The sequence below is a fragment of the Paenibacillus cisolokensis genome, assembly GCF_050481165.1.
GTDB lineage: Bacteria > Bacillota > Bacilli > Paenibacillales > Paenibacillaceae > Paenibacillus_AH > Paenibacillus_AH cisolokensis.
In genome coordinates, this window is record NZ_JBCNFP010000140.1 from 1 (window position 1) to 57671 (window position 57671).

Sequence of the window (57671 nt, forward strand, 5' to 3'; positions counted from 1 at the left end):
ATAGCTAGATCGTTAATGGGATCCATTCTCCTATCCAGATCGTCCGGCAGAGGCTTGACGATTACTCCGGACCGTCCCTACCACTGTCCGTCCTGCCATACCTGCACCTTGATCAGGTCAGACGGATCATACCGCGACTACTTTTTGGCGGGCAAGCTCGCTGTCTACTTCGTACGTATTGCCGCGCAGCTAAATAGAATACAGCCGATATATTCCGGTACAAAAAATGATCCTGGACATTAAGCAAAACGCACTTTATTTGATGTTCTTTCAAGTAAGCCGCTACCTCGCGTTCGCTGACGTATTCAAATCCACGATACGTAAAATAACCCCATTAACCTCTTTAAAATTGATATTTGTTTGTTTTCACAATCGGCAACATTTGAGGGACGGATACGCTGAAAGGTGCATGTCCGGTTCGGAAAGGAGAGACAGGAAAATAGCCGACTACGTCCTGTCTCTTATATCACTGGCCACCGGAAAAGGCTGGCTGAACTTGTCGAGCGTCATGGACTTATACTCCCGTTAGATCATCGGTTGGCATATGAGCGACCGAATGCTGGTGCTGCAGGCGCTTAGGCAGACGTACGGCCGTCAGCAGCCCAATAAAGCGGCAACCAATATGCCTCTCACGATGATCAGATGCAGCTTCAGCTCTATTCCATGGCCGGAAGCACGAGCCGAATAAGCAACTGTCATGATAATACTTGTCATCACCTGAACAAGTATGAAAACCGTGCGAAAGCCGAGAAAAGCATTTTCGAGTACATTGACAGAGGTCCGTTACCGCCCGATCCGTCATCCCGACGGCGGATCGATCGCCGGCTGCAGCGTATGCGTCGCGTAATCGAAACGCTTGCCCTCCAGCATGCCGATCAGCGAAGTCGTGATCCGCACCTCCACTTCATTCTCCCCTTGCCGCAGCAGTTCCGTGCGTCCGCTCCATACGTAGGGGGTCCAGGGCCGGGCGCCGAGCGGCACGCCGTTGACGATCACTTCCGCGCAGTCGTGGAAGTTCGGATCCCAGTCGGAGAAACGAAGCGAGAACATCTCTTCCTCCGGCAGCTCTGCGATCTCGACCGTCCGCAGCAGCAAAAATGTTCCGGCATAGTAAGGGTATCCCGCGATCACATCCCCGCTCAGCGAGCATGTGACCGGCGGCTTCGTCAAGATGTGCATCCGTCCGTCATGCCGCACGCCGAATTCTCCGAGCAAGTAGATCGCGTCTACCACGCCGTCCCAATCATGCGAGACCTCCACCTCTACGGCCAAAGTATTGATCCCGCTTCTGATATATCGACTGATGTCAGCGCGGCGGTTCATCGCATCGTAGACGAACGTCTCCTGCAGATCGACGCTGCGGATTGCATGCCCGTTCACAAGGACGACCCATTCGCCGCTGATCGCGCCACGGTCCATCATCAGCTCGCACTTGTCTGGTATGTGCTCTATAGCGAATGACACTGTGTAGACCGCACAAATCGGATATGCGGCGCTCATCTGCATCGGAGTGCCGAAGATTTGCTCGAACGCGAGCGGCACATGCTGCTCATCGGCAATATCGCTGCATTGGTCAATGAACGTTTTGACCCGGACAACAGCGCCGCGCTCCGGCAAGTCGCTTTCAGACCGGCCGACTCGCAGTTCAAAGGTGTCGAGACGCAGCGCGTTATGATGCTCCGGCCGAACCGTCCAGGGACGCTTCGCCTCGGGCTCCCAGACCCACTCCGCTGTACGGGCGGCGAGAGGAGACTTCTCCGAATCGTCCAAGTTTCCTGCCGCAGCCGTGGCCTCCGCATATTCCGCATCTTCGGCAAACTCCGCTTTGCCTCCTTCTGCTTCGGAATAGCGTACGAGCAGCAGATGAGATTCGTACGGAGCGAAGTGCAGCGACACCCACTCCCCGTCCTCCGAAGTCTCCACGGACAAAGGCACCGCGCAGCCGGTCTCCAGGCACAGACGGCAGACCTCCGCGATCTTGGATGGCTGCTTGTTCTCTCCAATATGTGGTATCCCGAATTGCGCCGGCTCATCACGCGGCGTCTCGCGCAGCGCTCCCTTCATGCGCGGCCAAATCAACCGGGCCTCTTGCTCACCCGCTTCCTGTTGCGAGATGAAGACCAGCATCGCACCGTCATCCATCATGCGCCTTTGCATAAGGAAGGAACCCGGCTCGTTCGCCGCGAAGACGACCTCTTCCGGCAAGATCGCGTCCAGCAACTCCACCAGTTCCTCATGGCTGCCGACCGTATAGGCGCCGTTCCGGCCGCCGCCTCCCGCATGCGCCGGATAGCCCGTCGGCACAGGCGACCCCGAACCGCTCGCATCTGCCTTGCCGCCGCTCGCATCTGCGGCGCCGTCGTCCTCCGCTTTCCGCTCCCCGAACATTTCCGCCATCTCCCGCGGCACTTCGTCCGAGCCATCTATCGACTGCTGCGGCAAACTGCCGCAGGCGATCACCTTCCCGCCCGCGTACATGAACGCCTTAAGCTTGCGCCAGGCCGCGGCTTCCAGATTGCGCACCGGCGGGATGACGACGACCTCGTAAGCGGCCTTGCCGATCCGGATCCGCCCGTCTCGCACCTCGGCCTCACACAGGATCTCCGGATCGAGATGATCGAAGTCCCGCTGATGCAGCGTCAACGTCTTGCAAATCTCGCGCCACTCGAGCTTAAGCGCCTCCAGCGCGGCCTTCTCCCGCTCGTCGACGCCTCCATAACCGAACTCGTGGAAAGGATTGCCCATATGCGTCCAGAACGTCGTCGTCGGATCGAGCACCGCGACAGGCCGCACCGGCTTGCCGCACGTCATCGCATAGCTGATGCGCCGCACATAGCCGCCGAGCTTGCCGAAGTAGCGCCAGTAAGGATTCTGTACAAATTGCGACGGCGGTGCGTCATGCTTTGTCAAGCCGTCCAGCGTATAGAAGAAGGCGTGAAAATTGAAGAAGTTCGCGCCCAAGGCGGCCAGCCGGTCGATCATCCACTTCGCGTCCTGCAGCGTCATCGACCAGCCGACGCTGTGGAAGCATTCGATCAGCGCCCGCTTGCGGTCCAACTGGTTGGCAATCGAGCTGATCATCTTCGGATTGTAGCGCAAGCTGTACGCGTAGCGGTCCAGGATCCAGCCGAGCGGCCGGCCCAGCTTCTCATGTCCGCTGTCGCCTCCCGGCACATGGCTGTACCGCTGCGTCGCCATCCGCACCGATGGCACCTCCGCCGCATACAGCAGACCGTGCCGCTCGCACCAGTCGTACACCTGCTGATGATAAGCCCGGCGGATGAGCTCATGCACCGTTTGATAGTAATCATAGCGGATTTTCGCGAAGCCTTCGGCATCCGCATACAGCAGCGCGGGCAGATGATCCGTCAGATCGTATCCGTTCCGCTCGCGGAACGCCTGGCGCAGCTTCGGCGACCATGGCAGCTTGCCGAGCAGGCCGATCTCGTCGGTGAACACGCCCTTGATCGTCTTGCCGAAGTGCTCGCCCAGCTCCCGCGCATACCGCTCATGCGTCAGTTCGATGAACGTCCGCATCGCCTTTTCGTTGCAGGGATCGACATAGGTGCCGTAATATTTGAAATCCGCGACCTCTTCCTCCAGGAAACAATGGACCTCCCACTCCCACTCCCGCTCCGATTCCGCAACCGCGCCGCCTTCTGCGGGAGCCGTCCACAGCAGCTTCTTGATCGTCGCGTATGTGAAGAACCGCTTCTGGTTATACGCGGTTAGGCCGACCTTCTGGAACACCGGCTCCGCCTGATAGTTGCCGACCGAGCCGCTCACATCCAGCGCGCGGTCCCACTCCCTTCTCCCCGTCGCCGGATCGACGGGGACGGCCCTGGCATACAGCAGTCTCGCCCAAGGCAGCTCAAGCGAGCACATTTCCCCGCCCGCGACCCGCGCCGTCCGATGGACCAGCGTGCAATGCTTGGCGTCCGGATGCTCCAGGACGACCTCTCCCCCGGCGATCCCGCTCGGATACGGGTACTCGTCGTACAGCCACACTTCCAGCCCGAACGCGGCCGCTTGCTCGACCGCCAGCCGCACTTTCTGAAACCATGCCGTTGATAAATAAGGCACCTTCAACCCTTGCCGCGGACAGATGAAGAACCCGCCGACGCCCTTGTCCGCCATCTCCCCGATCTGCCGGACGATCTCCGCATCGTCCATATCGCCGTTCCAGAACCAGAACGGATGGATGCCATACTTGGCGGCCGGTTCCCGGAATGTTTCCATAAAAGCTGATGATTGCACCAACCTCGTTTCCCCCTTTACACCAAGCCCGCCTCCCGCTCCCCTAGGTCTTCAACCTGCTCATCTCCCGGTATTGGGTAGGCGTCACGCCTTCCTGCTTCTTGAATATCCGATTGAAATAACTGTGCTGGTACCCGACCTCTTCCGCCACTTCGCTGATCTTCAGATCCGTATCGCGCAGCAGCTGCCGGGATTTCTCCAGCCGGATATTGGTCAGATAATCGATAAAGTTGATCCCGGCGACCTCCTTGAACATCTTGCTTAATACAAACGGACTGATATTCAAGGCGTCGGCACACAAATCGAGCGAGATATCCTTCTTGTAATCCCGATGCAGCATTTCGACGGCCTTTTCGATCAGCAGCCGGGTCTGCATGTTCTGTTTCTGCGCAATCTCTCTTACGAACGGTCGGATGACCTTATACCGGAACCATTCTGCCAGCTGGGACGGCTCCCGGATTTGGCCCAGCTGCTCGTACAGATTGTCCCCGTCATAGATCGTCTGCAGATCTAGACCCGACTGCATCACGACGTGCATGATGCTGCCCAGCAGATGTAGCGTGCCCTGCTTCATGGCCGATTCGCTTACGTTCTGCTCGGACAATGCGCGGACAAAATCGTGCAGCCTCTCCATCGCTTCCTCTTCCTTGCCGATCCGCACCGCATGCACGATCTGCTTGTCCAGGTCGAACGGATATTCCAGATGTTGTTCCCGGTTTTCTCCGCCCAGCTTCTCGATCTCGATGATCTGATTGCCGACATTGACGTTTCGGAATCCGACCGCTATCTTCGCTTCTTCCAGGATAGACGGCAGTTCCTTGAGCGCACCGGTCGTACGGCCGATGCACACGATCACTTCCATATGCAGCATCCGGTCGACGGCAGCGATGATCTCTTCCGTGATGTTTTTGACCACGTCGCCGAAGCTTGCTCTCTCTACGGAAGAGGGCAAGGAGATGAGCGTCCCGACTGACAAATCATGAAAATTGATGACATCGGCCTGAACTTCGAACTGCTGCAGCAATTCCTCTATCATATTCGCGGCGGCGAACGTGACGAGACCTTCGTCGCCGACGGAAAATTTGCCGTTTTCCTTGGAGATGCCCATCAACTGGACGTACGCGAGACTGTACACCCGCCCGTCGGCCGCTCTTCCGACGCTTTCCATCTGGGCGGCCAGTTCTTCCTCCGTATAAGAATACATGTATCCGTTCAACAGCTGCAGCAAAAATCCCTCCCTGAGACGCGGCAGCTGGCGGTGAAGCAGATTTTGCATCTGCTCGCTTTCCTTGGACAAATCGTTCCATTGCGATTCGATCAGTTCAAATTCGCTCGCGGTTTTTCTTCCCGTTTCCGCCTTATGTTCCGTTATCTTGTTCACCAGATGTTCCACGGGTGAGTACAATCGGCGCGAAGCGAGCCATGACAGCGCGATCGCGACAAGCAGGATGAGCGAGCTTGCGGCGATGATCAGCTGGGAGATGGCGATGACCGGGCTCGTGATGCTGTCTAGCGACACGGCGGAAGCATAGATCCAGTCCGTTCCGAGCCGCGTCAGCACGCCATACATGACCGAATACGCTTTGTGCTCCCAATCGTAGAAGAACGTGCCGGACGGATCGTCTTTCTCCAGCAGCCGTTCCAGCACCGCCTCGTCCAATGCAGCCTCCCTGTCCGCACGGTTGACCAGCCATCCCGCATCCTTCTCGTACAGGAACGTCGTGCCTCCGTTATAAGGCGTCAACATCTCCAGCAGCTGCCGCAGCCTGCCTTCGTGCAGATACATGATCAGCGCTCCGAACGGCTCGCTGCTGATGCCGGGAATTTTGTGGACCAGCCTGAGCGATGCTCCCTTGCCGCCGGCATTCAACTGCCAGTACAAATACGAAGAATGATGAAGATAGGACTCGTAATGGCTTGCCGCATCCTCTTCATCATCGATGAACCGATATCCCTCTTTGGTAAAGACGATCCGATCCGGCTCATTCACATACAGCTCCATATGATCGACCAGCGTGTTGGAGCCTTCTATGATGAGCAGCGTCCGGTATATATCATGAATTTGTTCATATTTGTAGGCAAAATCGATCTCTTTCAAGCTCTCGTTAAACTGGAAGTCAAATGCCCAATGAGCCATCGATTGCTCGAGATACGACAGTTGGTCGTCGATCGTCTTGACCATCTGCTTCAACTGATTCTGATGGACGGCCTGAAGCTCTCTTTCGATCTGGGTCGTGCTGACGATAAAAATGATGAAACCGATTGCAAGTCCGGGCAGACTCATCATCAGCAGCGCAAGGATCAAGCTTCTTCGATAACGTTTGCTTTTTGGCATGCAGCACTGTACCCACGTCGCGATTTTCATAGACAACCCCTCTCTTGCTCCATCATTGTGTCACGGGGAAGCACAAAAAATAGCCGGGACAAGGGGAGCGCCATATCCCGGCTGCACATGCTGCATGACAAGTACGGTCAGCTGTTTCTGGCTTTGTACGATTCGTTGATCTCTTCCGTCATCTTGATAAAGCTCGGATCGTTGCTTAACTGCTCGACGAACTTGTCCCACTCTTCGAGCGAAGCGCTGCCCAGTATGACCTTCGTCTTCAGATCCTGCTGATTTTTGCGCAGCTCCGGCAGATAGGCAAGCGCCGTCTCGGAGTACAAGCCAAGGCTAAAGTCGGCTACGCTTGTACGGGCCCGTTCGTCCTGAATCTGCTTGTAGAGCTGCTGCACTTCCTCAGGGAACGTCGTCTTGACGGAGCTTGCATAAGGGTCGGCTACATACACGATCTGGTTAAAGTCCCCGATTCCGTCGGCCAGCACCTTCTCGGAATCGATCACGATCTCGCCGTTCTCCACCTTATGATGAACACCCTCGATACCTTGCGAATGGAGCAGGAAGACGTCTTCTTCCATCCAGTCGTTGATCATCTGCAGGATCGCCTTCAGCTTCTCTTCCGGGACGCTTCTCGGGATCGCATTGATGCCGGCAAATCCGGGACCTTTCGGATTATATCCGTCGATCTGAACAATCGGCAGAAGATTCATAAACTCAAAATTCGGATCCGCCGCCTTTAACGCTTCATAATATTCCTGCATCGTTCCCGCTTTCTCGACGATGATGCCCGCGGTGCCGGCCTTGAACATATCTTTGACCTGGGTCAGCTTCAGCGACGCGAAATCGGCGGGGATGAGGCCGTCATGATAAGCCCGGTTCAAGTATTCCAGAGCTTCCCTCGTTTCCGGCAGCAGCGCCGTAAAGACCAGCTCCCCGTCGCGCAGCGCCCACTCTCCGGTCGACTTCGTGAAGAACTGCTCGAACCTGGCCAGCGTGCCCATGTCCGAAGCGTTCACCTGTCCGGCAAAGGCGACCGTGTCGCGCTTCCCGTTGCCGTCCGGATCGTCTTCTACAAACGCTTTCATCACTGCATACAATTCATCGGCGGTCTGAGGAGCATCCAGCCCGAGATTGTCAAGCCAATCCTTTCGGAAGACGAAGAACGCTTCGCCTTCGGCAGGACGCGGACGCGGCACGCCGTAGTTGGCGCCGTCGATCTTCGTCAGCTCCCAGGCGATATCCGGGATGCCCGCAGTAATGTTCGGATAGTCCTGAATAAACGGCGATACGTCCCAGAACGCGTTCTGTTTCGCGGCGCGCAGGAACACCGGGTTGAACGGATCATTTACCAGAATCAGATCCGGCATTTTTCCGGAAGACAGCGTCACGTTGAATTTGTCGCCGTAGTTGTTGGACGAAACCCACTGGATATCCAGCTTCGTATTCGTCGCTTTTTCAATCTCCAGCTCGACCGGATTGTCCGCTGCCGGGGGAGTTGTATTGAAGAAATGGCTCATAATGGTGATGTTCACGGGCTCTGCTCCCGATGAGCCGCTGTTTCCGGCGCTTCCTCCACTCCCTGCTTGCTGACTGCCGCTTCCCGATTGCCCGCCGCCGTTTCCTGCTGTTCCCCCGCATGCGCTCAACACCAGCACGAGTGTCAGGAATGCCGACAGCAGGATGGCATAGCGTTTTTTCATCTGCTGCATGTGTTTGTTCTCCTCCCTTTTCCATTTTAACAATTTTTGTGCTTATATGATTAAGAATTCCGGAACACAAGTCCGAGCTTCCCATCACCTCTGGGGGTCTTCAGCCGTTCTTTAGCTGCAGCCCTCGCATCATATCCGGCTCCCGTCATCCCTTGATGGAACCGACCATGGCGCCTTTCGCAAAATGCTTCTGCAAGAACGGATACACCATGACGATCGGCGTGATCGAGATGACTACGGCGGCCATCTTCAGCGTCTCGCTGGGCGGCGGCTGGATGAGCGGGTCCACATCGCCGAGGCTGCTGCTGGAATTGTCGATCAACATGTTCTGAAGCAGCACCTGGATCGGCCATTTGCTCGGGTCGTTCAGATACAGCAGCGCGTTAAAGAACTGGTTCCAGAACGCCACGGCGAAGAAAAGACCAAACGCCGCAAGCGCCGGCATGGACAGCGGCAGCACGATGCGGAACCATGCCGTAATGTCGTTGCATCCGTCTATGGCGGCCGCTTCGTCCAATTCGGCGGGAAGCCCATCGTAGAAGCCGCGCATCAGGATGACGTGCCAGCCGCTCGTCAACGACGCCAGGATGACCGCCCATATGCTGTTGATCAGCCCCAATTGCTGGATCAGCAAATAATTCGGAATGATGCCCGGGCTGAACAGGATCGTGAACAGGATGAGCAGCAGGATCGTGCGCCTCCCGCGAAATCTTTTGCGCGACAAGGCGTAAGCGAGCGTCGAAGTGACGACCAGGCTGCAAGCCGTTCCGACCGCCGCGAGAAAGGCGCTGACGCCCAGCGCCTTCGGAAAGGCGCTCGTGGACCACAAATAATTGTACGAATCGAGCGACCACTTCTCCGGAAACAGGACCAGCGGCTTGCGAATATATTCATTCGGATCGGTAAACGACACGACGACGACATAGTAGATCGGAAACAGCGTCAACAGCGCGATTGCGCCTAGTATGACGGCGTTAGCCGGGGCAAACCATCTATCTTGATTGCCTGACTTCACGTTGTCATCCCCTTTCGTGTTAGTAGACGCCTTCTTCGCCAAATTTTTTGGCGAGCAGGTTGGACAGGATCACGAGCACGAGACCGACGACCGATTTGAACAACCCGACCGCCGTGCTGTAGCTGAACTGGCCTTGCTGCACACCGGTCCGGTACACATAAGTGTCGAACACCTCGGCTACGTCGGAGACGGCGCCGTTATACATGAGGAACACCTGCTCGAATCCGACCTCCATAATATCGCCGAGCCGCAGGATGAGCATGATGAAGATTACGTTGCGAATCGCCGGCAGCGTGATGTGCCAGATCTGGCGGAAGCGGCTGGCTCCGTCGATGCGCGCCGCCTCATACAGCTGAGGATTGACGCCGGCTATGGCCGCGAGGAAGATGATCGTCCCCCAGCCCGCTTCCTTCCACATCGTCTGACCGGTCAGGATGAACCAGAAAATATCCGGATTCGTCAGGAAATTGCGTTTGCTGAAGCCGAAATGGTCGATCAGAAGATTGACGACGCCGTCCGACGAAAGCATGATGAACGTCAAAGTGGATATGATGACCCATGACAGAAAGTGTGGCAGGTAGATAATCGACTGCACCGCTCTTTTGTAGAGCGAGCTGCGTACTTCGTTCAGCAGCAACGCCAGGATGATCGGCATCGGAAAAAAGAACACCAGATTCATCAGACTGATGGCCATCGTATTGCGGAACAGAATCGGGAAGTCCGGATTCGAAAACAGCCGTTCAAAGTGGCTGAAGCCGACCCATGCGCTGTCGGCAATGCCGAGAAACGGTGAAAAATCCTGAAAGGCGATCACGATTCCGGCCATCGGCAAATATTTGAAGATAAGAAAATAGACAAGCCCCGGCAGGGCGAGCATATACAAATATTTCTCTTTCAAAAGGTTTCTCCACAGGATGGCCGCCTTGCCCGGGCTGCGAATCGCCTGCGGCGCTTCCGACGCTTCCGGCGTGTCCAACGCGATATTGTTTTTCAACTGAGAACCCTGCCTTTCGTTTAAAACCGATGCAGAAGCAGCGCGGCATAATGTCTTGAATATTACGTTATCGGCCGCTGCATTTACCGACAATAAGACATTTTTGTCAACGTCGTTTTATCGGTTTGGACTTTTTTGAAGGGTTTGGCCTTTTTTAGACGGACGGGACGCTAACACGCTTTTCTGCGAAGTATTACCGAGTCTTCAACTGCACAAAAAACCGCCAGGGAGATTCCCTAACGGTCATTTCATCATTTGACGATTCCGAATTTTTCCCGTACGCCCACTACCTTCCTAGGAAGCTTTGCAGGCGGACCACTTCGATGCCGGCCAGCAGCACGATGCCGATGCCGTGAGTATCGTTGAGATTCCACGACAGTTCGTCCTTATAATACAGCGGAGAGAAAGAGTACCCTGAGCCGCGGCATACTCCATAGACGTTGCCGTTCCTGTCAATTGCGCGCCTGGTCATCCCTTCCCACGCCCGCAGCGCCGCATCCGCATACGATTGCTTGTCGTCCAGCCAGCCGAAACGGATACCCCTGGAGAATGCGTAAACAAACATGGAGGTGCAGGAGGTCTCCTCATACGATTCCGGCATCGTCAACACCTGGTGCCACAAGCCGTTCGCTCCCTGCAACCGCAAATAGCCGCAGCACAGCTCCTTGAAGAACCGTATCAGCTCAGGCCGAAGCTCATGATCTTCCGGAAGCGTCTCGAGCACCTCCGAAAGAGAGAACAGCACCCAGCCGTTGCCTCTTCCCCACGGGATGCCCGTCGGCTTGCCGAACTTGAAGTCGTACACATGGGACATGATCTGCCGGTCGGGCATATACAAATATTTTTTGTACAGCAAAAATTGCTTCGCCGCGTCGTCCAGGTACGCGCGATCTCCGGTCAGCTTATAATAACGCCGCAAGAAAGGTGTGCTCATGTACAGATCGTCGCACCACATCGTGTCCTTCATGAATTCCGTGCTTCCGCGGACGCGATACAGCGCCCCGTCGGGCAGCCGATCCTGCACGCGGGAGATGTAATGCGCCACCCGATCCGCGGCCGCTCTTGCGCCCTTAAGTCGCCGATGCTCCAGAACCGTCAGCATGGCGGCGGCAAAGGAACCGCAGTCGTCCAGGCTGTCGATTGCCGACAGCTGATGATTGATGGCGGCCGCCCCGTACCGTTCCCTATCCCAAAGCGCATATTCGTCATAGGACGTACACAGCTCGATATGACGCTGCGCATACTCCGTCATTTCGCTATCGTCCAGGGTGAGCCCCGTTTGAAATATACCGTACAGCGTCACGCCGAGGGGATAGTTCCATTTGCCGAAGTGCGCGTTTTCCAGATATGGGCGGACCACCATATAGGGCTCATCCAGACGCCAATATGTGCCGCCGCGGCCGTCGGGAAACAGCGCATCCATCCGGCAGATGTCCGCGGCCGGCGGATTCTTCCCCCCTTTCGGGAACGTGCCGAGATACAGCCATGCGTCTCTCGCGCCGTGCACGGGAACGGGCAGCATGCACGATACGCCTGCCTCGGACGGCTCGAGATCAAAGCCCCATGCGTCGCCGTCCGTACAGTCGGATCGGACGAGCAGATCGTGTTCGCCGTATGAGAGCGGAACGGTGATGCGGAACGTCTCGACTCCAATGGAGGCCGGCGATGGCGTCGGTGATGACGCAGTCGATGATGACTCCGGCGATTCGTACACCTCCCGCCCGTCGATATAGACGGTCAACCTGCCTACCGTCCGGCCCGCCAGTGTGATCTCCCGCTGTTCGACGTTACGGTTCGCCAGCTTCGTCCAGGCATACGCCCGTCGTCCGCACTCCGGGCCGAAGATGCGGGCGAAACGCCCCATCGACCGCTCCTCGTCACTCCACTCCGGCCGGGGATGCCAGATGAGGCCGGTATCGGCTTCGCTGCTTGTGTCCGCCCCGGGAAGCGACGCCACAGGCAAAGGTTCGTCTAGCGGTTCGGTATAGATCCAGCCTTCCTGCCCCCCTCTTTCCGCGGTCGGTGCGGCCACATGAAACGGCATCCCTTTGATCGAGCCGGTGCCGAATCGTCCGCCGCAGCCCGTCTCCGTCTTCATGAAGCGGATCACGATATGGTTCCATCCCGCTTCGGCCTCCGCGGCAAACACATTTTTTCGTTCCGGAAACACATCATCCATGATTTTCGATTGGAACACGAGGCCGCCGTTCAGGTAAATTATGACCGGCCCGTAACAATTGACGCTGAAGCGCGTCGGCGCCGCCTGATCTCTCCACAGCTTCGCCCAGGCATATACGAATTGTCCGTTCCTGAGCAAAGGATATTTTGCGTCCAGATCAAATATGTACTGATATTCCGCGTTGCGCAGGAAGCCGTCGGTGCGAAACGCCCGGAACACCGGCGGATGCATCGGATTCGCGCCGATGTACCGGTCCGCGATCGCTCTGAGCGTCTCCTTCACATCGCCTTGAAGCCGATAGCAGATGCTTTCATATTGATCGAAATAAGCCATCTTTCCCCTTCCTTTCCATCATCTATGGCCATGTCTGCTAACATCTCGCAACATATGCTAAGGGATGGGGCTTCCTGTTATCAATTGCAACTTTTTGCCCGGTTTGCACATTGTTGCGGCAGACTGGCCGGGAAGGCGGAAACAGGCCTTAAACAGCGTGCCGTTCCTCAGACGCCGGAATATACCTGAAAACCTCCATCACCGGTACGATGATTTCCGTGACGAAACCCGACATGCTGGCGGTGATATGCGAGCACATCACCCCGATATACAGCAAGGCGATCAAAGCCAGGAACGCGATCATTCCCCAGCTCTGAATCGCTGTCTGGTCAATATCTGCGGGCTCCCACGCGTGCCTGACAACTCCGCTACGATTTGATAGACCGCTATAAACGGAGAGATCTGCAACAAACTGGAAAGGATCGAGAAAAAGCTCGCTTGAGATCAACCATCCTTTCTTGTGACCGGCTAAATTGAGCAAACTGGAGATTTCGGATTCTGAATTCATATGCATCCAACTCGCCTCTCTGCTTCAGACCGCAGTTATGGAGCAGAAGCCGTCGGATCTGTGTCACTCGGGCCTGCTCATCCGTGACATCAATCGCCTGGAAGACTGTCGCTTATGTTGCCCTCCCGCTCCAAGGCCGGACGCCTTCACGGCGCCCGGCTTTTCACACTGTATATGGTCATTGGGGCGCTCCTGCTGCTCATTCTGGTCGCTGCTTCGATCTCCTTCGGTGCTGCCCGGATGAGTCTGTCCATAGCATGGCAAGCGGTCTTTCAATACAATCCTGACCTGAATGAGCATCAAATTATCCGCGCCCTTCGTCTGCCGCGAACAATCGCGGATATTGTCGTCGGCGCAAGCCTGGCAATTTGTGGTGCAATTATGCAAGGCACTACACGCAATCCGTTAGCTTATTCAGGTTTTATGGGCATCAGTTCCGGAGCAGCTTTCGGCATCGCGATTTGTCTCGCCATTCTTCCCGGCTCCTCCTATATCACGCACATGGTCTATTCCTGCGTCGGAGCAACGTTGGCAACTTCAATCACGTATATCATTGCTTCCGTTGGAGGCTGCAGCATGACGCCGCAACACCTCGTACTGGCCGGAATCTCCATATCCATGTTGTTCGGCGCGCTAACCTCCGCCATCATCATCAAATATCGGATTGGCAAGGATATGTTGCTTTGGTCATCCGGCTTCACAGCGAGCGCTACCTGGATGAAACTGGCCATCGTCACCCCCTTTTTCATTCTCGAAGGTTAGCCATTGCGTTGTCCCGATCCGTAACGATGCTAAGCATGGGAGAGGAGGTTGCGTCTGAACTCGGCCTGCAAGCGCGGAAAATACGGTTCATCGCAACCTGGATTGTCCTCATTCTGACCGGAATCGCGGTAGTCATCGCAGGGCCAATCGGATTCGTCGGGCTGATTATTCCTCACACGGCGCGCTACCTGATCGGAGTTGATTACCGCTACATCATACCAATGCCTGCCCTTTACGGAGCAGCCTTTCTCGTTCTCGCCGACCTGTTCGGAAGACTGTATAATCGTCCTTCCGAAACGCCGCTCGGGATTATTTTTGCTGTCGTTGGGGTGCCTTTCTTCCTGTATATCGCCCGCAAAGTCAGGGGGGAATGGTCATGAAGCGACTTAAAGTTAGCGGACTTGCGGTGAATTGAATCATTGTCGCCCTGTTGCTGCTCACCACATTTATCAGTCTAACAACCGGCAAAATGAGTCTTTCGCTCGGTGAAATTCTCGATGTGCTGTTCGGAGCAGGAACGGATCGCAACGAGACGATAATCTTCCAGTTACGCATACCTCGCATCGTACCGGCTATCCTTATCGGCACCGTTATGGGGTTGGCGGGAGCGGCCATGCAAACCTTGCTCCGCAACGACATGGCAAGTCCCGGCACACTTGGCATCAGTGCGGGCTCCGGACTGTTCGTCATGCTCGTCATCGCAGGATTTCAAGTGACATCTCTGCCAAGCCGCTTCCTGCTGCCCGCGCTGGCCTTCATCGGCGGGGTCACCGCCGCTCTGATCATTTTTCTGCTTGCCTATCGCCGCCAGAGCGACCTGTCTCCAACCAGCCTCATCCTGACGGGCGTGGCGGTGGGAATGGGAAATAATGCGCTCTCATTGATCAGAACAACGCGATTGAACAGATCAAACATAACCCCCAAACAAGTGCCGTCAAAAATACAAAAAGCTCCTGAATCGTCAAAGGACAATTCAAGAGCTCGTTCATTGTTAAATATGGTGCGGTCGAGAGGACTTGAACCTCCACGGCTGTTACACCACTAGAACCTGAATCTAGCGCGTCTGCCAATTCCGCCACGACCGCGTTTTTCCGACGCTGCCAAGTTTTGCGGCAACGAAATATATAATATCACGCCTTCAACAGAGAGTCAATCGAAAATTTCCCAATACGGGCACCGTCGGACGGAATGCGGTTTTCCTCATGCACCGGCACACGCCAACGAAACCGTAACTGCTCTCTTTTTTTGACCAACAGCGTTTTAACAATAACAAATCCCTATTGACATGATCATAACCAAACGGGAAGATAGTATTGTAGCCAATTTTTGTTTTAACGGGAGGCACCCATTCGTGAGCGATAAACATCCCCGCCTGATCCAATCGGTACAGCGGGCCCTGGATATCATCAACTGTTTCGATTCCCTGCACGTCCAACTGTCGCTGACGGAAATCAGCGAGAAGCTGAACTTGAATATCAGCACCGTGTACGGCTTGATCAATACGCTTAGCGCCTATTCATACATCGATAAAAATCCGGATAACGGCAAATACAAGCTGGGCCTGGAATTTCTGCTGAAGGCCAACCTCGTCTCGCAAAGCCTTGATCTGAAGGAAATCGGCCACGCCTATTTAACCGATCTGACCAAAAAGTATCATGAAACCTCACATTTATACGTGTACCAGCACGAACAGATTTTTTGCGTGGACAAGGTCGAATCGCCCAACAACTACTTCATTATCAGTTCAAGAGCGGGGCATAAGCTGCCGATGCACGCCTCCGCTTCCGGCAAAGTATTTTTGGCGTATATGTCCGAAGCCGAGCTGCAAAATTTCCTGAACAACAATAAGCTCGCCGCGCTGACGGATAAGACTATTACGGATAAAAAGAAACTGCTCGCCAACCTGCAGCAAATCCGGGAACGGGGATACGGCATCGAGGACGAAGAAATCGAACCGGGCGCTTACAGCCTGGCGGCCCCCGTCAAGGACGCTTCCCATCGCATCGTCGGCACGATCAGCGTAGTCGGCTCTTTGGCGCGGATCCGGGAGCAGGAGGATAACATTCTGGCCGATCTGCTTGCGGCGGCGGAAGCGATCTCCCATCAATTCGGTTACCGGTTTCAATCCGCGCCTCAAAAAGGACTCGAAACGGGAAACGCTTGACGGAGCAGTTCCGGGTCCCGGTCGGTGCGGGCGGCCTTCGTCCGTCTTTATTCCCGCCGAAAAATTCCGGCGGAATCGTAAATATGCCGTCTCTCTCGATTCGCTTGCATTTTTCCGGCGAGGCTCATCGCGCCAGACGCAGCAGGGCATGGTACAGCACCAGGGCTCCCAACCCGCAGTCCGCTTCGGAGCTCCATTCTCCCGGGTGATGGCTGATTCCGCCGCGGGAGCGTACGAAGATCATGCCTATCGGCCACTTTCCGCTAAACTGCATGCCGTCGTGACCGGCCCCGCTGACGAGCTCGGGCAAATCCCCCAGCCCGGCAAGCCGACCCGCGCAGGCAACGGCCTCCTTCACTTCCGGGGAGCTTGGAGCCGGCGCGACTCTTTGCAGCAAATCGATCTTGAGCTCCAGGCCGCGCTTCCGGCACACCTGGCTGGCGTAATCCCTTATGCGGCCTTCCAGCGCGTTTCTGTCCGCCTCGTCGATATCACGCAAATCCAGCGAAAACTGAACCTCGCCCGGGATCACATTGATTCCGCCGGGATGCGTCCGGATCTTGCCGACCGTGGCCACGGCGTTGGGAAATTCCGCGGTTTCCGCATAAATGTAATTCAGCACCTCGGCCGCGGCCTGCAGCGGATCCTTCCGCAGGTTCATCGGGGTCGCTCCGGCATGTCCCGCCTGGCCCATGATCGTGATCTGCTGCCACAGCGGTCCGGCAATCCCGGTGACGAGTCCTACCGGCGCACCCAGATTTTCCAGCACCTTCCCCTGCTCAATATGAAGCTCCACGTACGCCTTGACTTGCTCCGGCGCTTTGGCCGCCTCATGCAGGCGTTCAGGCCGCAGTCCCGCCGACCTCATTGCATCCGCGATCGAAATCCCCTCCGCATCCTTGTGCCCCAGGTCTTCCGGCCGCAAGGTTCCGGCCATGGCCCGGCTTCCCAGCATGCCGAATCCGAACCGCGAGCCTTCCTCGTCGGTGAACGCGGCGACCTCTATCGGATGCACGGTGGCGACGCCTTGCTCCTCCATCGCTTGCAGCGCTTCGACCGCCGCGAGCACGCCCAGGGCTCCGTCGAATTTGCCGCCGTCCGGCACCGTATCGATATGGGAGCCCGTAAGGATGACCGGGGCCCCGGGATCGCTTCCCTCCCGGCGTCCGATCAGGTTGCCGGCCGCGTCCTCGCGCACCGACAGCCCCGCTTCCCGCATGTAGCGCACCACCAGATCCTTGGCCGAACGCTCTTCTTCGGTAAAGGAAAAACGGGTGACTCCCCCGCTCTCCCGCCGGCCGATTTCGCCGAGTTCCATTAGCCGTTTCCACAGGCGTCCGGCGTTAATCGCCATGATTCCCGCCTCCTTCCCGTTTCTTTTCCGCATCCGCGCCGTTTCCGTTCCCGGAGCCTTTCATTTTGAAGCGAAAATGGCAGTATCCGTCTTCAAGCAAATATTTGTCGTGCTCCACTTCAAAATCGGCATTGTACCCCCGGGCAATCGCCGGATCGATCATTTGGCAATACAAGATGCCGTATTCCTCCATGCCGTCTTTCTTCCATTGATCGCCGAAGGCGCAGCGGGTGAAGCTTTGCTCGATTTCCAGCGGATGATATTCCGTAACGTATTCGAACAGATCGCTGCGGCCCATATCGTAATTCGGCAAATAGCTGCGGATATCGTTCGGCTGTCCCGCAGCCGCCGCCCTCCGGGCGATATCCCGGCCCCGCTCCTCGCCGAAGGCGCGCACCCCTTCGCGGATCGCTTCCTTCCCTGCTTCGCCGAAACGGTCCACGACCGCTTTGGACAAGTGGGCGAACAATTTGGCCATAATCGTATACGGATCGACCGGGTCCAGGCTTTCATCGTGATTTAACTTTTGTTGCGGTTTCTTCTCTGCGGAATGTTCCTCCATGATATAGCCTCCTTGAAAAAATTCTATCAAAGTCATGTAACTAAATCCCAGCTCGACCGGCCCTCTCCGTTGATCCCAAGTAGACGGATTTGACCACGTCGTTGCTTTTCAATTCCGCGGCGGTGCCCTGCACGACAATACGGCCCGTTTCCATCACATAACCGCGATGGGCGGCTCCCAACGCCATTTTGGCGTTTTGCTCCACCAGCAGCACGGATACGCCGTCTTGATTGATTTGCCGAATGGCCGCATAGATTTCCTTGACCACCAGAGGAGCCAAGCCCATGGACGGTTCGTCCAGCAGCAGCAGCTTGGGTCTGGCCATTAAGGCGCGGGCGATGGCCAGCATTTGCTGCTCGCCTCCGCTCATCGTTCCCGCCGCCTGCTTTTTCCGCTCCTCCAATCGCGGAAACAACCGGTACATGCGGCGAATGTCCGCCTCGATTTCCGCTTTGTCCCGGCGGACGTAAGCTCCGAGCCGCAAATTTTCCAGCACCGTCAGATCGGGAAAGATGCCCCGGCCTTCGGGAACCTGGGAAATCCCCAGCCCGACGATGCGATGCGGCGCGAGCTTCGTAATATCCGCGCCCGCAAACCGGATCCTGCCCCGCGTATTCGCGACAAGCCCGGAAATACTGCGCAGCGTGGTCGTCTTGCCGGAGCCGTTCGTGCCGATCAGCGCCACGATTTCGCCGGCCCCGATGTCCAGGTTCAACTGCTTTACGGCTTGAACGGCGCCGTAGCTGACCTGCAGTCCGTCGATTTCCAGAATCTTCCCTTTGTTCGCACCGTCCGTCACGGCTCATCGACCTCCCCGCCCAGATATGCGTCGATGACGCTCGGGTCCCGCCGAATTTGCTCCGGGCTGCCTTCGGCGATTTTCACGCCGTAATTCAGCACGGCAATCCGGTCGGAAATCTCCATGATCATCCCCATGTCATGCTCGATCAAGATCATTTCAATGCGGAACTGCTTGGACAATTGCTTGATTTTTTGCACCAGCTCCGCTTTTTCCACGGCATTCATTCCGGCGGCGGGTTCGTCGAGCAGCAGCACTTCGCAGCCGGTCGCAAGCGCTCTGGCGATTTCCAGCAAACGCTGCTCCCCGTAGGGCAGGCTGCCCGCCAGCGCATCCGGTTTATGCTCCAGGCCGACCATGGCCAGCTTCTCCATGCACTCCCGCACGATCGCGTCGCGCTTGCGGCGGAGAACCGCTTGCGGTTTGAACACCGCCGCAAATAATCCTTCCCGATTGCACTCGGCATGGGCCACCAGCACGTTTTCGAGCACGGTCATGTTTTTGATCAGCCGGGTATTTTGAAAGGTTCGCGCCAAGCCCAGACGGGCCCGTTGATAAGGCTTCAGCTTGTTGATTACTTTATCCTTGTAGACGATCGTCCCCGAAGTCGGCCGATAGATCCCCGTAAGCAAATTGAAGAGGGTCGTTTTTCCCGCACCGTTCGGGCCGATAATCGCTAAAATCTCGCCGCGGCGCACCTTCAGGTCGACCGCGCTCAACGCGGCCAGTCCGCCGAAATTCACCGACACCTGCTTGAGTTCGAGTATGATGTCCGTCACTTGCTCTCGCCCTTCCGCACGTTTCCGTAAAAGTTATACCTCCGATGCTCCTCTCCCCAAAACCCGGAGGGCTTGAAAATCATCATGAGCACAATCGCCAGACCCAGCAAAATCATCCGGTAATCGCTGACGTATCTTAAAATTTCGGGAGCCGCCACCAAAATCACCGCCCCGAGGACGGAACCGGGCAGGCTTGCCGCTCCACCCAAAATGACCATCGCCAAAATGTTCACCGAATCCAAATACCGGAAAGCGTCGGGACTGACGAAAGAAATGTAGCTGGCCCAGAACGCGCCCGCCGCGCCGGCGAAAAATCCCCCGACCGTAAAAGCCAACAGCTTGTAGTAATTCGGCCGGATGCCGATCGACTGTGCCAGCGTCTCGTCCTCGCGGACCGTCAGCAAACTGAGTCCCACCCCGGAATGAACCAGCCGGTGGATCACGAAATAGGCGATCAGCGCCAGCAGCAAAATCAAATAATAAAACTCCAGCTTCCCGCTGAATGTAAATCCGAAGAGCGCAGGGGCGGGAATGCCCGGCAGGCCCATCGGCCCGCGCGTCACATCCACCCAACCGACAAAAATCAGCCGCACAATTTCCCCGAAGCCCAGGGTGACGATGCCCAAATAGTCCCCCCTTAACCGGATCACGGGACTGCCCAAGATGAAGCCGAACAATCCGGCGATCGCCGCCGATGCGGGAAGCGCAAGCCAAAAGGACAGGTCGAAGTGCAGCATGAGCAGCGCCGCGGCGTAAGCTCCGATTCCGTAAAAAGCCGCGTGTCCGAGCGCAAATTGCCCGGCATAACCGATGATCACATTGAGGCTTAGCGATAGTATGGAAAAAATACCGATCATGATGACGACATGCAGCAGATAATCATTGATTAGACGGAGCGCGATCGGCATGACGATGGCCAGCGCAGCCGCGGCAACAACGGCCGTTTTCTTTTTCATGCCCCTCACCTATACCTTGTTGATCTCTTTGCTGCCAAGAATGCCCGACGGTTTGACCAGCAGCACGATAATCAAAATGGAAAACGAGATAACGCTTTTGTATTGCGTGGAAATGTACGCGCCGCCGAGCGTTTCGACCAAACCGAGCAGCACGCCCCCCAGCATTGCCCCCGGGATGTTCCCGATCCCCCCGAGCACCGCGGCCGTAAACGCGTTGATCCCCGCCATATAGCCCATCGTCGGATACACGGCATTGTAATAAATGCCGACCATGATCCCGGCGCAGGAAGCCAGCGCCGAACCGATCGCAAACGCCAGGCTGATCATCCGGTTCGTATTGATCCCCATCAGCGCGGCGTGGGTCAGGCTCATCGAGGTGGCCCGCATGGCGATCCCCGTCTTCGTCCGTGTCACGAACAGCTGGAGGGCCAGCATCAATACGAAGGACAACACCAGGATTAAAATTTGGATCTCCGAAAAGGTAACATTGCCAAACGTATAGGTACGGCTGCCGAAAGCGGTCGGAAAAGGATGCATTTCCGTGCCCCACAGCTTCTGGGCCAGGCTGACCAGCAGCGTGGACACCCCGAGTGCGCTGATCAGCGGCACGATCCGGTCCGCCATCCGCAGCGGACGGTAGGCCAACCTTTCGATCAGGACACCGATTATCGCCGTCGCCGCGGCCGCCAGCAGAAACGCAAGGTATAAAGGAAGCCGGAATTCCTGCATAAAAAAGAGGCCCAAAAAGCTGCCGATCATAAAAATATCGCCGTGCGCGAAATTGACGATTTTCAAGATCCCGTACACCATCGTGTAGCCGAGGGCGATCAGGGCGTAAATCATGCCGATCGTCAGTCCGTTGGTCAATTGCTGAAGAAGCATAACAACATCCTTTCAAAGCCGGGGAGCAGGAAATAGGCTTTCCTGCTCGTCACTTTCATTATTGATACAGTTCAAATTGGCCGCCGCGCACGGTCAACCGCGAAGGCACCGTCACAACGTCGCCGTTTTCGTCGAAGCTGATGACTCCGGTGGCGCTTTTGTAATCCTTTAACGTCTCCAGATAAGTTTTGATGCTTTCCCGATCGGCGCCCTGCTCCTGGATCGCCTTGAGGATGACGGAGGTCGCGACATAAGCGTAGGCAGCGTACGTATCCGGCTTGCTGCCGTATTTTTCCTGATATTCCTCATTAAACCGGATGGCCTCGGCGTTATCGCCGCCCGGATAGAAGAAGCCGATCAGCTTGAAGCCTTCGACCGATTCTTTGCCCAGGTCCAGCAGCGCTTCCGAATACAAACTGTCCACGCCGATAAAATCGACGTCCAGGTTCAGCTTCTTGGCCTGCTGGGCGATCAGGGCGGCTTCATTATAGAAACCGCCGATAAAAATGGCGTCCGGCTGCTTGTCCTTAATCTTTGTCAAGACGGTGCTGAAGTCCTGATCGCCGGGATTATAAGCTTCCGCGGCGACCACTTCAATACCGTTCGCCGGAGCGGACCGCTTATAGACGTCAAGCAGCCCCAGCCCGAAATCGGACTGCTCGTAAATCAAGGCGACTTTGCCGTAGCCCAGCTCTTTGGACCAGCCTGCGAGGTAATCCGCCTGGAACGCGTCCGTCGTAATGACGCGGAACGTGTATTCCCCGGCATCCGTAACGCCCGGAGCGCTGGACGACGGCGATACCTGAACAATTTTCGCCTTGTTGTAAACCGGAGCGGTCGCCAAGGTGGCCGAGCTGTTAAAATGGCCTACGACGGCCAAAATGCTTTTGTCCGTCACGAACTTGTTAGCCACGTTAACCGCTTCATTCGAATCCCCTTTGTCGTCCTGGATCACGATTTCGACCTGCTTGCCGCCGATGCCGCCCGCACCGTTAATCTGCGCCGCCGCCAGCTCGGCCCCGTTCTTGAAAGCCGTGCCGTATTGCGCCTGCGTGCCGGAGATCGGAGCGGCCAGACCGATCCGGATCGTATCGCTGCCGGCCGTCGACGCGCCGTTTGCGCCGCATCCGCTTAATACCCCCATAAGCAAACTTGTGATTGCGAGTGTACTCAACGTTTTTTTCATTGTTCTCTCCCTCAATTATGAATTAATCCTATGAGTTAAGTATGCTTTAATTATAATGAATCATTTTGAAAAAGCAATAATTATTTTTGTATCGTCATATTTGTTTTGATAATATCAAAATGGATATGGTTTTAAAATCAAAAAAGGGTTGTCCCGAAAGCCGTAAAATGGCCGGGAGCCAACCCCTTTTGCCGCATCCGCGAATTTTCCTTGCCTGTCCCCAAAATGCAAAAAAGGCTCATAAATCACACAAACGTGATTTACGAGCCTTTTCATTCTTAAAACGATTCGACCGCATATTCAATTGAGAGATGGCGGAGATGGCGGAGCTGACGGGATTCGAACCCGCGTTCTCCTGCGTGACAGGCAGGCATGTTAGGCCTCTACACCACAGCTCCCGGCCAAAATTGGTGACCCGTAGGGGATTCGAACCCCTGTTACCTCCGTGAAAGGGAGGTGTCTTAACCCCTTGACCAACGGGCCTCATTTTTACCGAACGGAATTTTAATATAACATGAGTTTGGTAGAGTTGGCAAGCACTTTTTTGCTATTTTTTTGTTGACCGCCGATCGGGCCGGCAGTACAATGAGGTAGCCGCATTCGAGGAAGGGGTTCGAATTAGCAAAATGAAACCGTCATCGCCGTTGCCGGTCCCGCTGTTTCTTCCGCTTCTGGCGGGCATGGCCGCGATCTCGTTCGCGCCGATTCTCGTTCGTCTGTCGGACGCGCCCGTTTCCGTGCAAGGGATGTACCGCATGCTGTTTACGATTGCGATCATGCTGCCGCTCGGGACCGGGCGGCTTCCATCGGCGCGCGCCATTGCCGGCAAAGACTGGCTGCTGCTCGGCGCGGCCGGTTTTTTTCTGGCGCTGCATTTCCTGTTATGGATGTCGTCCCTCAACTATACGTCGATTGCCAGCTCGACGATTATTTTGTCGCTGCAGCCGGTTTTCGTCATGCTGGGCGCCTTGATCGCGTTCAAGGACAAGCCGAACCGCTTCGCGCTGCTGGGCATGGCGGTCGGGTTAACGGGTGCGATCATCGTCGGAACCGGCGATAAAGGGGCTTCGCATGCCGCCCTGTCCGGCGACATTTTGTCCTTTCTCAGTGTGATCGCCATCGCGTTCAATCTATTAATTGCGAAGCGCATTTTAACCCGCGTGTCCACGTATTTGTACAATATGATCGTATTTTCCATATGCTTGCTGTTCTTCACCGTTTACAACTGGATCATGAACATTCCGATGACAGGCTATGCCGGAAAGGAATGGTTCGTTTTTCTGCTGCTTGCCGTCGTGCCGACGATGCTCGGCCATATGGTTTTCAACTGGCTGCTGAAATACGTCCAGCCTACGACGATCTCCATGGCGGTGTTCGCCGAGCCGGTCGGCGCCAGCTTGCTCGGCATGCTGATCTTCAGCGAAATGGTGACGGGCTTCCAGCTGATCGGAGGCGCGTTCGTCATCGCCGGACTGATCGTTTATTTGCGTTCCGAGCGGCTGGCGGCCGGGCGGGGCAAAAGACGCACGACGAGCCTGAAATAAACGATAAGCGGCGCTCGATCCGGCGGGCATCCGTCCGCCTATCCCGCGACGCTATGACGCTATCATGCCGGCTTCAGCCGTTTCAGCACCTGGCTCAGGCTCATCTCGCTCATCGAGGACAAGCGCATGCTGTAATCGTCGAATTCGAGATGGCGGGTAATCGCATTCGGCACGATCACGCAGTGAAGTCCGGCTGCGCGCGCGGCTTTCAGACCGTTCAGCGAATCCTCGAAGGCGACCGCTTCGTCCCCGGATACGCCCAGCGCATCCAACGCTTTAATATAGAGCTCCGGGTCCGGCTTCACTTTGGCGACATGGTCCGCCGTCACAATCGCGTCGAAATACCCGTACAAGCCGTGCTTCCGAAGGAAAGGCTCGACCCAGCTTCCGGACGAACTGGACGCAAGCCCGATCTTCAGCCCGCTCTCTCTGGCGCTTGTCAAATAATCGAGCACGCCCGGCCGGATGTCCTGCTTCTCCATCAGCTCCCGGTGCTTCCGTTCGCCGATCGCCTGCAGCCGCTTCCTGTCCAATTCGCGCTTCAGCAGGCGTTCCAGATACTCGTACGGATCGAACGACGAGAACGTCGTGCCGACGCACAGCAGCCATTGATCCAGCGGCAGCTCGCAGCCGTGCTCCTGGTAGATTTGGCGAAAAACTTCATACCAGGGCGTCTCCGTATCGATAATCAGTCCGTCAAAGTCAAACACAATCGCTCTCATCGCTCGCCTCCTCAACATCCGGGCTTTCCGTTGCCCGAACGGAAATGCCGTCCGTATACATGTTCTCCGCCGCCCCGCCGAATCCTGCCCGGAAGCCGTGAACGGAAGCCTTGCCTGGAAGCCTGAACCGAAGTCTGCGGCCGCCGGCACCGGTCGCGGCAAGAGGCTGCTTTTTCCCCACAGGCGTTCAGCCGGAAGCGAAAATATGCTATGCTAGGCACATCATGAGTTGTACGGCGACACGGCAAGCCGGGGAGGATCGGGCATGAAAAGCAGTGCTTTCGATATTCGCAGCTTCATCGCGTCGTTCGACGAAACCTGGTACGATGACGGCTTCCATACCAATACGACGCTCGAGATCGAAATCGTGCTGGAAGGGCGCGGCATTTTCGAATGGACGGAACGGGCGCTCCATATCGAATCCGGTCATGTCGTCGTCATTCCTCCGGGCATATCGCACCGGTTCGAAGCCGTCACCAAAGTGCGCTTCGGCGTCATGCATCTGCAGCGAATGCCGGAGGCGCTGCGCGACATTGCGGACAGGCTGCTGCGAGACTCCGGGACGCCGAAGCTGTATGCGTTGTCCCGGATCGACCGCGACCGGTTCGAAATGCTGTTCCGGGAATGGCTGCGCATCTCCTCTTCGACGCTGAAGGATAAAGCGCGGCATTTCGCCGTCTGGACCGAAATGCTGCTGCTGTTTTTGCACGAGCATTCCAAGACCGATCTGCAGGCGATGACGATCACGAAAGCCGCCGATTATTTGCGCGAAAATTTGCGGCTGAGCGTGCAGATGGCAGACCTCGCCGAGCTGGCCGGCATGACCGTATCCGGATTCCGGCGCACGTTCGACAAAATTTACGGCATGAGCCCCAAGCAGTACCAGCAGCAGTGCCGGATGCAAGAGGCCAAATGGCTGCTGAGCGCAACCGACAAAGATTTGAACGAAATCGCCGGGCAGGTCGGCTTCCACCGGCTCCATTCGTTCTCCCAATGGTTCAAATCTGCCGAAGGCATCTCCCCTTCCGTCTGGCGGAAGCGGCAAATCCGGACGAACGACAACATGAAATAACCGGCTTCCGGCCGATTCGCCGCTCCATCCCCTCCCGCCATCTATGGCGACAATGCGTATTCTTTCAAAATTTGACCGGTATGCGACGACGGATTCCCCCGCGACATCCTCCGGCGTTCCTTCGGCGACGATCGACCGCCCGCCTCTCCGCCTTCCGGACCGATGTCGATTACCCAATCGGAATGCCATATCAAATCCAGATTATGCTCGACAAGAATGACGGTATTCCCGGCGTCGACCAGCCGGTTCAGCAGCACGAGCGCGCTCCGCCATTATGAAAGCTGGGGTATCGTTCCGCCCCCTGAGCGGACGGCCAGCGGCTATCGGCTCTACACCGAGGAGCATGCCGCGTATTTCGAATGCTTCCGTGCCATGCGGCCCGGCTTCGGTATGGATATCGTGAAAAAAACGATGACGATCGGGGAGGCTTCCAACGAAACCGGCGTTCCGGGCTCTGCCATCCTCAGAGATTCGCTCGCGTATCTGAACTACAGAATCCGGCAGCAAACGCGCGGCGTCTATTATTTGTACCGGTTGTGCAAGACCGTCGGGCTGCTGTAAACGGTCTTTTTTGCGTAAATTCCGGGGCGATTTCGATAAAGACATTTGCGGGCATATCCACTAAAGTTGTTCCTGGAAACTATTGTATCCGGGAGGGATATGAACATGGGCAACGTGAGAATCGGATTTATCGGCGTCGGCGGCATGGCCGAGCATCATATCAAGAAGCTGCAGAAGATCGGGCATGCGGAACTGACCGCCGTTTACGATGCCAATCCGGCAAGAATGAACGAAATCGCCGAGCGTTACGGCGCGGCGCCGTTCGGCAGCGCGGACGAGCTTCTCGATTCCGGCGCAATCGACGCGCTCTTCCTGTGCACGCCGCAGTTTACCCGCGGAGCAGTCGAGAAGAAAGCCGCAGCCAACGGCATTCATCTGTTCGCCGAGAAGCCGATCGGCCTCGATCTCGAGCAGGCGCGGACAAACAGCCGTCTCATCCTGGAATCGGGCATCATTCATGCCGTCGGGTACTGCCTGCGATATCTCGAAACGGTGCAAAAAGCGAAAGCCTACCTGGCGGACAAAACGCCGGACATGGTGCTCGCCTACCGGATCGGCAGCCTGCCGCCCGTAAGATGGTTCCATCAGATGGAGCAATCCGGCGGGCAGCTGGTCGACCAGTCCACCCATCAGGTCGATCTGGTCCGCTATGTGGCCGGTGAATTCCGCGACGTCCAGGCACGCTACGCGCAGCGTTCGATTCGGAATGAAGCGCCCGATGCGACGATTCCCGATGTGGGCGTCGTATCGTTCTCGCTGCAATCCGGCGCCATCGGCACGATCAACACCGGCTGCATGTCCCGCCGGTTCGGACGCGCCGAGGTCGAGGTGATCGGTCCGGACTTCTACGTATCCCTTGACGGAAACGGCACTTCGCTTACCATTGTCGACGACCGGCAAAATATAAGCGAGAAATGCGGCACCGATTTTTATTTCGAGCAAGACCGCGCGTTCGTCGAAGCCGTGCGGACCGGCCGCCAGGAGCTGGTGCGCTGCGGCTTCGACGATGCGCTCGCCACGCTTGAGGTGACGCTCGCCGCCAATGAATCGGCCCGGACCGGCAGGCAGGTCGCGATCGGCGCCAGCAAAGCCGCGGTTTAAGCGGCGAGAGGAGCGCCTGCTATGCTGAAAAGCGTCAATCAGTGGTGCTTTCCCGAAGGAACGTCCCTTGACAGGCTGTTCGACGTTAGCCGCGAGGCAGGCTACGACGCCGTAGAGCTCAATGTCAACCCGCCCGGCTCCGCCGGACTGACGATGGAGACGACGCCGACGGAGGCGGACGCGATCGCGCGGCAGGCGGCGGCACGCGGGCTGAAGCTTCGCAGCGTCTCCACATCGCTGCTGTGGAGACATCCGCTGTCGTCCGAAGATGCCGATGTCCGGGCGCAAGGCCGCCGCATCGTCGTCAAGCAGCTCGAGCTGGCCGAGCGGCTCGGGGCCGACACCGTACTCGTGGTGCCCGGCGCCGTCACGCCGACGGCTCCTTATGACGAATGCTACGACCGCAGCCTGGAGGAGCTGAAGAAGCTCGTGCCCGAAGCGGAGAAACGCGGCGTCAGGATCGGCATCGAGAACGTGTGGAACAAGTTTCTGCTTTCCCCGCTGGAGATGCGGAGCTTCGTCGACGAGCTTGCTTCGCCGTATGCCGGCGTCTATTTCGATGTCGGCAACATTCTGGCGTACGGCTTCCCGCAGCAATGGATCCGTATTCTCGGCCGCCGCATCTTTAAAATTCACGTTAAAGATTTCAAAACCGCCGTCGGCAACGGCGGCGGCTTCGTCCCGCTGCTGGCCGGCGACGTCAACTGGCCAGAAGTCGTGGCCGCGCTTCGGGATATCGGGTACGACGATACACTCACCGCCGAGATCGGCGTCTATGGCGCCGATCCGCTGCAGGCCGTATACGACACGGCGCGCCAGCTCGACGTCATCATTCGCGGCGTCCGGACGGTATAACGAAGCATGAAAAGAGACTGCCGGAATCGATTCCCGGCAGTCTCGCGCTTTACCGTCCGGATGCTATGCGCTAGCGTTACGCCGCTCCGCCCGGCCGGCTGCTTCAGATGATCGGGCGGAGCGCGTCATACGCCGCAATTTCCGATCCGATTCTTTAGTTATAGACTACTCGATGGGCAGCGAATATTTGGCAAAGCCTTCGCCATCCAGATGATAGCGCTCGCAGATTACATAATCGCGCGGCGTACGGTCGAAAGCGATCCGGTTCTCTCTGATGTAGTCTTCAACCGCCTTGGAAGCCGCATCGTAATTTCCGCTGCCGTTGGCCGCGACGACGCATTTTTGCGGCGGGACGGTCAGCCGGACGAACCACGGCGGTATTCCGTCGAACGTGCTGACCTCAAGGCACAAAATATAAACGTGCGTATCCGGATTGTTCTGCGATTCGGCATTCGGCCACATGCCGTACAGCACCCCTGGATTGACGACCTGCGGCAAGTAACCGCTGACGGCCAGCAGCCCTTCTTTCGCGTTCTCGTACTTGCTCTTCATCGCTTTCAGGCCGACGCACGGAATGCCGATCAGCTTCAGTTCGCCATGCTCGACGATAACCGGCGTCATCTCGGGCAAAACAGCCGTTGTCATCGTAATCCCTCCCAAGCGCATGTCGCTGCAACTTTTTTATCACGCCGGCGGGTCATTCAGCCGGGACCGCTGCACGGCGAATTTCCCGCAGCATAATATACCGCATATTTCCTTTCGCGGAAAGGAGATTGCCGCATCCTGCGCCCTTTATACGCCGACGGATGAGCCGACAAGCGGATAATGGCACGCCACCTGCCGGTTCGGGGCGATTTCCTCAAGCGGCGGAATCTCCGCTTTGCATTTCTCCCGGGCAAACGGGCAGCGCGGATGGAAGCGGCAGCCCGACGGCGGATTGGCCGGCGACGGAACGTCTCCTTGCAGCACGATTCTCTCCTTCTTCGCACGCGGATGCGGCTTCGGGATCGCCGACAGCAGCGCTGCGGTATAAGGATGGAGCGGATGGGCGAACAGATCCTCCGTCTGCGACACTTCAACCAATTTGCCCAAATACATGACGCCAACCCGGTCAGAAATATGGCGGACGACGTTCAGCCCGTGCGCAATGAACAGATAAGTCAGACCCAGCTCCTTCTGCAGCTTCATCAGCAGATTGAGCACCTGCGACTGAACGGACACGTCCAGCGCCGATACCGCTTCGTCCGCCACGATGAACTGCGGATTCAGCGCGATCGCCCGGGCGATGCCGATCCGCTGCCGCTGTCCGCCGGAAAATTCGTGCGGGTACCGGTTTCGTCTGGAGGCGTCGAGGCCGACGAGTTCCATCAGCTCCACGACTCTCGCATCGATTTGGCTCCGGGACGCTTTCATATGAACGCGCAGCGGCTCGCCGATAATGTCGCGTACCAAAAACCGCGGGTTCAGGGAGCCGAACGGATCCTGGAAAATAATTTGCATTTCCTGACGGAGCTCCCTCAGCTCTCTCGCTTTCATGGTGCGGACGCTGCGGCCGTCGAACAGAATGTCGCCATCCGTCGCGTTTTGCAGGCGGAGAATGACTCTGCCGAGCGTCGATTTGCCGCAGCCCGATTCGCCGACCAGACCGAACGTTTCCCCTTTGCGGATCGTCAGCGAGACGTCGTCGACGGCTTTCACATGGCCGACTACCCGGTTCAGAATCCCTTTATGAATAGGGAAATATTTCTTCACGCCCTTCATTTCGATCAACGTTCCGGCGCTCATGTCCTATCCCCCTCCGTTTCCCCTGTCTGAACCGGCGCAAGCTGTTCGCTCCAGACCGCAAGCGCGCCGTCGTTCTCGTACATCCAGCAGGACACGCGATAATCTCCGCCGATCCGGAACGAACCCGGTTCCTCGCGGGCGCATCTGTCCTTGGCATGCGGGCAGCGCGGATGGAACCGGCAGCCGGAAGGGAGTCGGCTGAGCGGGGGGATCGTCCCCCGGATCGTATACAGCTCCGTGCCGCGTTCCCCTTCGAAGCCGGGGATCGATTGCAGCAATCCTTGGGTGTAAGGATGGCTCGGACGGTCGAATATATCGGCCGCATCCCCTTCCTCGACGATCGCGCCCGCATACATGACGGCGATGCGGTCGGCCATTTCGGCGGCAACGCCCATATCGTGCGTAATCAGCAAAATCGTCATGCCAAGCTCCTGCTGCAGCCGCTTCAGCAATTCGAGAATTTGCGCCTGCACCGTGACGTCCAGGGCCGTCGTCGGCTCGTCGGCGATCAGCAGATCGGGCTTGCAGGCAAGCGCGATCGCGATGACGACGCGCTGACACATCCCCCCGGACAGCTCATGAGGATACTGCTTGGCCCGCATGGCGGGATCGGGGATGCCGACGAGACGCAGCAGTTCCACCGCTTCCTTCATCGCGGCCGACCTGCTCATCTTCTGGTGCAGCATCAAGGTTTCGGCGATCTGGTCGCCCACTGTAAATACCGGATTCAGCGAAGACATCGGCTCCTGAAAGATCATCGCGATCTGGTTGCCGCGGATACGCGTCATCTCTTCCTGCGATTTGAAAGCAAGATCCTCCCCGCGAAACACGACATTCCCCTCCAGGATTGCCCCGCCGGCAAAGTCGAGCAACCGCATGATCGCCAGCGAGGTGACGCTCTTGCCGCTGCCGGATTCGCCGACGAGGCAGACGGTTTGCCCTTTTTCGAGGCGCAGGGAAACCCGGTCGGTCGCCTTCACAATCCCCTTGTCCGTCAAGAAGCCTGCCGTCAACCCGTTGACTTCGAGTATTTGTTCCGCCATTGCCGGAGCCTCCTTGCCGAAAATGTTTTCTTCTCCCGCGGATTAAGCGCATCCTGGATACCGTCGCCGATAAAATTGACGGCAAGCACGATGATCAGAATGCACAGTCCAGGATACAGCGCCTGCAGCGGATCGACGAGCATAAACTCCTGCGCGTTGCTCAGCATCAGCCCCCAGCTCGTTTCCGGCGCCTGGATGCCGAGACCGAGATAAGAGAGCGCGGATTCGCTCAGAATGGCCGAACCGACCATCAGCGTCGCGTTCACGATAATCGGATGGCTGGAATTGCGCAGCAGATGCCGGAACATAATGCCCCAGCTGGACACGCCGGTCGCTCTCGCCGCTTCCACGTATTGCATTTCGCGAAGCTGCAGGAAAGTACCGCGCACGAGACGGGCGACGCCCATCCAGCCGGTAAACGAAAGCACCAGCACCATATAAATGAAATCGGAGCCGAATATCGACAGCACGAGAATGTTCAGGAACAGGCTTGGCAGTGAATTCATGACGTCGACAAGCCGCATCAGGATCGTGTCGATCCATCCGCCGAAATAACCGGCGACCGCGCCGACGAGCGAGCCGATCAGCACCGCGGCCGCCGCGACCGAAAAGCCGACCGTCAACGAAATTTGACTGCTGTACACGAGGCGGGAGAAGATATCCCTTCCGAGCTCATCCGTCCCTAGTGGATACCCTTTGGTGCCGGGCGGCAAATTGGTATTCATGAAATCGATTTTGTCCGGTTCGTACGGCGCGATGACCGGCGCCAGAATGGCGACGATGGCGAAAAAGAGCAGGACGGCAAGCCCGCCCATCGCATACGGATTGCGCACGAACCTTTTGCCGGCGGTCTTCCACGGACCTTGCGGCTTATCCATGGCTGGCGGAGGAACAGGGCTCCCCATGCCGGGAACGTCCGCCAAAGTCGGCTCTTGTCTCGGAACGACACCGCTCATGCCGTATCGCCCCCTTTACGCCCCAGCTTTACGCGCGGATCGGCAACGGCATATAAAATATCGGCCAGCAAATTACCGATGACGACCATAACGGAAGTCACCATCACGATAGCCATCAGCACATTGTACTCCCTGGCAATCGCCATATCGACAAAGAGCCGTCCCATACCCGGCCAATTGAATACGTTCTCCGTCAAGGCCGCGCCGGATACGAGCATCGGCAGATCGAGTCCGATAATCGTAATGATCGGGATCAGGGCGTTGCGAAGCGCATGCCGGAAGATGACCCGATTCTCCCGCACGCCTTTGGCCCGGGCCGTTCGGATGTAATCCTGCTGCAGCACCTCCAGCATGCTGGAACGCGAATACTTTACATAGTAGGCGAGGAAGGCGAGCGACAATACGCATACCGGCAGCACCAGATGCATGAGCAAATCGCCGATGTCCCCTTTTTTGCCCATCGTCCACATGTCCGACAGCGGGAACCAGTTCAGCTTTAAAGAAAAATATTGCTGCAGAATGATGCCGAACCAGAAAGTCGGCATAGCAAACCCGAGATAGGATATGAACGATGCGGTCTGATCGGAGAGCCCGTATTCCCTCGTGCTGTTGTAAATGCCCCAGGGAATGGCGATCACCATCGCCACAAGCCATGCGGCCCCCATCAGCACGAACGTATTGCCGATCGTCGGCCATAACAATTCACCCACCGGCACGCTGTTTTTGAACGTCTTCCCCAAATCGCCCTGAAGCAGCTTGCCGATCCAGCGGACATACTGAATATGCGCCGGCTGGTCAAGGCCGAGATTGCGCTTCTGCACCTCGAACGCTTCGGGCGACAAGCCCGGAGCGACCAGCACTTCCGTCGGTCCGCCCGGAGCCAGATGAATGATCGCGAACGTCACAACCGTAACGAGAAACAACACCACGATGGACTGTATGATTCGGCGGATGAAATATTCAGTCAAAGTCGTCCCTCCCGTCATGATTGACCGACCGTACCTGAAAAGGGAAGAGAAGCGCGCCTCCCTTCCCTTTGCGGTAAACGATGAAGCAATCGAACGTTACGACTTGACCCACCATTTGATGACATGGTAGAAATAACCTTTCGGCAGCGTCGGTACCGGCGCGTCTTCTTCCGCGTACGCGACGCGCGGACCGATACCGGTAGCGTTGCCGTAACGGTACAGGAAAATATAGGGGAGATCGGTCGAAATCTCTTTGCCGATTTCCGCGTATACTTTTTTGCGTTCTTCCTGATCGATGGTGGAATAGCCGTCCACCCACAGCTGGTCAAGCTTCTCGTTCTTGTACCAACCCATGTTCTGACCCGCAGGCGGGAAGAACTTCGATGAGAAGATGCTGTCCGCGTTCGGGTCCGGATCTTCCAGCGACCAGCCGAGCAGAATCGCCTGGTATTTGCCTACGTTCAGATGCTGCGGCACCCAGATCGAGAAGTCGAGCGCCTTCGGAATGACTTCGATGCCCACTTCTTTCAGATTGCTCTGAATGACCTGCGAAATCGCTTCGCGGCGGCTGTTGCCGGCGTTGTACTGAAGCTCGAACGAGAATTTTTTCCCGTCCTTCTCCAAAAATCCGGTTTTCTCGTTCAGTACCCACCCGTCTTCAGCCAGCAGTTGTTTCGCTTTCTCCGGATTGTATTCATAGTTGACGGCATTGTCGCCCGGATCGGCCCAGCTGCCCGGCAGGAATGGCGAATTCATAAGAACGCCCGTTCCTTTCAGGACGTTGTCGACCATCCCTTGACGGTTTAACGCATAGGCTATGGCCTGCCTTGTTTTCTGGGTCGCGAACGGTACGAATTTATCCGGGAAGTTGTCTTCTTTGAAGTTGAATCCGATAAATTCATAGGATGGACCCGGTTCCTGAATCAGCGTGATGGAAGAATTTTTCTTTACCGCTTCGACTTGAACGACCGGTATGGCGGAGGTATGATCGGTGTCGCCTTTCAACAGAGCCTGGACTTCCGTATTCTGATCCGCGTAGATTTTGTAGACGATTTTGTCGATGTGAGGTTTCGTGGCGCCCCAGTAGTTCGGGTCTTTTTCAAAGGTGAGATGCTGCGTTTTTTGCCATTCGGTCCACTTCCAGGGACCGTTCGTCACCGTTTTGGCCGGATCTTTGCCGTATTCGTGATCGAGCAGCTTTTTGACCGGCACGTCTTTCAGAATATGAGCGGGAGCGAGCTCGGTAACAAGCGAGTACTGGAATGGGGCGAATACTTCGGATAGTGTGATCTTGACCGTGTGGTCGTCGACTTTCTCCGTCTTGGACACTTTTTCCATCGCGCTGCGGGCCGGCGATCCGGTATCCTCATTTTTGATCGTCTCGATCGTATAGATCAGGTCGTCAGCCGTCACCGGCGTTCCGTCAGTCCATTTCGCTTCGGGCTTCAGCTTGACCGTATACGTCTTGCTGTCTTCCGAAATTTCCGGCAGTTCGGCGGCAAGCGACCACGGCTCGACGATAATCTGGCCGTCAGGGGCCAAGTCATACACTTTGGCTAGCAGAAAATGGGCTGCATCGCTGGAGGCTGTGTCGTTGATGAAGATCGGGTTGATCGTCACGATATCGGAGAAGCTGCTGAAGGTCAACGTTCCGCCGTCTACCGGACCGTCTTCGGCAGCCGGGGGATTGTCCGTTTCTTTGGAATCGTCGGGCGTATTGGTATCGGTTTGCTCATTCGACGGCGGCGGGTTTTCCGTCGTCGTACTGCCGCCTTTATCCGACGAACAAGCCGCCAATAAAGCGCCAACAAGCATCACATACAGCACAAGCGACAGCCATTTCCTGATACTAACCACATCAATTTCCTCCCCACAATAAGATTTGGTAAATATTTATAGTCTGATTATACCAGCTTTTAAGGATTTGAAAATACGAATTATTGGTAATTTTCAGAAAAGTTAAAATGCGTTTCACATCACTCGGGCATTCAGCATCAGCATCATACCGCAGCACGCCTATACCTGCGGTTTCGAGCCGCGCTTTCGGGTAGGTCTATAGACCTCGATCAGAACCCCGGACCTATTTCGCGTTTGTGTCGTTGCCGTTTTCGCGCATCAGCGTAAAGATTGTATTCGAATTTTTGCGCATTATCTTACGTAAAAAGTAATTTATTAGAACATCGAACAAAATATTATAGGAAATTAGTCCTATTTACAACCTCCATTCCCTATTATATGTTATTTTATATTACATATACAGAAAGGGGAATGGAAGAATTGAGGAAGATCTGGACTCAAACGTTATCCTTATTGCTCGCTTTCACACTTATGCTGGTACCGCTTGCCGCTCCCGTGCAAGCAGCATCCCCTGCTTCGGCGCCGTACAGCCCTGAACTGGCCGCTTTTCTGGAACAGGACTGGGCGCCCGAAGGCTACATCACACCCGCCAACGGGCACGAAACGTTACGGCAATCGGAATTTGCCGAGCTCTTAAACGACGCTGCCGACGCTGCCGGGACGGACTTGCGCTTTCTTACACTCTCAGACCAGGATACGGTTAAGCGGGAGACGGCGGCGGCGATACTGGATCAGGCCGTCGACGTTCCGTATATCGGCCGCAACGTTTTTACCGATATTCCGCAGAGCGGGCCTGACGCATCCTCTATCGGCACCGTTGTGACATCCGGCTTGATGAAAGGCGTTTCCGGCCATCGATTCGGTTATGGAAAACCGCTGTCAAGGTCGGAGGCGGCCGTCGTAGCCTACCGTCTCTACCTTTATCTGCAGCCTTTCAATCCGGTCGAAGCTACCATCGCCGACATTCAAACCGCCATGACAGCGGGCCGATTGACAGCGGAACAACTGGTCGAACTCTATTTGGATCGCATCGAACGATATGACAAGCAGGGCCCCAAGCTGAATTCGATCATCCGCATCAACGACAAGGCGCTGGAGATAGCAAGAGCGCTGGACGAGGAACGCGCAAAGACCGGCCCTCGCGGTCCGCTTCACGGCATTCCGGTTATCGTGAAGGACAATTTCGACACCGCGGACATCCCTACGACCGGCGGTTCGCTCGCTTTGAAGGACAGCATTCCGCCTGACGACGCTTTTCAGGTGAAGAAATTGAAGGAAGCCGGAGCCATTATATTGGCCAAAGCGAATTTGCATGAATTTGCGTTCGGGTATACAACAGTCAGCTCCGCCGGCGGCCAGACGCTTAACCCGTACGATCCGACCCGTATACCGGGCGGCTCCAGCGGCGGAACGGGGGCTGCCGTGGCCGCAAGCCTGGGCGCCGTCGGCATGGGCACCGATACCGGCGGTTCCATCCGCGTGCCGGCTTCTTTTAACAGCCTGGTCGGCATTCGGCCGACGATCGGCCTGTCGAGCCGGGACGGCATTATGCCGCTGGCGCTTACGCAGGATACGGGCGGTCCGATCGCACGGACGGTGGCGGACGCCGCAGCCATTCTGGACGCGACGGTCGGTTACGACCCGCAGGACGTAACGACGGCCGCCAGCGTCGGAATGGTGCCGGATTCGTACCTGGACGTATTGGACCCGAACGGACTGGAAGGCGCCAGAATCGGCGTGCTCCGCGAGGTATTCGGCACGAATGCCGATATTCAGAACGTAATGGAAAAGGCGATTCGCGATATGGAGGCGGCAGGCGCAACGATCGTGGACAATGTGACCATTCCGAACTTCAAGGAAATCAACAGCTACGGAAGTTTGAGCGCCTGGGAGTTTAAATTCCAATTTAACGATTATTTGGAAAGTCTAGGAGAAGACCGGCCGTACAAGACGCTGGACGATATATTGGCTTCCGGCCTGTTCGATCCTTCCGTGGCGAAACAGCTGAAAGAACGGAACGACAGGGAGTCGCTCGATGACGAGACGTATAAGGATATTGTCCTGTATCGTACGCGTCTTGCCCAGCAAGCCGTTCTCAAAATGATGGCCGATCATCGGCTCGATGCGCTCATCTTCCCGACGTCGGCCAATCCGATCGTCAAAATCGGGGAAGAACAGACGATCGGCGACGGCTTCAAGCTCAGCTCGTTCACCGGCTATCCGACCGTAACCGTACCGGCCGGTTTTACACCGGACCGCATGCCGGTCGGCATGGACTTCATCGGCCGTCCGTTCAGCGAACCGACGCTGATCAAGCTGGCGTACGCGTTCGAGCAGAAAACCCATCATCGCCGCGCTCCCGAACTGACGCCGTAAACAGGCAAGCTTTCATCGTCTGATGTCCGGCAAAGTCCGGCGGCGCCATCCATGGCGTCGCCGGACTTTCTTCCCGGCTCTATTGCATAAACGTCTCTTTGTACCGCACACCCAAAAAGAAAAGTATGCCGAACACGCAAACAAGAGCAAATAAAATTAAAATGGTCGTGAGCAGCACAATGCCCGTCATTTTCAAGCATTTTTGCCACAGCATGCCCGTTCCCCCTGTTCCGTTACCGCACTGCTTTAGCGCCCGTCTCCCTTTCCAGATATGCCGCGACACCGTCTTCGTCGTTGGACGGGACAATTTCATCCGCCAATCGCTTGATCGCATCCTGCGCATTCCGCACGGTTCCGTCCAGATCGGTGATGTAGGCCCGTTTGCCCATCGTCTCCTCCTCACCTTTAGCAGTGAGTAAATTTGCAATGTTTTCCATTACCCGAGTCCATTTTACCGTATTAGCTGGGGCCTTGGGAATGGTTGAAGCAAGCGCGAAAATGCGAAGGGCCCTGTGTCCGGCTTTGACCACCAAAGCTGGGCACAGGGCCGCCCGCGGCAAAAGCGCCGCTTCTGCGGATGAGTTACATCTGACTATTTTCAGCTATTTCGAATTCCAGCGTAAAACCAGCCGAATCCCCTTTGTACATCCGAACCTCCGTTTCGCCGAAGCGCTGCTTCCAGCAATCGCCGCTGCCAAGGAATGGGGCGGTCGCCTCCTTCACCCGGTCGTCCGTCAGGAAGGAACCCGTCGTCAGCCACATACCGGAGCCGGTCAGCCGGCTTTCCTTCATCTCCGCGGGCACGAGCCAATCCGCGGCAATGACGACGGCCCCTTCCTCTGCCTTCTTGCGCAGGACGGCTAGCGTCCGGGCGGAAATCCGCGAACCGGCCGCGATAACCAGCTTCGCCCGGCCGATGTGACGTTCGTCCGCGAATTCGTCGAACGCAAGCACGTTGTTCAGTGGATAGAACAGCGGATGCATCCCCTGACCGATCGAATCCGGGCCGCGTTCCAGCGGGAACCGGTCGTCCGGCACTTCCGCCTTCAGCCGGTGGCGCGGAAAATCAAAGCCGGGGATATGCATGCAGCTGCCGTGCGCCGGAATCGTCCCGTGGCTGAGCAAATGCCAGACGTGGAACACGCTTTGCGTCGTCTCCGGCGCGGGAGCGGACCGATTGCCGAGCAGACGGGCGTTCTGACCGTAGTTGCCTTCGTCGGCGAAGACGAACGCGATATCGGCTTCCGCCTCCGCATGCGACCAGGCGAGCGGATGAGCAGGAACGAAGCCGCGGGTAAAATCGAGCCAAGCCTCGCCGAATTCCGTCGTGCGGAACTTCCCGTCGCCGTATCGGAGCATCGCATCGGCGTTTTCGACGAACAGATGGGAAGGTCCCATCAGGTAGCCGAGCCGCAGCGCGGAAGCGAACTCCTCCGGCGAGTGGCCCGGAAATCCCGGCGTGCGGATGAACCAAGGGCCGACGTCCGGCCCCCACAGGTCGGCGCAAATCCACAACGGACGGCCGTACTGCTTCGCCGCGCCGAGTGCGGCGGCCAGCTGCAGCGACTGGAACGATTCCTTCATCAGCTTCGGGCAGGGCGCCATGCCTCCCCGCGCATGGAGGTGAAACATGACCGGAAAGACGTGCTCGGCCACGAGCGGAACGGAGGCGGGGTCGATCCCCGCTTCCACGAGCAGCCGCTTGACCCGTTCGACCCGGTCCGCTACGGCGCTCGCCACGAGTAACGCCGACTGTTCGGGCGTCAGGCCGTCCGTCGCGCCCCAATGCGGGAAGAAGCCGTCCTTCCGGTATTGCGCCGCGTTGATCTGCAGATGCTCCGGTTCGTCGTACAGAAGCCCGATCAACCGTCCGCTCCGGGCGACCGCGAGCAGCTCTTCGTCCGGCACGTCGTAGCGGTTCGTCCCCTCGATATGGGGACCGTTAATGTTGCCGTATTCGTTGCCCAGACAGACGTCCATCCCGTGCTTCCGCATATCCGCGATCAAGTCCGCTTGACCGGCCAGATCGGGGAACATGTGGTGGACGTAGAAATCGGCGCCGAGCCGCTTCATCTCCGCCACGAATGCGGCGGCGTCCGGCGTAGGATCCTGTGACGGCACGATGCGGCCGGTGCCGGTTCGCATGATCCGGTCGGACCGCTCGCGCGCCCACGGATCCTGCCAGGCCGCGACGGAGCCCTGCAAGCCGAGCCGAGGCCTGGCAGAACCTGCTGACGCGTATCCGTCGTGCATCGTTCTCATCTCCTTCTTGTCCCGCGCCTTGCGGGACGAATGGTAAGCCTCGCCCGTGGCGTCGTCACTGCTATCCGCAATCGTCGCGACGGTATTCCGCTTCGTCGCGCAGCCGCAGCGCGTTTGCGAGCACGAGCGCGATGACCCAGGACGGATTCCAGACGTTGCTGTGTCCGCGCTGATGGTAATGCGTCTGGTAAAACCCTTCCCCCTGTTCTCCCACGACGGTGAAGCCCCATTCCCCCGGGCTCGTGCAGATGCCTTGTCCCATCGCATCCAGCGTCTGCCGGCCGGCGTCGGCATACTCCGCGTTGCCGGTCATGCGGCCAAACCGCCACATCTCGTACGCCGGGAAGAAGACGTCCAGATGATGGTTCTGCACGCTGACGCCCGGCCATCCAACGGCATAGAACCCGTTGTCCCGCAGCGGGGAGCCCCGATCGTATGCGGGATTCCACACATAGACGAACGTCAGCAGCCAGTCGGCGGCCACTTCCGCCCGCTCCCGATACCGGTCGTCGCCCGTCAGCGCGAACAGCTCGAAAGCGGCGATAAAATAATACATGCCGGCTTCCTTGTCCTCACAGCGGGCGTCCAGCGTCGAGCGGGCGAACGGCCGGTCGAACGTGCGCGCGTGCAGGTCGTAATAGCGTTCAAACGTCTCCTCAGCATGGCGCAAGTACCGCGCGTCGCCGGTTACCCGGTGCGCTTTGATGAGTGCGACGACGCACGGTATGCCGGCGGCGGTCGTCATATCGTCGCACGGCGCGCCGTCCGTCAGCCAGCCGGCCGGATAGATGCCGGACGGAAGCAGGGAGCCGAGCAGCCAGTCGGCCGCCTCGCGCAGCGCCGTCGTCCACGCCTCGGGCGTCTCCCTTCCGCGCTCCCGATACAACAGTACGATATCGGCCAGATCCGCGATCGTCTCCCCGTAGGCGCGGCTCGAGACGCCGCGGCGGCCGCCCAGATTGAACGTTCCCCACGTCCGGCTCTCCAGCTCGTACGAGCAGCTTCGCAGACCGGGAACCGATGTGGCGCTGCCCTGTATATAGAAGTCGACGGCGCGCCCGCACCGGGAGATGCGCTCCTCGTCCCCGCCGTCGAATCCGAGCTTCGCGTCGCACCAGGCGAGCTTCAGGCATTGTCCCGTCCAGCCGTACAGGAAGTGGAACGGCTGACGGCTCACCTTTCCGAAATCATTCGAATCGTTGAATTTGACGTATCCGGCCGCACCGTTCTCCTCGCGCCAGCGATCGTCCAACGCATTCGTCTTCAGCCGCACGATATCATCCAGGGTAAGCGGCCGGGAGCTTTGCGGCCTGAACAGCTCCCGCCCCTTGCGGACCGCTTCGCGAAAGCCCCAGCCCGGCTGCGGCAGCCTGCCCCAATCGAGGACGTAGCGCTTCTTCAGCGATTCGCCCGGTCCGAGCCGCACATAGCCGCCGGCATACGGTTCGGTCTTGCTTTTGCCCGTATAATAGACGTCCTTGTCGCCGTTGAACATCAGTACGCCGCTCATGACGGCGAGCGAAGACCGGCCGCCCCGCCGCAGAACGCCGAGCGATCCGTAATGCACGGCGCCGTCCTCCGTCTCCGTGAAGGAAGGGATGGTGAAGAGCGACAGGAACCTCGGTTCGCCCCCTTCCGTCCATTCCGCGTTCGCACAAGGGATCGGCAGCCGATGCTCCTCGCAGACGAATCCTTGATCAGTCCCAAGCTTCGGCACGACCCGCTGCGGATCGGCCGACGGATTGTTGTTGTAGATCATATGGGGGATCGTTATTTTCTCCCCATCCCTGTCCCCCAGCCCGAAGGCAAGGCCGAACGCCGCGTCCTGCAGTACGCGGTCCCCGCGGTTCGTCCAGCAAGCCGTCACGTGCAGCAGACCGCGATCGTCGAACGTCCAGTCGAGCGTCACGGCGACGCCCCGCACGCTTCCTTTCATCCGAATCCGCCCGTCCTCCAACTCGATGGCCGGACGCTCCGGCCGGACCGGCTCATCGTCCCACGGCCGCCCGGTCGAAGCGAGCAGCATCCGGTCCAAATGTCCATCGTAATAAGGAAGCCGCTCCCCTTCGGCGTGCAATTCGAGGCGGATGCCTTCGGGACTTTCAATCAGATTCGCGAGCCTCGTGCCGTTAGGACTTTTCAATGTATAATTCCGGGTCATAACCCCTCCTGACTTCATCCTGCATTAACCCTCTTCCATTCGAAAACGGCATCGTTGAGGGCCGCCTCCAGCTTGAGTAGCGCCTCCTCGTTCAACGAACAAGTGATCGCGACGGGATGCTCGTTCATCGCGCCGCCCCTTTCCCCGACTCGCGTTTTGAAAGTCCGTCGCCGGTTACAGCCCGGCAAAGCTCATCCGGCTTGCCCACTCCTCGTCCACGCGAACATATTTGATCGCCTTGCGCAAGTAGGAGAACGCGATATGCAGCTTCCCGTCGCCGGGCGCGATAATCGACGGATACGAATAGCCGACTTCGCGCTCCTTGTACTCCAGGTCCGCCGTCTGCACGTTGCGGATATAAGGCCACGTTTTGCCGTTGTCTTCCGATATGGCCAGCGTAAGCGGCGTACGGAGCGTCTTGCGGCGGAAGCCATCGCCCTTCTTCACCCACCGGAACTGGTCGCGCTCGATGGAGGCGTTGTTGAAGATGAGCGCGAGGCGACCGCCTCCGAGCGAGACGAGCTGCATCGACGAATTGTTGTTCGGCAGCGCGCTCTTCTCGGGCACGGACCAGGTGTAGCCGTTGTCGCGGGAGACGCTCGTATAGATCCGGTCCGCCTCGCGGCTGCGGAACATCGCGTACAGCGTGCCGTCGTCGAGGACGACGACGCTCATCTGGACCCGGTGGACGCTGCCCGGCACTTCGCGCTCCTCCCATGTCTGCCCCCGGTCCGTGCTGATTTTGACGGCGCTGTAGTGTCCCCCGGTTTTGCAATAATAGATCGGCAGCAGCCAGTCGCCGTTCGGCAGCACGGCTACCGGATGGCGCAGGAAGACGCCCGGATCGTCGAACAGCACCTCCGGCGGCCCCCACGTCTCTCCCCGATCCTCCGAGATGCGGCGGACGACGCGGGCCGTCTTCTGGTCGTGCGGCTCGTTGGACGTATGGAACAGCCACACCCTGCCGCTGCCGCCCGGTTCCTGGAACAGAACCGGATTTTGCTCCGATCGCTCCGGATCGTTCGCTAGGACGACCGGTTCGGTCCACCGGTTCGTCCCCGCCGGCAGCCTCGACATGACGACGTTCGTGTCCGGGTTGCCTTCGCCGCTACCGGAGAACCAGACGCAAAGCAGATCGCCGTTGTCCAGCGCGAGCAGATTGGCGGAATGGCTGTCCGCCTCGTATTTGATCGGAATGAACCCTTCCGTCATCTCCGGATCGTTCTCCGACGGTGCTATGATTCCGTTGAATCGTTCCATCTTGACACGCTCCTCCATCATTCGTGAATCGCCGCCGGCACGGGCACGCATTCGAACGCATAGGTTCCCGAGCCGACTTCCTTCGTCGTCTCCCCGTCCAGCGCCGGGAAGGGCAGCCGGATCGTCGCGGTCGTGTTGACCGGAATCCGCACTTCGATCCGAAACTTCCCGTCCCGCATCTGCCAGGCAGAGCCGATCGTCCCGTACATCGACTCATGCTCCGCCCGCACTTCCGCAATGCCGCCGCCCGGTCTCGGCGCGATCCGGATATGCTTGAAACCGGGCCGCTCCGGATCGGTGTCGATTCCGGCCATATAGCGGTACAGCCATTCTCCGACCGCCCCGAAGGCATAGTGATTGAACGAATTCATCCGGCTTCCGTTGATCGCACCTTCTTCCGTATAGCCGTCCCAGCGCTCCCACATCGTCGTCGCCCCGCTGCGGATTTGGTGCAGCCAGGAAGGGAACGTCTCCTGCAGCAGCAGCTCGTAAGCCGCATCCGTATAGCCGTAATCGCTGAGCGCCGGCAGCAGATGCCGGATGCCGATGAATCCGCTCGTCGGATGGCATCCCCCGGCCTTCACCTCGTCGGCGAGATGCCGCGCGGCGAGACGCGCCGCCGGTTCGGGCAGAAGCCCCATCGCCAGCGCCAGCGCGTACGCCGTCTGGGTGCCGCCCCGAAGCCGGCCGTCCGGCAGCACGAAATCTTGGCAAAAAGCGGCCTTGATCCGCTTCTCGCGCTCCCGGTACCGGATCGCGTCCTCCTCATGGCCGAGAACCGCGGCGATCCGCGCCATGATCCCGGTGCTGTACGCGAAATAGGCGTTCGAAATCAGCTCCCGCGGCGTATCGGCATGCATGGACAGCCAGTCGCCGTAATTGTGCGTCAGCTCCGCCGGTATCCGGTCCTCCCGCGCGATGCCGGCCAAATAGCCCATGTACGATACCATGGCGGGATAGCATCGCTCCAAAATATCCGTGTCCCCGTACACCTGGTAGACCGTCCACGGAATGATGACGCCGGCGTCGGCCCATCCGGCGCTGTACGGACGGGTCCACTCGGTTCCCCGGCGCTTCGCCACCTTCCGCTGATGGTAGCCGCAATTCGGCGCTACATCGGAGAACGAGCCCGAATCGAGCTGCGCGTCGCACATGTCGGCCGCGTATTTGGCGAAGAAGCGGGCCGACTCCATGTTGAACGTCGCTGTCCGGCAGAACACCTGGGCGTCGCCGGTCCAGCCGAGCCGCTCGTCGCGCTGCGGGCAATCCGTCGGCACGCTCACGAAATTGCCGCGCTGCCCCCAGACGATGTTGGCATGCAGCCGATTGACGAGCGGATGGGACGTCTCGAAGCGGCCGGCTTCCGGTCCGTCGGTGTGGATGACGACGCCGGTCAGCGTATCGGCATCCGGCTCGTGGGAAAGACCGCTCACTTCCACGTACCGGAAGCCGTGATACGTGAAGCACGGCTCGTACACTTCCGTCCCTTCGCCCGCCGCAATGTAGACGTCCCGCTGGACGGCGGTGCGCAGATTCGCCTTGTACAGCTTGCCGTCCGCGTCGAGCGCCTCCGCGTGGTCGATCGCGATCGCCGCGCCGCGCGGCGCGCTAGTCTTCAGCCGCACCCGGCCGACCATGTTCTGGCCGAAGTTGAACAGATAGACGCCATCGCCCGTTCGCGTGACGGATGCCGGGCGGATCTCCCGGGTGGCGCGCACCGGCGGATCGGGCTGGGCGACGAGCTTGCCGCCGTAGCGGTCGCCGCGGTACGGTAGCTCGATCGGCCGGCTCCAGCCGGCGTCGTCGTAGCCCGGTTCGAGCCAGCCGTGCCGCTCCAAACGGGCGTCGCACCATTCGCCGCGGAAAATTTCCGAATACCGGAGCGCGCCTTCCGACACCCGCCACGTCTCATCCGTGACGATCGTCTCCTTCGTCCCGTCCTCGTACTCCAGGTGAAGCTGGACAATCAGATACGGACAATACCCGTACGTCCGCTTGCCGACCATCGCCAGCTTGCCGCAGTACCAGCCGGTGCCGAGCATGGCCCCGATCGCCTGCTCGCCACCGCCGATGAAGTCCGTCACCTCGAACGTCTGGTATTGAATCCGCTTGCTGTAATCCGTCCATCCCGGCGCTAGCTCGTGGTCGCCGACTCTCCGCCCGCCGATGAATAGCCGGTAGACGCCGAGCGCCGAGCTGTGGACGACGGCGCGCGCCACCGGCTTACGGACGCGGAACGTCCTGCGCAGGTAGGTGACCGGCCGGTATTCCTCGCTGTGCGGCACGTCCATGCCGATCCACTTGGCCTGCCAATCGTCCGGATCGAGCAGGCCCATCGTCCAGCTCGCCTGACGGCTCCAGCCGGCCGACACACCGTCCCGATCCCATACGCGTACCTTCCAATAGTATCGCGTCCCCGATTTCAGCGGCTTTCCCGCATAGCGGACATGGACCGACTGGTCCGAGAGGACGCGTCCGCTGTCCCACATGTCGCCTTCATCGCGGCGGAGCGCTTCCGCATCCGTCGAGACGAGCACCCGATACGCCTGCTGGCGCTGCCCCCGCTCCTCCGATGCGAGCTTCCAGCTGAACCGCGGCCGGCGCGTATCGAGACCGAGCGGCTCCTCCGCGTATTCCGTCAGCAGCTCTACGACTTCAATCGGCACCGATTCGCTCCCCCCCATCCCGGACGATCCGGATTTGCGCCGGGTCGGCTTCGGGACCGCATTCGACCGCGCCTTCTCCCGGATCGGAAGGGAAGCGGATGACGATGCGGCGCGCGGCCGCCCCGTCAACCTTCGCGTATGGCCTCGCCGATCCGCCGTCCGCCCGTTCGATCCGGATATCTCCGCAATCGCGCAGCGCGAAGGGCGGATCCTCCCGGCAGACGATGCGGATATCGGACAATTCGGCGTCCTGCACCCGCTCCAGCGAAATCCCTTTTTTCGCCGTCATATGCACATGCCGGAACCGGATGTTCGAGAACGGCATCTCCGGCAGCCCTTTCATGTATATGGCCTGATGGGCGCCGACGCAGCGGATATGCTCGAACGCGATGTCGCGGAAGACCGGCGTCTCCTCCGATATCGGCGCCGTCTCCGGTTGATCCGGGCCGCCGTGCCCGTAATACAGGCTGAACGTGATCGCCTCTTTCGCGATGGCGGTCATCCGAATGTTGCGGACCCGGATCCGCTCCACGACGCCGCCTCGCCCCCGGGCCGATTTGAAGCGCAGCCCGGTATCCGTTCCGATGAACGTGCAGTTGTCGACCGCGACGTCGCGCACGCCGCCGGACATTTCGCTGCCGACGACGAAGCCGCCGTGTCCGTGATAAACGACGCAACCGCGGATCGCGATATGCTCGCACGGCGCGCCGAGCTCCCGGCCGTCCCGGTCTTTCCCGGATTTGACGCAGATCGCGTCGTCCCCGACGTCGAAGTGCGAATCGGCGACTTCGACGTACCGGCACGAATCGATGTCGAGGCCGTCGCCGTTTTGCGAATGCCACGGGTTCTTCACCGTGACATTGCGGATCGTGACATGCTCGCACAACCAGGGATGGAGACACCAGCTCGGGGAGTTCCGGAACGTTGACCCGTCCAGCAGCACGCGCCGGCAGCGATCGAGCTGCAACAGCGTCGGCCGCAGAAAATCGCGCGCCTCAAGGTACGCCTCCATCTGCCGGCTCCCTTCCGCAAGCAGCCGCTTGACGATCGACGCGCCGCGCATCGCCCGCTCCGTCGGCCACCACATCCGTTCGCCCGGATCGGTGACGCCCCCGGAGTCGACCAGCGCCTTCCACTGGTTCTCGGTCATCTTCATCCGCTTCACCGGTCGCCATGTATCGCCGCCTCCGTCGAATATGCCTTCGCCCGTTATCGCGATGTCGTGCAAGTCTCTGCCGTACAGCGGCGAGACACAGCGGTACGTCCGCAGCCCTTCGTAGCTTGTCGGGACGAGCGGGTAATCGTCGAAGCGACGGCTGAACAGCACGAGCGCTCCCCGTTCGGCGTGCAGATTGACGCCGCTACGCAGCCGGATCGGACCGGTGAGCCACAGTCCGTCCGGAATCCGTACCGTCCCGCCGCCGGCGGACGCGCAGGCGTCGATCGCGCCGCTAATCGCCGCGGTATTGTCCGTCACTCCGTCTCCCGCCGCCCCGAAATCCTCGATATCGAACGTCCGGTCCGGAAACGTCGGCAGCTCGGGCAGAGTGATGCGCGGCTCGGATGCGGCCTTATGGATCGAATTCATTTGAAGCTCCCTCCTCGTCATTCCGGATTACGCCTCGAGCGGGATGCGACAGTACGCGATCCTCTCGCGCTTCCAGGTGTAGGCGACATGCAGCACGTTGCCGTCGGCGACGATAGCCGGATACGAATACTGCTTCTCGCCCTGGTCGATCAGCAGCTCGCTGTGCCAGGTCCGGCCGTTGTCGCCGGACAGCCGCATGACGAGCGGGCTGCGGGCGCCTTTGATCGTCCCCGGCTCCGGCCGGACCGGGTTGTAGACGAGCGCGAGCAGGCCGTCCTCCGTCCGGGTGAGATCGATGCCGCTGTTGTTGTTGGGCAGCTCCGTCGGATAGGCCGGACACCATGTCGCGCCGCCGTCGGCAGAGTCGCTCCGGTAGATCGCGCCTTCCGTGCTGCGGGCCAGCATATGGACGTTGCCCGGAGACGATTCCCACAGCGTCGGCTGGATGATGCCCTTGCCTATGAGCGAGCCGTGATCGAGCGGCACCGTCTCGCTGCGCACCCACGTCTCGCCGCCGTCCCGCGACAGATCGACGAAGCAGTCCCAATCCGGCTCGAGCGAGGCGGGCGCCGCGATCGTGCCGTCGGACAGGACGATCGGCTTGTTCTTGACCGGTCCTCTGCCGTCGACGTCGCCTTCGACCAGCGGCTTCGGATCGCTCCAAGTCTCGCCGCCGTCGGTGGAGCGCATGACCATCGTCGTCCACGAGGAGATGCGGAGTCCGGCCTTGTAATACAAGAAGAGGACGCCGTCGGCACGGCGGAACAGCACGGGGTTCCAGTGCGGGACCCCTTCTTCGCCCGCCAGCTTCACGGGGGCCGCCCAGCCGCTTTCCGTTCGCCTTGAAGCCCAGATGTCGACGTCGCCCGCCCCTTCGCGTGAGCCGCCGAACCAGGCGGCGACGATCGTTCCGCCGGGCAGTACTTCAAGCGTCGCCGCGTGGCAGCTTCGGAACGGGCGCTCCTCTTCGAAAATAAACTCCTTGATCACTTCGCCATATCTCGTCATGCGCGAATCTCCTTTTCCCGGTATCCTTCACGGGGTCCATTATAACCCGGCCCGGCGGGCGGGATTTGGGTGGAATCCGCCGCTACTATAGGGATATCCTGCACAGGTTCTAGCGGAACGCGGTCGCAAGGTCCACACCGATGCTAACCGCCGCGACATGGAGCAGGGAGAGCGGCGCCGGATCGTCCGTGAACACGATGCCGCCGCCTTCAAACCGTCCCTCCCGCTCATGCGCCGCCAAACACCGCTTCGCAGCGCGGAATGCCGCATCGAGCAGATCGGGGCGGCCCGTCGCCCGATGCAGCTCCAGCAGGCCGTACATGATGCGGCACTCCTCCGCCGTGGCGGCGAGTGGCGCCCGCTCGGGCGCCAAATCCGCGTCTTCCCCGTCACGCTCCCCGATGTCGCCGATGCCGATGCCGCGCCCGATATCCCGTGCCATCCGCCACAGGAACGGATCGCCGGTCGACCGGTAGCCCATCGCGTACATCCACAGAAAATCGGCGCCGGCCGGGATCGCGGAGATCGTCTTGCCCTTGGGGCCGAAGTAGCCGCGCCGGTCGAGCACGAGGCCTTCCAGCGGCCAGCCGTCCGTCAGCATCGGAGTGAAGCGGTTGTCCGATCGCCGGTACGCGACCCGGCCCCAGGCGGCCATCTCTTCGCACGCCCACCGCGCGAATTCCGCCCCTTCGTCTCCTAACGTCTCGCCGATCACCAGCTGGCAGCGCACGACGGCGGGAACCGGCTTGAACAGCGTGCTCTCGTAGACGAGCCGGTCTGCGGGGACGAGCGGCGCGATCTGGTATTGCGCACGGTCGCCGCGCACCGCCGGACCGGCGCACCAGGAATTCGCCGACTGGCTGAACTGATAGCCGCTGATGCCGATACCGTCTCTCCGCGTCTCGACATAACGGCCGGCGAGCCGCTTGGCCCAGACGAGCGGGGCGGAATCGCCGCTCAGCTTCGCCAGCATGGCCGCGCCGTAGTACAGGTCGCTGCCCGCGTTGACGAACGTGAGTCCCTTGCCCCAGAAGAAGACGCTTCCGCCCGCGTACACATGCTTCCAGACCGGTCCGCGCGGCGTGCCGTACGGGCCGTGGCGGTTGAAGTCAAGCTTCTTCCAATCCAGAATGTGGGCGTTCCACATCGCTTCGACATACCGCTTCGTCCCTTCGGGGTCCGCGCTCCACATCAGCCCGTAATCCGGGTAATGGCATTTCAGCTCGTGCACCTTCGCCTTGTCCGGCGCGAAGGCGAAGCGCCGATTTTCCAGATCGAAGGCGGTGTGGCCGCCCCAATAGATCAGCCCGCTAGCGTCCGTGCACGACTGAAGCAAATGGCGGAAGACGGCCTCCGCTGCTTCCCGGTAGCCCGGATCGCCGGTCAGGACGGACAGCGCGGCGAGCGCTCGGAGCCAATGCTGCTGGCTGGCCGGGCTCGCCAGCAGTGCCCGCCTGTCGACATGATCGTAATCGTGCCGGACCGGCGCGCCGTCCGCCGCGGCGACCGCATTGACGAATAGCGGAGTGCCCCCGGCCCGGTCGACCGCATGCCGCAGCACGAAATCCGCGTGCCGGATGACCGCTTTCAGCAGTCTTGACGCCCGATCGCCCGCGATCATTCCTTTCCCCGCCTCCTTGTCCGTCCTATCGCCCTTCCGCCTTCCATTCCGGGGCGGTCACCGCCTCCGGGTTCCAGCCGTCGCCGCCGGAGAGCGCGGCCGCCTTCCAGGCGGCGCCGTCGATCGGTTCCGGCCGCTTCGCCCAGGCGACGCGGCTTTCCGGATTCGCGCCGGGGCCGGTGCTGCCCCATTCGACGAACGTCGCCGTCTTCTCCCGTTCCGGATCGCGCCAATTGTTCCAACCTTCCGGATGGATATGGCGGTCCATCCACGAGTCGATGAACGCGACCTTGGCGTATGGCTTCCACGGCCTGCCAAGGCAGACCGTATGCTCGGGGGCGGCCCCGGTCAGCCGGCAGTTCAGGAACACGTAGCCGTACGCCTGCGATTCGGTTGTGGACGCCGCCGTCACGTAACCGTTATGCCTGCGGATGCTGTGCAGCTCGCACCGCTCGAACACCGCGGTCGCGGAGCCGAAGATGAAGTCGACCGTCCCTTCGATGAAGCAGTCCGCGTAATACTGACGCCCCGTTCCCGGCGTGTAGAGCGTATCCTGGTTGCCGCGGATGCACACGTCGCGGAAGACGGCACGGTCTCCGCCGACGGCCAGCGCCAGCGCCTGTCCCTTGTACAAGCCGGCCTGATTGGAGAACGTCAGCCGCTCGGCGTGAAAATCGTCGGCGTGCACGAATACGGTCGCGCTGTTGTCGTTGCCGATTTTGTGGCCGTCCGGACCGATCTTGTTCGCATAGTCCGATTGCACGATGACCGTTCTTTCCCGGCTTTCGCCGATCAGGCTGATCCCCCGGCGATCCGCCGGCACGACCACTTTCTCCTCGTACAATCCTTTGCGGATGTAGATGACGGTCCGCTCCCGCGCATTCGCCGGCGCCGCCAGCACCGCCTCCTGCACCGTACGAAAATCGCCCTCTCCGCGTCCGTCCACCACGATCGTCTTCATAACGCCCCTCGTCTCCTTTCCCTTCGTCCGTTATTCAAACAGCCAATCCAGCGTATCGACGCCGTCGCCCTTGTGCGACACTTCGCGCGGGCGAAGCGGCTGACTCTCCGGCACGGCGCCCAGCACCAGATAGGCCCCTTTGCCGAAATCGATGAGATGCCGTCCGGCTCCGTACCGGAAGGCGTGAACGTTGACCGAAGGATAGACGTACGGCTTCACGCCTTTGCGCAGAATCGGGGCGTAGCCGCCCTGGTCGTCGGCGTGCGTGTTCTCCTCCAGGCTCGGCGCCTTCAGCCACTGCTCGTCATTGGCATTGAAGTAGCCGACGAGCAGCCGCACGGGCCGGTCGAACTCGACGTCGAGGACGAAGCCGTCCTTCGCCGCTTCCGTCTGGCCGAAGCGGATACCCGTCAGTCCCTCCAGCTCCTCCGCGCAGCCGACGATATGGATGTTGCCGTCGGTGAAGATTCGGCTGCCTTTGCCGACCTTGTACGTTTCCGCCCCGCGCGAATGAAGGACGAACGGCGCTTCCTCGTAAGGGGGGATCGGCTCCTCCCGGCGGAGCAGCGCTTCCGGCAGCCGGCCTTCCCCGAGCTCCCGCACATGGAGCTTGAACCGTTCCAGCTCCCGCTCGTATTCCGGCAGGCAATCGGTCCAATGCCGGTACTTCAGGCCGTCGCGGAACGGCACTTTGCGCTGCGGCGTCTGCATGCTGTTGGCGAACCGGTACGTCTCCTCCGTCAGCCGCGCCAGCTCCCGGTAGCTCTCGACGCTCTTCTCCAGCCAATCGGCTGCTTCCTGCAGCAGCTCGTTCCGTTCGAAGAAGCGGCCTTTGACCGTATGCTTGTATTGTAGAATGAGCAGCGCCGCCTGAATCTTCTCCGCATAGAACCGGACCATCAGCCGGATCGCCTCGGCGTCCGCCGCGATCCGTCCGAATTCCTCGCGGCTCGCCCGCACCAGCCTGCGGGCGCGGTCGACCGCTTCCGCCGCTTCCCGCGCATGCCGCTCCACGTCCTTCAACATGTCGACGGGCGTCTCCCCGGCATGCGGCTCGCCCGCCAGCTCCCTCACGACATATTCCTCCAGCCGCTCCCCGGCGGGAGACTGGGATTCCCACAGGTCGGGCCATGGCATATGCCGCTCCGGATTCGTAAGCTGACTCATCGTCATGCCGAGGCTCATCGTCTGGCGATTGCCCTCGGTAATGCCGACGCGGCGCAGCAGCTTGGGCGCGCATTCGCCGAGCGCGTCATAGAGATCGAGGAGTGCCTCGCCCGCTTCCCGTCCGCCGAAGCGCTCGCCGATCCGCTCCGCCCAATAGGCGCGCTCGCCTTGCGGATCGCGGTCGGGATTCCAGGCATAGCGGAACCAGGCCGCGAACCAGATCCAGTCCCGGTCGAGCTGGCGCAGGAGAGGCTCCGCCTTGTCGGGGGCATACGGCCAGTCCCAGAAGAAGAGCGGGTACAGATGCAGCCCGTTCGCGCCGAGACGATATTTCGCCGCCTGCATCGCTTTCCTTATAAAGCTCGGAGACCCGTAGCGGAACGGCTCCAGATTGGCCAATATGTGCACGTTGACGATATGGATCGAATCGAGGGAGGCGAGATGACGGTGCGTCTTCTGCCATTTGCCCCGCGGCGTCCACGTCGTCAGCGATTCGCCGTTGTATTTCGCCTCCGTGTACAAATTCGGATAGCGGGCGATCGCGCGGCCGATGACGGTCTCCGGCTCGATCGCGTGCGAGCGCAGCACAATCGGCGGCAGCTCCGCCTTGTCCTTGTCCCCGAGTCCCGCCAGCACGCCGGGAATAATGACGTCCTCGAACCACTCCGCGCCGTAGATCTGCCCTTGCAGCGCTTCGCCCAGGCAGACCATCAGGCCGACGTTCGGAAATTCCCGCACGAACTCCGCGAGCGATTTCCGGTAATAATCCGCCGTCAGCGGCTGCGGCTTGTGCTGTCGCAGCGGCAGGCCGTGCTTCTCGGCGAACGGCAGCGGGATGTGGATATTGTAAAATTTGAGCACGACCCGGACGCCCCGGCGGTCCGCTTCCTCCGTCAGCCAGCGGAACGTCTCGACGTTGAGCCGGTACTCTTCCTCCGTCACTTCGAGCGCTTCGGGGTAATCTGCGAGCCGGACGAGCGAAGAGAACGGATGGCCGCTCCAGATATAGACGACGTTGCAGCGCTCTTCCAGCATCATGTCGAGAAAATCGGTCCACAGCCCGCGGTCGTAAAACCAGGGGAAGCGGTCCGGCGTAATCGGGTATTCGTACGTCTGGCGCGGCGGTTCGACCGTCGTCTTCTGGAGCCCGATCGCAGGTCCCCGCAGCGCGAACCGGGGGGCGTCGCCGAACGCCAAATCGTGCGGTAGCGAGCCGCGCCGGCGGATGCACCGCGCCAGCTCCTGACAGCCGTACAGCGCGCCGGTATCGCTCCCCCCGACGACGGCGATCAGCCCTCCCGGACAGACCGTCAAATAAAAGCCTTCGCCCTCGGGTTCCCCGGTATGGTACAGCAGCACGTCGCGCGCTTCCAGCTCGCCGAAAAAGCGGGATTCGCTTCTGCTCCCGACGACGATGACCGGCTTATCGTCCGCACGGTACGTATCCCATTCGAGAGGCCGGGAAGCGGCGGCGGCGCGGTACCCGCATTCGGCCAGCGCCTCCGTCAGGATGCGGATGCCGTGCTCGACGCGCGGACTAGCGGGCGACACCGTTTCGAGACACACCTCTTTCATAAACTCATACCTCCGATTTCAAAAACAGCTCGATCACCGGGACGACCGCATCGGGCTTCTTGACGGGCAGCGACAGCGTCAGCGTCGAAGCATCCCGCCCTTCACGGTACGCGCCGTCCGCCATGCTGCTCTCCGACGCGCCTTCCTTGAACTTGATCTCCGATCCGTCGTTCAGGAGCTGGGCGTATTCCACCTTGCCGGCGAAGCCCTGCAGATGAATGTTTTTGAACGGCCAGCTGAAGACGTGCACGTACATCCGGTTCGTGGCGGGATTGTACGTCAGCCGGCAGTCCGCCGGGGCCGGGAACGAATCCGGAGCGGCGGTGCAGCCGTAGATGGAGCGGCTATGCAGCCTCATCCACCGGCCGATCCCCTCAAGCCGCTCGACGGCGCGAGGGTCCAGCTCGCCGCGGGCGTTCGGCCCGACGTTGAGCAGCAGATTGCCGCCTTTGCTGACCGTATCGATCAGCATTTTGACGAGCGTCTCCACGCTCTTCCACGATTCCTCGTCGCGATAATACCCCCAGGAGCCGCTGAACGTATGGCACGTTTCCCAGACGACGCGGCGTCCCCCGACGCGGACCCATTCCTTCGGCATGTACTGCTCGGGCGTCGTGATGTCGCCCCCGACCTGCAGGCGGTCGTTGAGCAGGATGCGCGGCTGCAGCGAACGGATCGTGCGGACGAGCTCCTCGCTCCCCCAATCGTCCTTCCCTTTCCCCGGCAGCCCGTTCTCCTCCGGAAAGGAGAAATCGAAGAACATCAGATCGATGGGGCCGAAGCGGGTCAGCAGCTCTCTCGTCTGACCGTGCAAATATTCGCGGTACCGGGCGAAATCCCGCTTCTTGCTCTCCTCCGCGAACTGCGGATCGAACCGCAGCGGATGCTTCGGATCGATCGTGTAATGCGGATGATGCCAGTCGATGAGCGAATAGTAAAACCCGATCCGCATGTCCCGCTCGCGGAACGCGTCGACCATCGGCGCCAGGAGATCCCGGCCGGCCGGCGTGCGGGTCGCCTTATAATCGGTCAGCTCGCTGTCCCACAGGCAGAAGCCTTCGTGGTGCTTCGTCGTCACGACCATATATTTCATCCCGGCGTCCGCGGCGAGCTTCGCCCACAGCCGGGGATCATACAGATCGGGATCGAACCGCCTGAAGTATTTGGCGTACCGCTCCGGGCTCATCCGCTCGCGGGACTGCAGCCACTCGTGCCTCGCGCCCATCGCGTACAGTCCCCAATGAATGAACAGGCCGAAACGGTCGTTCGTGAACCAGCTGCTGTCCCCCGTCGTCACCGCGATGTCGTCGTTCATGCCTCGCTCTCCTCCGTTTCCTTGTCATGAATATAGCCCCGCTCCCGGTAATAGCCGAGCACGCCGTCCAGCTCTTCCGACACGTCCGGCGGCAGCGGAGCGATCGGCATCCGGCACGGGCCCGCTTCCAGACCGATCCGATTCAGCGCTTCCTTGAACACCGACGGCAGCGTCGCCTTCCGGTACACCTCGGTCAGCGGCGCGAGCAGCGACTGGGCCTTCGCGGCCGCCTCGCGCTCCCCGCTCTTCCAGTGCGTATAGATCGAGATCATCAGCTCCGGCACCACGTTCGCCGAGCCGCTGACGCCGCCCGTACCTCCCGCTTCCAAAGTCTCCAGCAGCAGCGCATCCGAGCCGGCCAGAACAGCGAAATCGGGTCCGCCCGCGGCGATATACTGCCGGATCGTCTCCATGCTCCCGCTGCTGTCCTTGATTCCGGCGATATTCGGAATGCGCGCGAGTTCCGCCACCGTCTCCGGCTCAAGCCGGACGCCGGTTCGCGCCGGAAAGTTGTACAGCACGATCGGCAGCGAGACGGATGCGGCGACGCTCCGGTAGTGAGCGGCCAGCTCCCGCTGGGTGAACGGCAAAAAATACGGGGTGATAACCGACAGCGCGTCCACCCCGATCGCCTCCATCTTCGCGGACAGCTCCGCGACTTCGCGCGTGCTGCCGCCGCCCGTGCCTGCGTATACCGGCACCTTCCCCTTCGCTTCGTCCACGACGATTTCCATGATCCGGACTTTCTCGTCCGCCGACAGGGAGAAAAATTCCCCGTTCGTGCCGAGCCCGAACAGTCCGTGGGCGCCGGCGGCGATGAGACGGCGAACCGACGCCCGCAGCGCAGGCTCGTTCACGTCTTCCGTCTTGGTAAAGGGCGTCAGCAATACCGGTATGACCCCTTGCATCAGCTTCATGCGACTCTCTCCTTCATTCAGCGAATCAGGCGGCCTTCTTCCGCAAGCCACCGGTCCATATCGGGCAAGTCGAAATAACGGAGCATGCCGGGCAGGATGAAGCTGAGCGTATCGGCCTGCTCCCGAATGCCGACCGGACTTGAGATCCAACCGGCCAGGCTGGCGATCGGGCGGTTCTTCATCCGGACTCGCCGGATTCTCGTCTCGAGCAAGGCCGCCCATCCGGCGTAGACGGCGTATCGGCCGTCCCCGAACAATTCGACGTCGTCCGTCTTCGCAAGCGCCAGCGCAATCGCCTGTAGCACGTCGTGGACGCGCAAGGCGGCCATGCTGTCGCCGAGCCACATCAGCTCGTCCGTCAGCCGGTCGAGCGCGCCGAACAGCCGGTACGGGTCGTTGTCCGGCCCGCCCGCGTACGGCAGGAGGGCACCGACACCGGCCGGATCGAGCACCCATGCCGCCCGGCCGGACGAACACGTCTCCGCGATCCAGTCGGCGTGCGGGGCCAGCCGCTCCGTCCCCCCGTCCCAGACCGCGATCGTGATCGGCAGTGGACACCCGGCGTACCTGGCGTCCCGGAGCAGCAGAGCATGTGCGGCGAGACCGGGCCGGGTCCGCCAGATCATCCGGGACGTCTTCCACCCGTCCCAGTCCCCGACTTCGACGACGCGCGCATCCGGATCGGCGGGCTGCCGGTTCCGGCGGACGGCGACGGACAGCCATTCGAGCGCCCGCATCTTCCGCTCGGGCTCCGTAATCGCCAATCTTTCCGCTTCCGTCTCAGACAGCCGGATGCCGATCTCGTCGTAGATGCTGCGCGCGCCCTCGACTTCCCCCAAGATCTGCCCGCCGCGGGTGCAGAGCAGCTTCTCCGGCGGCAACGGCGCAACCGGCGGCGCGTCCGACGGCGCCGCGACGCGCTGCGGCTCTTCCGGCCGGCGGACCGGGGCCTCCAGCAGATGCTCCGCGAAGAAACGGGCGGCCGCCCGCATCAGCGGCTCAGTAAAGCGGTGCCGTCCTTCGTCCTCGAACAGCTCGAGCCGGCCGCCGCCGCCCATCAGTTCCCAGAACCTGCGGCACGACTCCACCGCTTGGCGCGTTCCCGCGACCGGCACGGAATCGCCGGTCGTCGCCAGCACGAGCACCGGACGCGGGGCCATCGCCAGCAAGATGTCTTCGTGGTCAAAGCCGAGCGCCGAGAAGCCCGGCCACTTCTGCTCCGCGTCCTGCGTCTTGCCGGTACCGATAAAATGCGGGCGTGTCGTAATGAAGCCCGCCGGGGCGGCGGCAGCGATCCGGCTGTCGTACATCATCAGGAGCGCCGTCTGCATGCCGCCGCCGGAATGGCCGATCGCCCCGATCCGCCGCGGGTCGACCTCCGGCCTCGCGCTCAAGTAGTCGACCGCCCGGACGGCATCGTGCAGCATGTAGCGCGCCAGGCTGTCGCCGAGCGGCAGGCAGCGCCGGCCGGCGTTCTCGTGATCCTGCACGCTGTTCAAGGCCGGCTGCATCGTTTCCCGGTCGTACGCGCTGAACCGTTCGCCCTGTCCGAT

General features: G+C 59.5%; 44 protein-coding genes, 3 tRNA genes and 1 pseudogene (1 of these 48 running past the window's edge). 10 read left to right on the top strand and 38 right to left on the bottom strand.

Features of this window, described 5'->3' with window-relative positions:
* Positions 1-798: 798 nt before the first annotated feature.
* The 7 genes from ABEV74_RS19905 to ABEV74_RS19935 form a co-directional block, all read right to left on the bottom strand.
* Positions 799-4257 (bottom strand): glycosyl hydrolase, encoded by a 3459-nt coding sequence (locus tag ABEV74_RS19905; protein ID WP_430148990.1) that lies wholly within the window; start codon positions 4255-4257, stop codon positions 799-801.
* A 43-nt stretch (positions 4258-4300) separates the two neighbouring features.
* Complete coding sequence (locus tag ABEV74_RS19910; RefSeq protein ID WP_430148851.1) at positions 4301-6622, bottom strand: helix-turn-helix domain-containing protein; 2322 nt, start codon at positions 6620-6622, stop codon at positions 4301-4303.
* Positions 6623-6729: 107 nt separating this feature from the next.
* Positions 6730-8304, bottom strand: coding sequence for an extracellular solute-binding protein (locus ABEV74_RS19915; protein WP_430148853.1), 1575 nt, complete (start codon positions 8302-8304; stop codon positions 6730-6732).
* 145 nt (positions 8305-8449) lie between these two features.
* Complete coding sequence (locus ABEV74_RS19920; protein WP_430148855.1) at positions 8450-9319, bottom strand: carbohydrate ABC transporter permease; 870 nt, start codon at positions 9317-9319, stop codon at positions 8450-8452.
* 19 nt (positions 9320-9338) lie between these two features.
* The gene (locus tag ABEV74_RS19925) at positions 9339-10196 is read right to left on the bottom strand and encodes an ABC transporter permease (RefSeq protein ID WP_430148993.1); all 858 of its coding nucleotides are present in this window, start codon (positions 10194-10196) and stop codon (positions 9339-9341) included.
* A gap of 403 nt (positions 10197-10599) precedes the next feature.
* Complete coding sequence (locus tag ABEV74_RS19930; protein WP_430148857.1) at positions 10600-12825, bottom strand: glycoside hydrolase family 88/105 protein; 2226 nt, start codon at positions 12823-12825, stop codon at positions 10600-10602.
* 148 nt (positions 12826-12973) lie between these two features.
* On the bottom strand, positions 12974-13333 hold the full coding sequence (locus ABEV74_RS19935; protein WP_430148860.1) for a hypothetical protein: 360 nt from the start codon (positions 13331-13333) through the stop codon (positions 12974-12976).
* A 114-nt stretch (positions 13334-13447) separates the two neighbouring features.
* On the opposite strand from ABEV74_RS19935, the gene ABEV74_RS19940 reads away from it, so the two are divergent.
* From ABEV74_RS19940 to ABEV74_RS19950, 3 genes are read left to right on the top strand one after another with little or no spacing between them, the layout of a single operon-like run.
* On the top strand, positions 13448-14095 hold the full coding sequence (locus ABEV74_RS19940) for a FecCD family ABC transporter permease (protein WP_430148862.1): 648 nt from the start codon (positions 13448-13450) through the stop codon (positions 14093-14095).
* Between the two features lie 35 nt (positions 14096-14130).
* On the top strand, positions 14131-14475 hold the full coding sequence (locus ABEV74_RS19945) for a FecCD family ABC transporter permease (protein ID WP_430148865.1): 345 nt from the start codon (positions 14131-14133) through the stop codon (positions 14473-14475).
* Positions 14476-14525: 50 nt separating this feature from the next.
* Positions 14526-15140, top strand: a complete 615-nt coding sequence (locus tag ABEV74_RS19950; protein WP_430148995.1) for a FecCD family ABC transporter permease — start codon at positions 14526-14528, stop codon at positions 15138-15140.
* Here ABEV74_RS19950 and ABEV74_RS19955 read toward each other — a convergent pair.
* A tRNA-Leu gene (locus tag ABEV74_RS19955) sits at positions 15094-15180 on the bottom strand. The two genes, ABEV74_RS19950 and ABEV74_RS19955, sit on opposite strands and share 47 nt — an antisense overlap.
* A gap of 266 nt (positions 15181-15446) precedes the next feature.
* On the opposite strand from ABEV74_RS19955, the gene ABEV74_RS19960 reads away from it, so the two are divergent.
* Positions 15447-16259 (top strand): IclR family transcriptional regulator, encoded by an 813-nt coding sequence (locus ABEV74_RS19960; protein ID WP_062493594.1) that lies wholly within the window; start codon positions 15447-15449, stop codon positions 16257-16259.
* A 124-nt stretch (positions 16260-16383) separates the two neighbouring features.
* Here ABEV74_RS19960 and ABEV74_RS19965 read toward each other — a convergent pair whose 3' ends face one another.
* The 9 genes from ABEV74_RS19965 to ABEV74_RS20005 all read right to left on the bottom strand — a co-directional run bounded on the left by ABEV74_RS19965 (position 16384) and on the right by ABEV74_RS20005 (position 23260).
* Positions 16384-17613 (bottom strand): Zn-dependent hydrolase, encoded by a 1230-nt coding sequence (locus ABEV74_RS19965; RefSeq protein ID WP_430148868.1) that lies wholly within the window; start codon positions 17611-17613, stop codon positions 16384-16386.
* The gene (locus ABEV74_RS19970; RefSeq protein ID WP_062493597.1) at positions 17603-18175 is read right to left on the bottom strand and encodes an L-2-amino-thiazoline-4-carboxylic acid hydrolase; all 573 of its coding nucleotides are present in this window, start codon (positions 18173-18175) and stop codon (positions 17603-17605) included. The genes ABEV74_RS19965 and ABEV74_RS19970 overlap by 11 nt, the downstream gene beginning before the upstream one ends.
* Positions 18176-18215: 40 nt before the next feature.
* Positions 18216-18947 (bottom strand): ABC transporter ATP-binding protein, encoded by a 732-nt coding sequence (locus tag ABEV74_RS19975; protein WP_430148997.1) that lies wholly within the window; start codon positions 18945-18947, stop codon positions 18216-18218.
* Positions 18948-18970: 23 nt separating this feature from the next.
* The gene (locus ABEV74_RS19980) at positions 18971-19753 is read right to left on the bottom strand and encodes an ABC transporter ATP-binding protein (RefSeq protein ID WP_430148871.1); all 783 of its coding nucleotides are present in this window, start codon (positions 19751-19753) and stop codon (positions 18971-18973) included.
* The gene (locus ABEV74_RS19985) at positions 19750-20709 is read right to left on the bottom strand and encodes a branched-chain amino acid ABC transporter permease (protein WP_430148873.1); all 960 of its coding nucleotides are present in this window, start codon (positions 20707-20709) and stop codon (positions 19750-19752) included. The genes ABEV74_RS19980 and ABEV74_RS19985 overlap by 4 nt, the downstream gene beginning before the upstream one ends.
* A gap of 9 nt (positions 20710-20718) precedes the next feature.
* Entirely contained in the window at positions 20719-21591 is an 873-nt protein-coding gene (locus ABEV74_RS19990; RefSeq protein WP_062493600.1) for a branched-chain amino acid ABC transporter permease, read from the bottom strand.
* A 58-nt stretch (positions 21592-21649) separates the two neighbouring features.
* Entirely contained in the window at positions 21650-22777 is a 1128-nt protein-coding gene (locus tag ABEV74_RS19995; RefSeq protein ID WP_430148877.1) for an ABC transporter substrate-binding protein, read from the bottom strand.
* Positions 22778-23098: 321 nt separating this feature from the next.
* A tRNA-Asp gene (locus tag ABEV74_RS20000) sits at positions 23099-23175 on the bottom strand.
* Between the two features lie 10 nt (positions 23176-23185).
* Positions 23186-23260 (bottom strand) — tRNA-Glu (locus ABEV74_RS20005).
* A 143-nt stretch (positions 23261-23403) separates the two neighbouring features.
* On the opposite strand from ABEV74_RS20005, the gene ABEV74_RS20010 reads away from it, so the two are divergent.
* Complete coding sequence (locus tag ABEV74_RS20010) at positions 23404-24321, top strand: DMT family transporter (RefSeq protein ID WP_430148880.1); 918 nt, start codon at positions 23404-23406, stop codon at positions 24319-24321.
* Between the two features lie 62 nt (positions 24322-24383).
* Here the strand turns inward: ABEV74_RS20010 and ABEV74_RS20015 are convergent, their stop codons facing one another.
* The gene (locus ABEV74_RS20015) at positions 24384-25043 is read right to left on the bottom strand and encodes an HAD family hydrolase (protein ID WP_430148882.1); all 660 of its coding nucleotides are present in this window, start codon (positions 25041-25043) and stop codon (positions 24384-24386) included.
* Positions 25044-25308: 265 nt separating this feature from the next.
* Between ABEV74_RS20015 and ABEV74_RS20020 the strand changes: the two genes are divergently transcribed.
* Positions 25309-26115, top strand: coding sequence for a helix-turn-helix domain-containing protein (locus ABEV74_RS20020; RefSeq protein ID WP_062493607.1), 807 nt, complete (start codon positions 25309-25311; stop codon positions 26113-26115).
* Between the two features lie 41 nt (positions 26116-26156).
* Here the strand turns inward: ABEV74_RS20020 and ABEV74_RS20025 are convergent.
* Positions 26157-26384 (bottom strand): annotated as a pseudogene (locus ABEV74_RS20025) (hypothetical protein); the annotation flags it as partial.
* Between ABEV74_RS20025 and ABEV74_RS20030 the strand changes: the two are divergent.
* The 3 genes from ABEV74_RS20030 (at position 26332) to ABEV74_RS20040 (ending at position 28632) form a co-directional block, all read left to right on the top strand.
* Complete coding sequence (locus ABEV74_RS20030) at positions 26332-26676, top strand: MerR family DNA-binding transcriptional regulator (protein ID WP_430148885.1); 345 nt, start codon at positions 26332-26334, stop codon at positions 26674-26676. The pseudogene ABEV74_RS20025 and the gene ABEV74_RS20030 sit on opposite strands and share 53 nt — an antisense overlap.
* A 105-nt stretch (positions 26677-26781) precedes the next feature.
* Entirely contained in the window at positions 26782-27777 is a 996-nt protein-coding gene (locus ABEV74_RS20035; protein ID WP_430148887.1) for a Gfo/Idh/MocA family protein, read from the top strand.
* Positions 27778-27798: 21 nt separating this feature from the next.
* Positions 27799-28632: a sugar phosphate isomerase/epimerase family protein gene (locus ABEV74_RS20040; RefSeq protein WP_430148889.1), complete on the top strand. Its 834-nt coding sequence runs from the start codon at positions 27799-27801 to the stop codon at positions 28630-28632.
* 165 nt (positions 28633-28797) lie between these two features.
* Here the strand turns inward: ABEV74_RS20040 and ABEV74_RS20045 are convergent, their stop codons facing one another.
* The 6 genes from ABEV74_RS20045 to ABEV74_RS20070 form a co-directional block, all read right to left on the bottom strand.
* Complete coding sequence (locus ABEV74_RS20045; protein WP_430148892.1) at positions 28798-29277, bottom strand: AraC family transcriptional regulator; 480 nt, start codon at positions 29275-29277, stop codon at positions 28798-28800.
* Positions 29278-29424: 147 nt separating this feature from the next.
* Positions 29425-30417, bottom strand: coding sequence for an ABC transporter ATP-binding protein (locus ABEV74_RS20050; protein ID WP_430148894.1), 993 nt, complete (start codon positions 30415-30417; stop codon positions 29425-29427).
* Entirely contained in the window at positions 30414-31460 is a 1047-nt protein-coding gene (locus ABEV74_RS20055; RefSeq protein ID WP_430148897.1) for an ABC transporter ATP-binding protein, read from the bottom strand. Before ABEV74_RS20055 ends, ABEV74_RS20050 begins: the two co-directional genes overlap by 4 nt.
* A complete protein-coding gene (locus tag ABEV74_RS20060) occupies positions 31427-32416 on the bottom strand; it encodes an ABC transporter permease (protein WP_372447023.1) in 990 nt (329 codons plus the stop codon). Before ABEV74_RS20060 ends, ABEV74_RS20055 begins: the two co-directional genes overlap by 34 nt.
* On the bottom strand, positions 32413-33384 hold the full coding sequence (locus ABEV74_RS20065) for an ABC transporter permease (protein WP_062493622.1): 972 nt from the start codon (positions 33382-33384) through the stop codon (positions 32413-32415). Before ABEV74_RS20065 ends, ABEV74_RS20060 begins: the two co-directional genes overlap by 4 nt.
* 96 nt (positions 33385-33480) lie before the next feature.
* Positions 33481-35199: an ABC transporter substrate-binding protein gene (locus ABEV74_RS20070; RefSeq protein ID WP_430149000.1), complete on the bottom strand. Its 1719-nt coding sequence runs from the start codon at positions 35197-35199 to the stop codon at positions 33481-33483.
* Between the two features lie 462 nt (positions 35200-35661).
* Between ABEV74_RS20070 and ABEV74_RS20075 the strand changes: the two genes are divergently transcribed.
* Positions 35662-37617 (top strand): amidase family protein, encoded by a 1956-nt coding sequence (locus ABEV74_RS20075; RefSeq protein WP_430148901.1) that lies wholly within the window; start codon positions 35662-35664, stop codon positions 37615-37617.
* Positions 37618-37850: 233 nt separating this feature from the next.
* Here ABEV74_RS20075 and ABEV74_RS20080 read toward each other — a convergent pair whose 3' ends face one another.
* From ABEV74_RS20080 to ABEV74_RS20140, 13 genes are all read right to left on the bottom strand, one after another.
* The gene (locus tag ABEV74_RS20080) at positions 37851-38006 is read right to left on the bottom strand and encodes an HAD hydrolase family protein (protein WP_430148904.1); all 156 of its coding nucleotides are present in this window, start codon (positions 38004-38006) and stop codon (positions 37851-37853) included.
* Positions 38007-38199: 193 nt separating this feature from the next.
* Positions 38200-39870, bottom strand: a complete 1671-nt coding sequence (locus tag ABEV74_RS20085) for a hypothetical protein (protein WP_430148906.1) — start codon at positions 39868-39870, stop codon at positions 38200-38202.
* A 70-nt stretch (positions 39871-39940) separates the two neighbouring features.
* The gene (locus tag ABEV74_RS20090) at positions 39941-42040 is read right to left on the bottom strand and encodes a YyaL domain-containing protein (protein ID WP_430148909.1); all 2100 of its coding nucleotides are present in this window, start codon (positions 42038-42040) and stop codon (positions 39941-39943) included.
* Positions 42041-42214: 174 nt separating this feature from the next.
* Positions 42215-43300, bottom strand: a complete 1086-nt coding sequence (locus ABEV74_RS20095) for a sialidase family protein (protein ID WP_430148912.1) — start codon at positions 43298-43300, stop codon at positions 42215-42217.
* Positions 43301-43317: 17 nt separating this feature from the next.
* Positions 43318-45966 carry a family 78 glycoside hydrolase catalytic domain gene (locus ABEV74_RS20100; protein ID WP_430148914.1) on the bottom strand — a complete coding sequence of 883 codons (2649 nt, stop codon included), beginning with the start codon at positions 45964-45966 and terminating at the stop codon, positions 43318-43320.
* Positions 45956-47554 (bottom strand): glycoside hydrolase family 28 protein, encoded by a 1599-nt coding sequence (locus ABEV74_RS20105; RefSeq protein WP_430148916.1) that lies wholly within the window; start codon positions 47552-47554, stop codon positions 45956-45958. Before ABEV74_RS20105 ends, ABEV74_RS20100 begins: the two co-directional genes overlap by 11 nt.
* Positions 47555-47581: 27 nt before the next feature.
* Entirely contained in the window at positions 47582-48562 is a 981-nt protein-coding gene (locus ABEV74_RS20110) for a sialidase family protein (protein WP_430148919.1), read from the bottom strand.
* 109 nt (positions 48563-48671) lie between these two features.
* Positions 48672-50183, bottom strand: a complete 1512-nt coding sequence (locus ABEV74_RS20115) for a hypothetical protein (RefSeq protein ID WP_430148922.1) — start codon at positions 50181-50183, stop codon at positions 48672-48674.
* 25 nt (positions 50184-50208) lie between these two features.
* Positions 50209-51144 carry a pectinesterase family protein gene (locus tag ABEV74_RS20120; RefSeq protein WP_430148924.1) on the bottom strand — a complete coding sequence of 312 codons (936 nt, stop codon included), beginning with the start codon at positions 51142-51144 and terminating at the stop codon, positions 50209-50211.
* A gap of 30 nt (positions 51145-51174) precedes the next feature.
* Positions 51175-53886 (bottom strand): hypothetical protein, encoded by a 2712-nt coding sequence (locus ABEV74_RS20125; protein ID WP_430148926.1) that lies wholly within the window; start codon positions 53884-53886, stop codon positions 51175-51177.
* A gap of 4 nt (positions 53887-53890) precedes the next feature.
* A complete protein-coding gene (locus tag ABEV74_RS20130; protein WP_430148929.1) occupies positions 53891-55201 on the bottom strand; it encodes an alpha-L-fucosidase in 1311 nt (436 codons plus the stop codon).
* Entirely contained in the window at positions 55198-56118 is a 921-nt protein-coding gene (dapA, locus tag ABEV74_RS20135; RefSeq protein WP_430148931.1) for a 4-hydroxy-tetrahydrodipicolinate synthase, read from the bottom strand. Before dapA ends, ABEV74_RS20130 begins: the two co-directional genes overlap by 4 nt.
* A gap of 17 nt (positions 56119-56135) precedes the next feature.
* Positions 56136-57671: the 3' portion of an alpha/beta hydrolase family protein gene (locus ABEV74_RS20140; RefSeq protein ID WP_430148933.1), read on the bottom strand. Its footprint extends 465 nt past the window's final position; only the last 1536 of its 2001 coding nucleotides appear in the window; the start codon falls outside the window, past its right edge — the gene reads right to left on this strand; its stop codon occupies positions 56136-56138.

Bases quoted from the DNA above. Each gene is read 5' to 3' on its own strand.
- ABEV74_RS19910 (WP_430148851.1), bottom strand. From the start codon at position 6,622: ATGAAAATCGCGACGTGGGTACAGTGCTGCATGCCAAAAAGCAAACGT.
- ABEV74_RS19915 (WP_430148853.1), bottom strand. From the start codon at position 8,304: ATGCAGCAGATGAAAAAACGCTATGCCATCCTGCTGTCGGCATTCCTG.
- ABEV74_RS19925 (WP_430148993.1), bottom strand. From the start codon at position 10,196: ATGCTCGCCCTGCCGGGGCTTGTCTATTTTCTTATCTTCAAATATTTG.
- ABEV74_RS19930 (WP_430148857.1), bottom strand. From the start codon at position 12,825: ATGGCTTATTTCGATCAATATGAAAGCATCTGCTATCGGCTTCAAGGC.
- ABEV74_RS19935 (WP_430148860.1), bottom strand. From the start codon at position 13,333: ATGAATTCAGAATCCGAAATCTCCAGTTTGCTCAATTTAGCCGGTCAC.
- ABEV74_RS19940 (WP_430148862.1), top strand. From the start codon at position 13,448: ATGTTGCCCTCCCGCTCCAAGGCCGGACGCCTTCACGGCGCCCGGCTT.
- ABEV74_RS19945 (WP_430148865.1), top strand. From the start codon at position 14,131: ATGGGAGAGGAGGTTGCGTCTGAACTCGGCCTGCAAGCGCGGAAAATA.
- ABEV74_RS19965 (WP_430148868.1), bottom strand. From the start codon at position 17,613: ATGGCGATTAACGCCGGACGCCTGTGGAAACGGCTAATGGAACTCGGC.
- ABEV74_RS19970 (WP_062493597.1), bottom strand. From the start codon at position 18,175: ATGGAGGAACATTCCGCAGAGAAGAAACCGCAACAAAAGTTAAATCAC.
- ABEV74_RS19985 (WP_430148873.1), bottom strand. From the start codon at position 20,709: ATGAAAAAGAAAACGGCCGTTGTTGCCGCGGCTGCGCTGGCCATCGTC.
- ABEV74_RS19990 (WP_062493600.1), bottom strand. From the start codon at position 21,591: ATGCTTCTTCAGCAATTGACCAACGGACTGACGATCGGCATGATTTAC.
- ABEV74_RS19995 (WP_430148877.1), bottom strand. From the start codon at position 22,777: ATGAAAAAAACGTTGAGTACACTCGCAATCACAAGTTTGCTTATGGGG.
- ABEV74_RS20010 (WP_430148880.1), top strand. From the start codon at position 23,404: ATGAAACCGTCATCGCCGTTGCCGGTCCCGCTGTTTCTTCCGCTTCTG.
- ABEV74_RS20015 (WP_430148882.1), bottom strand. From the start codon at position 25,043: ATGAGAGCGATTGTGTTTGACTTTGACGGACTGATTATCGATACGGAG.
- ABEV74_RS20020 (WP_062493607.1), top strand. From the start codon at position 25,309: ATGAAAAGCAGTGCTTTCGATATTCGCAGCTTCATCGCGTCGTTCGAC.
- ABEV74_RS20030 (WP_430148885.1), top strand. From the start codon at position 26,332: ATGACGGTATTCCCGGCGTCGACCAGCCGGTTCAGCAGCACGAGCGCG.
- ABEV74_RS20035 (WP_430148887.1), top strand. From the start codon at position 26,782: ATGGGCAACGTGAGAATCGGATTTATCGGCGTCGGCGGCATGGCCGAG.
- ABEV74_RS20040 (WP_430148889.1), top strand. From the start codon at position 27,799: ATGCTGAAAAGCGTCAATCAGTGGTGCTTTCCCGAAGGAACGTCCCTT.
- ABEV74_RS20045 (WP_430148892.1), bottom strand. From the start codon at position 29,277: ATGACAACGGCTGTTTTGCCCGAGATGACGCCGGTTATCGTCGAGCAT.
- ABEV74_RS20050 (WP_430148894.1), bottom strand. From the start codon at position 30,417: ATGAGCGCCGGAACGTTGATCGAAATGAAGGGCGTGAAGAAATATTTC.
- ABEV74_RS20055 (WP_430148897.1), bottom strand. From the start codon at position 31,460: ATGGCGGAACAAATACTCGAAGTCAACGGGTTGACGGCAGGCTTCTTG.
- ABEV74_RS20060 (WP_372447023.1), bottom strand. From the start codon at position 32,416: ATGAGCGGTGTCGTTCCGAGACAAGAGCCGACTTTGGCGGACGTTCCC.
- ABEV74_RS20070 (WP_430149000.1), bottom strand. From the start codon at position 35,199: ATGCTTGTTGGCGCTTTATTGGCGGCTTGTTCGTCGGATAAAGGCGGC.
- ABEV74_RS20080 (WP_430148904.1), bottom strand. From the start codon at position 38,006: ATGGGCAAACGGGCCTACATCACCGATCTGGACGGAACCGTGCGGAAT.
- ABEV74_RS20085 (WP_430148906.1), bottom strand. From the start codon at position 39,870: ATGCACGACGGATACGCGTCAGCAGGTTCTGCCAGGCCTCGGCTCGGC.
- ABEV74_RS20090 (WP_430148909.1), bottom strand. From the start codon at position 42,040: ATGACCCGGAATTATACATTGAAAAGTCCTAACGGCACGAGGCTCGCG.
- ABEV74_RS20095 (WP_430148912.1), bottom strand. From the start codon at position 43,300: ATGGAACGATTCAACGGAATCATAGCACCGTCGGAGAACGATCCGGAG.
- ABEV74_RS20105 (WP_430148916.1), bottom strand. From the start codon at position 47,554: ATGAATTCGATCCATAAGGCCGCATCCGAGCCGCGCATCACTCTGCCC.
- ABEV74_RS20110 (WP_430148919.1), bottom strand. From the start codon at position 48,562: ATGACGAGATATGGCGAAGTGATCAAGGAGTTTATTTTCGAAGAGGAG.
- ABEV74_RS20115 (WP_430148922.1), bottom strand. From the start codon at position 50,183: ATGATCGCGGGCGATCGGGCGTCAAGACTGCTGAAAGCGGTCATCCGG.
- ABEV74_RS20120 (WP_430148924.1), bottom strand. From the start codon at position 51,144: ATGAAGACGATCGTGGTGGACGGACGCGGAGAGGGCGATTTTCGTACG.
- ABEV74_RS20125 (WP_430148926.1), bottom strand. From the start codon at position 53,886: ATGAAAGAGGTGTGTCTCGAAACGGTGTCGCCCGCTAGTCCGCGCGTC.
- ABEV74_RS20130 (WP_430148929.1), bottom strand. From the start codon at position 55,201: ATGAACGACGACATCGCGGTGACGACGGGGGACAGCAGCTGGTTCACG.
- dapA (WP_430148931.1), bottom strand. From the start codon at position 56,118: ATGAAGCTGATGCAAGGGGTCATACCGGTATTGCTGACGCCCTTTACC.